We start from the raw sequence: 57,671 nt of genomic DNA, 5'->3' as shown, positions 1-57,671 counted from the left end.
AGCGGAAAAGAAGTAAGCTCGGGTTAATGGAGATGCAAACAAACGTTATTCGTGGGTAGAGAAGACACGCGAAGGACGATTTTTATATCGTAAAGGAGAGGGGAACTATGGTATCCGTCTTGTTTGTATGTTTGGGCAATATCTGCCGCTCGCCTATGGCTGAAGCGGTGCTGCGTCATAAGATTGTGCAGCGGGGGCTGCAGGATCAGGTAAGCGTGGATTCAGCAGGAACAGGTGACTGGCATATCGGCAGCGTTCCTCACGAAGGAACCAGAAAGCTGCTGGACAGCTGGCGTATCAGCTATGAAGGAATGGTTGCGCGTAAAGTGGTCAGCCAGGATCTCGCGAACTTCGATTATGTAATCGGCATGGATGATTCCAACGTGTCGAATATGCGCAAACTATCCGGGGGCAACGACGCTGCGATTCTGAAGTTTATGGATTTGCTTCCGAATGAAAAGCTGCGCGAGGTGCCTGATCCGTATTTCACCGGAAATTTTGAGGAAGTGTATCGGCTCATTGATGCCGGGTGTGACATCTTACTGGACAAAATCATTGAAGAAAAGCTATAATCTTATTCGAACAAGCGGTGAGTCAGCCGCTTTTTTGACGAAAGCAATTGAAAGCGATACCAAGAGAACGGACTGCTGAAAATAAAAGATGAACAATGCACATTCCATAAAAAATGCGCGATTGTTCATCTTTTTTTGCCAGTCGTGCTCGACTCGAATTAACCCAGGAAGTACATAAGCGCAGCAGGAAGCTCTTTTTGCCAGAAGCCCCAAAGGTGACGCCCGTCTTTCTCGAGATAAGATATCCGGGCACCCCGTTCCTCCAGCAGAGCCTTGGTTGAACGGTTCAATTCAACAAAATTATAGACACCTGTATCGGTTGTATAGTTGTCCTCTTGCAAGCCTACAATCATATAGATGTCGAGCCAGGACAAATCCGCTTCCTCCCGAATCATATCCTGGGACTTCTCATAGAAGGCACCGGACAAGCTGATGATTCTTGTAAAAAGCTGAGGGTAACGCAGGGCCAGATGCACGGAGACACTTCCGCCCAGGGAATCACCAGCGAGCACACGCTCGGAAGGCTCTCTGCGAACAGGATAATTTTGTTCAATGAAGGGAATAATCTCTTCGGCGAAGCAGGAAAGGTAAGCGTCGAATCGATTTCCGAACGGTGCATACTCTTCTGTGCGAACTTTCGTGTTCACTTCCACGCCTACAATGATGAACGGCTCGACGCCCTCTTCGAGAATGAGCTGGTTCGCCCATGTCGCGATGCGGCCGAAATTGAAAAATTCCTCTCCATCCTGACAATAAACAACGGGATAGCTGAGAATTTCATTGTAACCGGGAGGAAGATAGATGCGCAGTGTCCGATTTTCCTGCAGAAACTTGCTTTGTATTACTTCTTTAACGATGGTTCGCTTCAATAAACGTTCATTCGTCATCATTCGTCACCTTTTTCGGGTTAGTTTTTGAAATGCAGTAAACAATAAGTTAAAATTACCCTGACATGTCTATGTTGTCTGCTGTTCTATGATGTTTGTCATACTGTTATAGTATTATCAATTAACTGTTATACATACAAAAGTCAAGAAATCTGAAATTTTATCCCGCATTTCTTTGACGAATGGAGTAAAACAGGTGTATAATAATTCTATAACAGCGGAACTTGATATTCAAATATTTATTGAGGTGAAAAAAATGACCAAGGTTCCTTATGAAGTATATACCGAGGAAGTAGATACTCTATCTGTACTTTCCCCGGATGGCAAAATCGTAAACAAAGATCTTCTGCCTGAATTGTCAGACGATCAGCTGAAAGAAATTATGTACCGTATGGTATTTACCCGTACTTGGGACGACCGCGCCGTGAATCTCGGCCGTCAAGGACGTCTCGGTTTCTATGCACCTGTATCCGGTCAAGAAGCAACAATGGTTGGCAGTGAGTTCGCGCTTGAGAAAGACGACTTCGTATGCCCAGGCTACCGCGATATGCCGCAAATCGTATGGCATGGACTTCCGCTTTATCAAGCTTTCTTGTATTCCCGTGGACATCAGCATGGCGGACAAATTCCAGAGGGCGTTAACGTATTAATGCCTCAGATTATCATTGGTGCTCAAATTCTGCACGCAATGGGTATTGCTATGGGTTATAAATTGAAAAAGCAGAAGCAAGTCGTTATCACGTACACCGGTGACGGCGGTTCTTCGGAAGGCGACTTCTACGAAGGATTGAACTATGCGGGCGTGTATAAATTGCCTGTTATCTTCTTTGTGCAAAACAACGGCTACGCGATTACAACTCCGTTCTCCAAGCAGACGGCAGCATTGTCTATCGCTCATAAAGCAGTTGCAGCTGGTATCAAGGGCGTGAAGGTCGACGGTATGGACGTTCTGGCAGTCATCAAGGCGGTTCGCGATGCTGCAGAGCGTGGTCGCAACGGCGAAGGTGCAACTCTGATCGAAGCGGTAACTTACCGTTTCCGTCCGCATTCCCTGTCTGATGATGCTTCCAAATATCGTACGAAGGAAGAGGAAGGCGAGTGGAACGAGAAGGATCCAATCGCACGCCTTGCGAAATACCTTGAGCAAAAAGGTCTGTGGACTGAAGAAGATACAGCTCGCGTAAAAGACGAAGCGAAAGCGAAAGTCAACGAGCAAATCAAAAAAGCAGAACAAACGGAAAAAATGACAGTACCTGGTTTGATCGACAGCATGTTCGAACAAACACCTAAGCATCTTGAAGAGCAAAAAGCTGATTTTCAATAAAAATGACGGGCCGATGATTGTCATAGGTTGATCCTGGGATAATCATCCGGTTTTGTCATGGGTGCAGCAGGTCTTTATATAACGTTTCGATATATATTTAGCCGCTTTAAGGCTTAACAATGGAAGTTTAGTCAACTGTATTTCTTAAGGAGGAAATGAAGCAATGGCACAAATGAACATGAAAGAAGCGATTCGCGACGCCATGCGCGTTGAATTGAGCCGTGACCCTAACGTTGTCATCTTCGGTGAAGACGTGGGTAATGTCGGCGGTGTTTTCCGTGTAACGGAAGGCCTTCAAAAAGAATTCGGGGAAGAGCGCGTATTCGATACGCCGCTGGCCGAGTCCGCTATCGGTGGTTTGGCAGTAGGTCTCGGTATCCAGGGCTTCCGCCCGATCGCTGAAATCCAATTCGTTGGATTTATCTTTGAAGCTCTTGACCAAATCGTGGTTCAAGCAGCGCGCATGCGTTACCGTTCCGGCGGACGTTACCATTCTCCGATCGTATTCCGTACGCCGTTTGGCGGCGGGGTTAAAGCGGCAGAACTGCATACCGATGCACTGGAAGGTTTCATCACGCAAACCCCGGGTATTAAAGTTGTAGTGCCTTCCAATCCTTATGATGCAAAAGGACTCATGATCGCGGCAATCCGCGACAATGACCCTGTATTCTTCATGGAGCACTTGAACCTGTATCATGCGTTCCGCGCTGAAGTTCCTGAAGGTGAATACACCGTAGAACTTGGAAAAGCTAATGTGGTTCGTGAAGGAACCGACGTGACGATTATCGCTTACGGTCTGATGGTTCACACAGCAACAAAAGCTGCTGATGAGCTTGAGAAGAACGGAATCAAGGCCGAAATCATCGATTTGCGAACCATCGCTCCAATCGATATCGATACCGTGCTTGCTTCGGTGAAGAAAACCAACCGTGCCATCGTGGTTCAAGAAGCGCAAAAATCCGCCGGCGTTGCCGCGGAAGTTATCGCTCAAATCAACGAGAGAGCGATCCTGCATCTGGAAGCTCCAGTACTGCGCGTAGCACCGCCAGACACCGTGTATCCTTTTGCACAAATCGAGGACACTTGGCTGCCTACTCCAGCGCGTATCGTTGAAACCGTAAATAAAGTATTGAATTTCTAATAGCAGCAATTTCTAGGGAGGTTTTTCAGTTGGCAAAATTTGAATATCGTTTTCCAGAGCTGGGTGAAGGTTTGCATGAAGGTGAAATCATCAAAATGCATATCAAGCCAGGCGACAAAGTAACAGACGACGACATCATCATGGAAGTACAGAACGACAAAGCGGTCGTGGAAGTTCCTTGTCCCGTGAACGGTACGGTTCAAGAAGTTTTTGCCAAGGACGGTCAAGTATGCCGTGTCGGTGAAGTGGTTGCTATCATCGATGCTGAAGGCGACATTCCTGAGCAAGAAGCTCCAGCTGAAGAGCAAGCCGCTCAAGAAGCCGACGCAGCTAAGGGCAGCGCGGATACAACTTCTTCCCCGGCTCAAGATGCTCCGGCTGACGCTAAGCAAGGCGGAAACGGTGAAGCGGCAGCGCCAGCAGTACCTAACCGTGAAGTTTTGGCTACACCTAGCGTGCGTAAATTCGCTCGTGAGCAAGGCGTAGACATCACACAAGTACAAGGCTCCGGCAATAACGGCAAAGTAACACGCGAAGACGTTGAAGGTTTCAAGAACGGCGGCGGCCAGGCAGCAGCGGCTCCTGCACAAGAAGCGTCTTCCGAAGCTAAAGCAGCTCCTGCAGCATCCGCAGCGGTGGATACTCGTGCAGAAGAAGAACGCGTACCATTCAAAGGAATCCGCAAAGCGATCTCGAATGCGATGGTTAAATCGGCATACACAGCTCCGCACGTTACGATCATGGACGAAGTTGACGTAACCGAGCTGGTAGCTTTCCGTACCCGCATGAAGCCAATCGCAGAGAAAAAAGGCACAAAAGTTACGTATCTGCCATTCATCGTAAAAGCACTCGTTGCGGCTAGCCGTCAATTCCCTGCTTTGAACGCAATGATCGATGAAGAAGCGAACGAAATCGTGTACAAGAAGTACTACAACATCGGGATCGCTACAGATACAGACAACGGTCTGATTGTACCGGTTATCAAAGATGCAGATCGTAAGAGCATCTGGATGATCGCTGACAGCATCCGTGATCTGGCTGCTCGCGGCCGTGAAGGCAAACTGTCTCCTAACGAAATGAAGGGCAGCACAATTTCCATCACGAACATCGGATCTGCAGGCGGTATGTTCTTTACGCCGATCATCAACTTCCCAGAGGTTGCTATTCTTGGTACCGGCCGCATCAGCGAAAAAGCGGTTGTGAAGAACGGTGAAATTGTTGCGGCACCTGTAATGGCATTGTCCCTGAGCTTTGACCACCGTATCATCGATGGTGCTACAGCTCAACACTTTATGAACTATATTAAACAACTGCTCGCTAACCCTGAGCTGCTTGTTATGGAGGTGTAACTAATGGTAGTTGGAGATGCTTCTTTGGATATTGATACCCTAGTCATTGGTGCTGGTCCTGGTGGTTATGTGGCGGCGATTCGTGCCGCCCAACTGGGTCAAAAAGTTCTGATCGTTGATAAATCGGAGCTCGGCGGTGTTTGTTTGAACCGTGGTTGTATTCCTTCAAAAGCGCTGATCGCTGCTGCTCATCAGTTTGAATCAGCTAAGCATGCGGATGCATTCGGTATTTCTGTAGAGAATGTAAAAGTTGATTTTGCAAAAACACAGGAATTCAAAAACGGCGTTGTTAAGAAAATGACCAGCGGCGTATCCGGCTTGCTGAAAGGCAACAAAGTTGAAGTTTTCAACGGTGAGTGCATGTTCATCAACGAAAACGAAGCGCGTGTATTCAACGATCATGAATCTCCGCGTTACCGTTTCAAGAACTGCATCATTGCTACAGGTTCCCGTCCAATCGAACTGAAGCCTTTCCCATTCGGCGGACGCATCCTGTCTTCGACCGAAGCGCTGAACCTGCCAGAAGTACCGAAGAGTTTGATCGTTATCGGTGGTGGATACATCGGTGCCGAGCTTGGTCAAATGTACTCGAAATTTGGTTCGAAGGTTACCATCATCGAAGGTCTGGACAGCGTACTGGCTGGCTTCGACAAAGACATGACCAGCCTTGTTACGAAAAACATGAAGAAAACCGGTATCGAGATTATCACAGGTGCAAAAGCTGAAAGTGCTGAGCAGAATGATAAAGAAGTTACCGTGAAATACTCCGTGAACGGTGAAACGAAGGAAGTAACGGCAGACTACCTGTTGGTTACTGTCGGCCGTCGTCCGAATACGGATGGTGAGCTTGGTCTGGATCTGATCGGTATGGATCTTGACGAGCGCGGCTTTGTAAAAGTCGACCATCAAGGTCGCACCAGCATTCCTCATATCTTTGCTATCGGTGATATCGTATCCGGTCTGGCACTTGCTCATAAAGCATCTTACGAAGGTAAGGTTGCTGCTGAGGTGATCTCCGGAATGCCATCTGTTGTTGACTACAAATGTATTCCAGCTGTGGTGTTCACAGATCCGGAATGTTCCAGCGTAGGTTACACCGAAGCTCAAGCGAAGGAAAAAGGCCACAAAGTAAAAGCAGGCAAATTCCCTTACGCAGGCAACGGACGTTCTGTATCCCTGAACCATCCTGAGGGCTTTGTGAAGATCGTAGCCGAAGAAGGAACAGGACTTATCCTCGGTGCACAAATCGTAGGTTTGGAAGCTTCAAACCTGATCGCTGAGCTTGGTCTTGCCATTGAGATGGGTGCTACACTTGAAGATGTAGCTTTGACTATCCATGCGCATCCGACTTTGGGCGAAATCGTAATGGAAGCTGCGGAACTGGTTATGGGTCATCCGATCCACATCATTTCCCGTTAATTCTAGGACACTACCTTAGTCATTATATATTTGGCCAGGAGGCAGAGAACGCGCAGGCGGTTTCTGCCTCCTGTTTTTGTTTTTTTGCGGATGATCGAATGTATGGATTATCGTAAAATGCAGAGTTATTTTCTGCGTGTCATACATTCCACGATCATGGTAGACTGTTGATATGAGATTCTAGTGAGGTGACTATAGATGAAACAATACTTGGAGCTGCTGCAGGACATACTGGATCATGGTGTAGAGAAGGGAGACCGCACGGGGACCGGGACGCTATCCGTATTTGGAAGACAGCTGCGTTTTGATCTTTCACAAGGGTTCCCGCTAATGACAACGAAGCGGATTCACCTTAAATCGGTTGTACACGAGCTTTTATGGTTCCTGAGCGGGGAAACGAACATTCGATATCTCAAAGAGAACGGCGTGCGGATATGGGACGAATGGGCGGATGAGAATGGCGATCTGGGTCCGGTCTACGGTTCGCAATGGCGGGCTTGGGAAACGCCGGATGGACAACATATCGACCAGATTGCAAACGTGATCGAGTCAATTAAGAATAACCCCGACTCCAGGCGGCATATCGTCAGCGCCTGGAATGTGGCGGAGATTGAGAACATGAAGCTGCCTCCATGCCATTTTGTGTTCCAATTCTACGTTGCGGGCGGGAAACTCTCCTGTATGCTGACCATGCGGTCTGTGGACAGTTTCCTGGGCCTCCCGTTCAACATTGCCAGTTACGCGCTGCTGACCCATATGGTTGCACAGCAATGCGGGTTAGAGCCTGGTGAATTCATTTGGTCCGGAGGGGACGTGCATATCTACTCCAACCATATGGAACAGGTGAAAACCCAACTTGAGCGTGAACCGTACGAGCTGCCGAAGCTGATTATTAAGCGCAAACCGGAGAGTATTTTTGACTATACATTTGACGATTTTGAATTTGAGGGCTATCAATATCATCCGACCATCAAGGCAACTGTAGCCGTGTAATTCCTTTGAATCTGTTGCATGACAATCTATCAGAGCAAGGAAGGAGATGATCTATCATGATATCCATGATATGGGCAATGGGCAAGGATCAGGTGATTGGCTTAAACGGAACAATGCCGTGGCGTTTGCCGCGGGACATGGCTTTTTTCAGGGAGAAAACCTTGAACAAAACGATTCTGATGGGGCGTAAAACCTGGGAATCTTTTGGCAGTAAACCGCTGCCGCACAGAACGAACATTGTGCTTACCAGGGACGAGAATTTTACGCTGTCGGAGGATCAAGGGATCGTTCTTCACGATATCGAGGATGCTACGGCTTATTCGAACAACGGAGAATTAATGGTAATTGGTGGAGCACAAATCTACGAGAAGATGCTGCCCAAGGCAGATCGTCTGTATTGCACGTTCATTGACGAGTCTTTTGAAGGGGATACTTACTTCCCGGAGGTGGACTGGGATCAATGGCAGATTATTGAAGAAATCCCGGGTATTACAGATGAGAAAAATCCATACACTTACCGGTTTGTTATTTATGAGCGAAAACACAAGTAGTAATGAGCACCAATTGAAGGGATAGACTGCAGCTATCTAATCTATGTTGTGAACCCTGGGATAGTAGGATAATACAAATGATCATGCATATAGTCCATTTAACAGGCGAAAAGCGAAATGCTACTATATTTCTAATGTTTATACACATTGCTGCTTAAATAGCCGCAAATAGTAGGGTTTTGGTACTGATAAAAATTTTTTTAGTTTAAATAAGAAAAAATAAATCAGGCTGAATGCTGTTTCTGTGGTTATCTGACGATAGATGTCGGATGATTTATGATATGATAAATTGTACATGGTAATCAGCATGGATAGAACGGATGGGGGTAAAGCAGTATGTCTACACCAACAGGATTTATGGAGTTTCAGCGCCAGCTACCGGTAGACCGGAGCCCGGCAGAACGAGTAAAAGACTGGGAAGAGTTTCATAAACATTTAGAAGAAGAAGAGCTCCAGACCCAGGGAGCACGCTGCATGGACTGCGGTACACCATACTGTCATACAGGGATCGATATGATCGGCGGCACATCCGGCTGCCCGATCCACAATCTGATTCCGGAATGGAACAATCTTGTTTATCGAGGCTTGTGGAGAGAGGCTCTCGAGCGTCTTCACAAAACAAATAACTTTCCTGAATTTACAGGACGCGTATGTCCTGCACCTTGCGAAGGTTCGTGTACAGTAGGCTTGATCGGGGAGCCGGTAACGATTAAATCCATTGAGCAAGAGATTATCGACAAGGGCTTTGAAGAAGGCTGGGTTGTCCCTGAGCCGCCTGAGAAGCGCACGGGACGCCGCGTTGCCGTTGTTGGTTCTGGTCCAGCGGGGCTGGCAGCAGCTGCCCAACTGAACAAAGCGGGCCACTCAGTGACTGTGTATGAGCGTGCAGACCGCATCGGCGGTTTGTTAACTTACGGAATTCCATCCATGAAGCTGGATAAGGGCGTTGTTCAGCGCCGCGTGGATCTGCTTGCGGCTGAAGGTGTGGAGTTCGTGGTCAATACCGAGATTGGCAAGGACATTGCGGCCAAGCAGCTTATGGAGGATTATGATGCTGTCGTACTGTGTGGCGGTGCAACAAAGCCGCGTGAATTCAACATTGAGGGCAGCGACCTTAAGGGCATCCATTACGCGATGGATTATCTGAATGGGACCATCAAGAGCCTGCTCGATTCAGGCCTTGAAGACGGTAACTACTTGTCGGCCAAAGACAAGGATGTCATCGTGATTGGCGGCGGTGACACTGGTTCTGACTGCGTCGCAACTGCTTTGCGTCATGGCTGCAGCAGTGTAACCCAGTTCGGTACGCATAAAAAAGCTCCGCTTCAGCGCGATCCGATTGCGAACCCGTGGCCGCAATTTCCGAATGTGTATACACTCGATTATGCTCATGAGGAAGCCAAAGCGTTGTTTGGCAGCGATCCACGCGAATTTTCCATTATGACCACGAAATTTGTTGGTGATGAAGAAGGCAATCTGAAAGAACTTCACACTGTGCAGATCGAGCGTATCGTGGATGAAACCGGACGAAAAGTATATCAACCGATTCCGGGCACGGAAAAGGCTTTCCCGGCACAAATGGCGTTCATTGCTATCGGGTTCGACGGACCGGAGCAGACGCTTGTAGAACAGCTGGGACTTGAAACGGATCGCCGTTCCAACGTGAAAGCCCCTTATGGCAAATATACAACCAATGTGGACAAAGTATTTGCTGCCGGCGATATGCGCCGCGGACAAAGCCTGGTCGTATGGGCGATCAATGAAGGCCGTGAAGTCGCACGCGAGGTAGACAAATATTTGATGGGTGCTACGGTTCTGGTTTAAACCCTCTCCTAAATATGCTATCATAAATAGTAGTTAAAGGGACTTCGCGAGAGCGAAGTCCTTTTTGGAGTTAGCCACTGCGCACGGGGCAACTCGGTCGGGGAGGAGAATGTCATTTGAAAACGTTGGTCATTGCCGAAAAGCCGGATATGGGACGGAACATTGCTGCGGTAATCGAGCCGCGAGCGAAGAATAACCGTACATATCTTGAAGGAGAGCAGTATATCATAACTTGGGCTATCGGACATCTGGTAGGGCTTGCTGAGCCGGATGCATATGATCCGAAGTATAAACGCTGGAATTTACGGGATCTGCCGATCATTCCGGAGCAGTTCAAAATCATCCCGAATCCGAAAACCAAGGACCAATTGAAGGTCATTGGCGAGGTAGCCAAGCGCTGCAGCCATATCGTAAATGCTTGTGATGCGGGACGGGAAGGACAGTATATTTTCGCCTTGATCCAGCAGCAATTAAAGCTCAGACAACCCGTAAAAAGATTATGGATATCGGATTTAACAGCGGAGAGCATTGCCAAAGGTTTTGCGGAGCTGAAGGACGGGGTGGAATTCGAGTATTTGACCCAAGCCGCACGCGCACGCAGTGAAGCGGATTGGCTGATCGGCATGAATGCGTCACGCGCCTTTACAACGCGTCATCAGACATTACTGTCCGTAGGGCGGGTGCAGACGCCGGTTCTTGCTCTTATCTATGATCGGCAGAAGGAGATTGAAGCCTTCGAATCGCAAACCTTTTACGATGTGTTGGCGGTGTTTAAGCAAGAGAAGCTGGAGTATACCGGGACATGGCAGGGAGAACGGTTGACCTCCCAGGAGAAAGCGGACACGATCGCTGCCAAGGTGAACGGTAAGAACGGTGTCATTGCGAAATATGAAGTGAAGGAAACCAAGGAATATCCATTCAAATTGTATGATTTGACACTTCTCCAGCGCGATGCCAATGCCAAGTACGGATACTCTGCCAAAAAAACGCTGGATCTTGCACAAGCGCTATATGAACGCCATAAGGTGATCTCGTACCCGCGTACCAACTCCAACTATGTCAATGAACAGAACATTGAAGGGATGCACAAGGCGCTTCATATGTTAAAATCGACCCCCTATGCCTCCATGGCGGAAGGGGCCGAGCCGAGCCGTGTTAATATCAACAACAAAGCCGTATGCAATCCGCAGCGGGTAGAGGATCACCATGCCATCCTCCCGACATTGAAGCGTCCGGGCACGCTGAGCAAGGAGGAGCAGCATATTTATGATCTGGTCATCATCCGTTTTCTGTCGCATTTTTACCCACCGGCGAAGTACAAGCAGCATACGGTGCTTACCGAGGTTGAGGGAGAGACGTTTAAGACCGGAATTAAGGAGCTGCTGTCCCTCGGCTGGAAGGTGCTGATAACCCGGGATAAAGAGCAGAAGAAGGCCAAGCCTTCCTCTAAGAAGGGAAAAGAGGACGAGGAAGAGGAGACCCAGGAGTGGAACGATCGCTCATTCGACCTGGTTCCCGATCATCCCGTTCACTGTAAAAAGTCCGAAGTGAAAGAAAAGGCGACCCAGCCGCCGAAGAGTTACACGGAAGGGACTTTGCTGAAGGCGATGGAAAGCGCCGGAAAGTCCATTGAGGATGAAGCACTTCGGGATGCCATGAAGGACAGCGGGCTTGGAACGCCGGCAACCCGGGCAGCAACGATCGAGCGTTTGAAAAAGGTTGGATATATTACGATGCAGGGCAAGAAAATCACCGTAACCCAAAAAGGAAGAACGGCGGTTGAGCTGATCCGGCATGCAGGTGTAGAATTGCTGGCTTCACCCGAGATGACAGGCCAATGGGAGCGGCGTCTAAACCAAATATCCAAGGGTGAGGCTTCGGCAGACGTGTTCATGCAAAATGTGCAGAAGTTTACCATTTCCATCATAAACAAGGTATCCTCGCAGCGTCCTGCACCTTCGTCCTTATTCGGTGGAGATGAGGACAAGGCGAAGGGCAGAGGGAAGCGGAGCACGGGGAAAGCGGATGCCGCGGCTCGCGCCCGCGAAGAGCGTCCCGCGAAGAGTGCTCCCAAATCTAAGACAGCAACCGATGCGTCGTCCGTGCGATCACCGTTAGGGCGCTGTCCTAGACCCGGGTGTGACGGGCAGATTATTGAAGGACGCAAGGGTTATGGCTGCGCGAACTTCAAGACCGGCTGCAGTTATGTGATCTGGAAGGAATTTGCGGGCAAGAATGTTACGCATGCGATGCTGAAATCCTTGCTGCTTCAAGGCAAAACCCAGGTATTATCTTTTAAAAATGATGATGGCAGCACGTATAAGGGCAGGATTGTGCTGGCTGCCGACGGTAATGGAAAGCTATCCGTACAGGCAGAGGATACAAGCGCGTCCGTGAAGTAAGGGTTGTCATGTAGAGTAAAGCAAAAAACCGGGCCAATTCAGGATGCTGTCCTGAGCGGCTCGGTTTTATTTGGTTTAATTTAAATGCTCCTGAATGACTTCAGGCACCTCGGTTAAGGCGGAAACGGTGTACAGCACATTATGGGGTTCTTGTTTCAGCTCCACCAGATTATACTGCCACTCTCGCTGCTGCTTGATATAAATGCTATTAATACCAGCCGTTAGAGCCGGCACCACATCCGTGCGAAGCGAGTTGCCGATCATCCACGTGTCGGAGCGGTCGAATGTTCCCAGGCTCAGGATTTCTTCCAGGGCCGTAATATTTTTATGCTGACGGATATAGATACGATCATTAAAATACTCCGCTAGTTTCATTTGTTCGATTTTACGTGTCTGAATTTTGGATTCTCCACCGGTGTACAGGTACAATTGATGTCCTTCATCCCGAAGCTCCTCCAATGTCTCAATCATGCCGGGATAAGCCTCAATTTCCTGATCATACACACTTAGACCTAATTTGAAGAGCAGCTCCTCTTCTTTTGGAGATCTTCCTCTTCCGTGAACCTTGCTAAAATAATGATACGTAGCGATCAGGGATTTGGGGAAGTTAACGCTTGCGAATCCCATCTTATCCACGCCGGCTACGTCGATTTCCATCTGTTTGGTACGGATATCCTGAGTAGTTACACCATACTGCTGGAACCATTCGGTCATCCACTCGAAATAATCACCCAGGATCAGATCGAAATATTTGTTGCAGTGAATCAAGGTGTCATCCATGTCGAAAATAATATGCTGTGATGTTTGGCTCATGGTACGCTCCTTCTTGCTATGAAAGTCGAATGTAGGTCTCCAGGAACATCTGCAGTTCGGATGCTCCATCCGGTCGCAGGCTGAATCTTTCGTTATTTTCGGATTTCAGATGGGAGCGCAGCAAACCTGCCGCCCTCAATATCATTAAATGATGCATCAGATCTTCATAAGGCTGCCCCAGTTCAGTTGCCATTTCGGATACGGCCTTCGGCTCGTCCGCAATATATCGCAGGAGACGGAGACGTTCCGGATCCGCAAGCGCCTCTGTCATGCGCAGGAGCACAACGGGGGGTTCATCTTCCTCTTCCTCCGGGATATCGATCGGATATTGGAGCAGGAGTACATTTTCATAGAAGCAATAGGTATTGATCGGGCGAAAATGAGTTCCGGGGAACAAGACCACATGTTCCTGCCGCACATCGTCCAGGATAACGCCGCTTGAGGCGTATTCGATCAGGTTCTCGTCGTCCATTTTGGGAAGAAGCATCCGTTTTTCCTCGGCATCTTCCTCCAGCAAATGATACAAATCCCGTTCCACATTGGAAAAATAATGCTCATACCAGAGTTTCATGAGTGGTGTGTAGTCTGCTCGGATTCTAGAGATTTCATCCAGTGACAGGGACGGCAAATGCGGCTGCAGCAGACCATGGAGTTCTTCCACAGGGGATGATTCAATCCATTCAAGAAAATCCGGAATCTCCTCATGTTCTCCCCTAAGCATGATCAGGGCATATAATACGTCATAATCGGCCAGCGGCCATAAACGGGCTCCACTGAACTGGACGCGCACCTGCTGAGGCAAACGTTCGTCCATCTCGGTAATAAGCTGCTTTCCGATATCCAGGTTATCGGTCCATTTTCTTGTTGCATATATCATGAAGCTGCCCAGCAGCTCGTACACCATGGATACATCAATACTAACTTTGTACTTCATTACACAGATACCCTCCCAATTGATGGCATTGTTCTTATTATGGCTTGTATCGATTGGGCTTGTCCACTATAATGTTCATCTGACTGTTTAAATTCATCGTTTTTTCACATTAGAGGAGGACTATATTGCAGTGGCAGAAGTTGTAAACCCCCGTCAAGGGAGAACTCATTATTTTATATTAATTGCCGTCGTGGTTGCGGCGGGCTTAAGCCAAGGACTGTTACTGCCGGTACTGGCTATATTTTTGGAACGGATGGGCATCTCCTCATCCATGAACGGATTGAATGCAGCCGCACTATACGTTGGATCCTTTGCGATGACGCTGGTGGCCGAGAGGGTTCTCGGGTGGGTCGGCTTCAAAAAGTTGATTGTGTCCGGGCTCGTTCTGGTCATGCTGTCGCTTGTCGCATTTCCATTAATACCGAGTGTGGCCGTCTGGTTTGTGCTCCGGGTGCTTGTCGGCATTGGCGACAGTGCCCTTCATTATGCCGCACAGCTCTGGGTGCTCATGATGTCAACGCCTAAAAACCGGGGGCGGAGCATATCCTTCTACGGCATGTCGTACGGACTGGGATTTAGTATTGGGCCGCTGGGCATTCCTCTATTAAAATATGGCGAAGCGGTACCGTTTCTGATCCTGGCGGTACTGTTCTTGTTCATTCTGTTGGTTGTGCTCTTTAAGCTCCCGAATCTGAAGCCGGAAAAAAGCGAAAACGGGGAACAGCAGCCTGGAGGCCGGTATCTCAAAAGCTACCGCTTGGCCTGGTTTGCATTAATCCCTGCTTTTTTGTACGGGTACATGAAAGCGGGGATTAACAGCAACTTCCCTGTATATGGATTAAGAAGCGGATTCACTTTAGGCGAGATCTCGGCCCTGCTGCCTTTTGTCGGGATCGGCGGACTCCTGCTGCAGCTTCCACTCGGAATATGGAGCGACAAATTCGGACGGAAACGGGTGCTGACCATCGCCGGGATCGTGGGCGGGTGCTGTTTCTTGCTCATACCGGTGGCAGGAACGAATTTCTGGGCAATATTAGTATTGTTAACTCTGGCGGGAGGATTGGTCGGATCGTTCTTCTCGCTTGGGCTGGCTTATGCTGCCGATATACTTCCTCGAGTGCTGCTGCCGGCAGCAAACGTGGTGGCTTCCTTTCACTTTAATGCGGGCAGCATAGCAGGTCCTAATGCCGGCGGGGCGATTATGGAAACCGGATGGAACGGAGGCATATTTGTTCTGCTCGGAGGCTTGTATATTTTGTTTGCGTGTACGGGTTTATGGTTTAAAGTCAAATCTGTATCTCCACAGAAATAGAAACATGTGTTCTCATGGCAATTGCTTTCGCTTTCTTCTAAACTAGAGAGTAGGAATATGCACTTGACGGGAGAGACGATAACATGATTAAAGTGGATCGCCTGAAGAAAACGATGGGCCCTGACCGCACACCGGTGTTAAAGGATATTACTTTTCAGATGGAACACGGGGAAATGATCGGTCTGATCGGTGCAAGCGGAAGCGGAAAAAGTCTGATGATGAGCTGCCTCTCCATGCAGCAAAAATGGGATGGCGGCAAGTTAACCATCGATGGCGAAGATATGATGAATCCTGCTGGAAAACGGAGGATTCGCCGGGAATGGGCTTATCTTGAGCAGAACCCGGCCTTAAATGTAAATCGTACCGCACTTAAGAACGTATTGATCGGGCAATCCAGCCAAACGCCGATGTGGCGAATGGTTACGGGGATGGTTCGATCTGATGATTATATGGGGGCCATGGATACAATCGAGCATCTTGGTTTATTGGACAAGGCTAAGCGCAAGGCAGGCGAGCTCAGCGGCGGCGAGAAGCAGCGAATTGCCATTGCACGGGCACTGGTCCACGGGGCCAAGGTTATATTGGCCGACGAACCGGTGACGGGGCTCGATCCGGCCTCGGCCGAACACGTGTTGAAGACCCTTAAAACATTGTGTGAAGAAGAACGTTTAACGGTATTTACCGTTATCCCCCTGGAGCTTGCCGAGAAATATTGCACCCGCATCATGGGTCTTGCGGGCGGGCAGCTTGCAGTGGATGTAACCGGGAGACGTTTAACGCATGGTGAGAAGTCAAGACTGTAATTATCGTTTGCCCTTATATCTGGGTGAATGTATAGAAATGAGTTGATACTTATTGAAATACAGAGTGATGCAAGCCCTCTTATCGGGCTTGTTACTATTGATCATAAGCGGCTGCACGTTCATTCAGGACCCAGTCTCCTTAATGAAGAAACCGGATTTGCCGACGGATAAAGCGACACTGAATGGTGCCATCCAGTCTGCACTTCAGAAGCTTAAGCTGGACAACGGAGCCATTATCCGGCCGCGAAGTGACGTGGACAGCAGTTCGATCCGAATCCATGACCTGGACAATGATGGCATTCTGGAAGCGGTTGTCTTCTATCAGACGCCGGATGAAGAAGTTAAGATCCATGGCATGATCATGCAGCAGCAGGGTGATACATGGGTGAAGAAGCTGGATTTTGACGGGGAAGGGACGGTTCTGGAATCGTTTGATTTCGTTGATTTCACGAATGACGGCAAGGTTGATATCGTAGCTGGTTTCTCCCGCGGCGAAGAGAATCTCCAAAACTTGCTGACCGTGTATTCATTCTCCGGGGATTCGCTGGAAAAAGTGCCTGCCTTGCCGTACACGCACTTTAATATTGGTGATATGAATGGTGACAAGGTCAAGGATATCACGGTTGTCTATCTCCAGCAGAAGGAGTTATCGTATATCAGCACCTATCAGTATGATAAGTTTGAAGATGCCTTTGTAGAGCTTAACAAGCTGGATCTTGGGCCAAATATTGAAAGTTATTACAATGTTGTCGCAGGTAAAGTGGCCAAAAACAAAGAAGGTATCATCCTGGACGCTTCCGTTGTATCCAACTCCTCGTATTCCAAAATCATCATTATGGAAGATAGCAAGTTTATTGACGTGCTTCAGGACGAACTGCTTACCTACAAGGAACTGCCTGTAGAGAGCGAAGACGTGAATGATGACGGGATTTTGGAGTTTGGTGTTCTTACGAGACCAAGCGGCTGGGAGGATCGGCTTATCGTGGATGAGATCCCGTTCTTTACCACCTACTTCCAGTGGGACGGGGAAATTCGCGAGAGCGGCGAACGGGAAGGCCTGCAATTTGTACTTCAAAGATACTATGACATGGATAATCGCTTTTATCTGGACTTTCCGCCGGACATGTATCAGAAGATCACCATCACACCGGAATCCAACAAAAATGCTTATTTGAATTTTGTCTTGACGGACACGGGCGAATCGGTCGCTGAGATTAAATTCTTCACGATGGCCCAGTGGGGCAAAGCAGAATCTGATTGGGAGATTTTGGTGAAAGAGAAGAACCGCGTGATCGCTTACCGGAGTCACGGAGATTTGAAGCTGAGTAAAAAAGATAAAAAGCCAAGCAGCAATAATGTGGCTCCTATCGAAAGAAAGGGGAACTAGACCTTGAGTAAAGTGCTTATATTAGAAGATGAAGAATCAATCCGCAGTTTTATTGTAATCAATCTCAAACGAAACGGCTTTGACGTTCTGGAGACAGGAGACGGCAATGAAGCCCTTCGTATGCTGCAAACGACGCCAGATATCGATATCGCCTTGCTCGATGTGATGGTTCCGGGAATTGACGGTTTTGAAGTGTGCCGCAGGATTCGGGAAACGAACGAGCGAATCGGCATTATTTTCCTGACAGCGAAAGTCCAGGAGCAGGATAAGGTATATGCTCTTTCAGTCGGAGCCGATGATCATGTCAGCAAACCGTTTAGTCCGACAGAGTTAATTGCGCGGCTGCAATCTCTCCTCCGACGGGTGAATGTTCAGCGAGCGGGAACCGCTAAGGTATCCTTTCAATCAGGTCCATTCACGCTGGATCTGATCTCCAAGCAGTTTAAGAAGAACGGGCAGCCAGTGGAGCTGACGCCGACCGAATTCTCGCTGGTGCAGTTCTTCCTGGAGAAAGAAAACACGCCGCTTAGCCGTGATGTACTGCTGGATCATGTATGGGGCAAAGAATATATGGGTGATCCCAAAATCGTGGACGTGAACATTCGGAGACTGCGCCAAAAAATCGAAGGCAATCCTTCCGAGCCGGAATACCTCCAGACGGTATGGGGTCATGGCTATAAATGGAAGGGTCAGGGACAATGATCATCAAAAAAGGCATTCGGCGGCAAATCGTGCTTCACTACTTTCTCGTAGTGTTCATTGCGTTGCTGCTGATTGAGGTTATTTTTCTTATCGCAGTACGAACGTATTATTACGATACGGTATACAACCATATGACAAACCATATTCACACCGCCAACGAATTTTATCAGCCCTTTCGATTGACCTCGGCGGATAATGTTAATCAGTTGAGCGAGATGCTCCGTCATTTTGAATTGTATAATACGGAGCTTCAAATATTGAATCCTGCGGGGCAAGTCCTCACCACCTCGACCGGTTTCGATTTGGAGCAGACGATCAAAACCAGTGATGTCACTCAAGCGCTTGCCGGCAATACGAGCCGCTGGATCGGCAAGCAGCAGGGTACCGGTCAGATCGTCATGGCCGTATCCCAAACGGTTTCGAACGGTTTTGAGAACACCTATGTGCTTCGTTACGTGACATCGCTTGAGTACATTAACGATAAACTGATGAAAATGACGCTGTTTGCGATCAGCATCGGAGCGGCCGTGCTTGCCATTGTCCTGGCATTCAGCATTGGGCTGGCTAACTCCATTGTGAAGCCGCTCAACAATATCACAACGGTATCCGCCCAGATGGCCAAGGGCAAGTTTAACGTGCGGATCAAGGGCGATTATAAATATGAGCTTGGCGAGTTATCCTCCACCTTGAACTATATGGCTCAGGAGATTGTGCGAAGCAATCAGGTAAAGGATGATTTTATCTCATCGATATCGCATGAGCTGCGCACACCGCTCACCAGCATCAAGGGCTGGAGCGAAACGCTTGACTCCGGCGGTTACGATCCTGAAGAAACAAAAATCGGAATGCAGATTATCACCAAGGAAACCGATCGGTTGATTGGCCTCGTAGAGGAGTTGCTCGACTTCTCGAAGCTGCAGCAAAATGAAATGAAACTTGTGAAGGGGATCGTGAACTTACGCGAGCTTCTGCAGGAGATCATGCTCAATCTGTGGACCAAAGCCGAGAAGAAGGGCATCCAGATCAAATTGGTGTCCGACGAAAAACCGATCATCTACGGGGATGCCAACCGCTTAAAACAGGTGTTTCTCAATATCGTGGACAATGCGGTCAAGTTCTCGCATGAGAACGGTGCGATCAATTTATCCTTCACCATAGAGGAAAAATTCGTAATTGTCACCGTCAAGGATCATGGTATTGGCATATCGGATGAGCATCTTAGACGGGTCAAAGACCGATTCTTCCAGGTAAACCCATTGAATGGCGGAACAGGACTTGGACTCGCCATAACCCAGCAGCTCATAGAGCTTCATGGGGGAGCGATGGAGATGGAGAGTGAGCTTGGACAAGGAACCTCCGTGATCGTCAAACTTCCGCTGCCGGAAGGGAAAATTCCCATGGCTGGTGGTTTGGAGAACGGCGAGGACGATCTGGCCGGACCGAGCGCTTAAGCTTTGCCGGGTGACCGGCAAAGCTTTTTTTAGAAGGGAGCGTGCAGGAGAGTGGGATATAAGGCGTTAGCAACGTTTTCAACCGGGAGGGGTCGCTTTGAGCTGGGACTCGCAGAGGAAGAGAATGCAGGGGAGATGCTGCTTCTGCTCAAGGAGGCAGCCGAAGTGATGGAGCAGGAAGGACGGAGGCAGTGGAGCCCATCGCTCTTTTCCCTGGAATTGATGCAGCAGTACTTGGCAGAGCGAGAGGTGTTTATTCTGTGGCATGAAGGGGAAGCTGCTGGCATGTTCACCCTTCAGTACGGAGATGCTGCGTATTGGGGTGATCGGGACGATCCGGGTTTCGGGTATCTGCATCGGCTAACCGTACGCTCCTCCTACCGGGGACTTGAGCTCGGAGCGAAGATGATCTCGTTTGCGGAGGCGTATTTGTTATCAAAGGGCAGACGGGGCTTCCGACTGGATTGCGTTTCGCATCTGCCTACACTGAATCAATTTTATCAGCGTCAGGGATTTCAATTCGTGGCCGAGCAGGATATGGGCGGTCGGTTCGTGAATTTATATGAGAAGACTTTTGGTTAATCTCAACCAGCTAACTATATAAAATCTGTAAGTCGCACGCGCTTAAGAAAAAGTCAGCAGGGCAACATACATGAGAAAAAGCGATCCGTCTTACGGGATCGCTTTTTTTATAAAGGAGGAAGGGGGAGATTATCACTGCTGACCCCATTTCCATGGTATGAGGGAAGGCTAGGATGAAGAAACGTTGGCACGCATACGACCTTTTTCATACACATCCTGAAGCAGACGGGACGGCTGGGTACGTACGGTTGGTTTCGGTAGCACCGTCTCATACGGTCCCACCACAACCACGTTGCCGGGAGCGCCTTTTACAACGGCTCCATCCTTGATGATGGCTCCTTCGCCGATGATGGCATGCTCAACATGGACTCCTTTGCCAATCTTGGCATTGGGCATCACCACGCTGTCCTTCACGATGGAATATTTACCGATCTCTGCACCGCAGAATACAACAGAGCTCTTGGCTTTTCCTTCAAAGGTGCATTGGTCGTGAATGAGGCAATCCGTATGCTCCGCATTACGGGTACGAGCTGCGGTAAGTTTGGTTTTCCAAGCACGGGTGTACATCGGCCAATCGGCTCTCTCAAGCACAAGCTCATTTTGGCTGAGCACATCCATATGTGCCTCCCATAAGCTCTCTACGGTGCCAACGTCACGCCAGTAGCCTTGGAAACGGAACGCCAGCAATGGCTCCTCTCCGGACAGCATTTTAGGGATCACATCCTTCCCGAAGTCATGGCTGGAGTTCGGGTCGGCTGCGTCCTCCATTAGATGCTGCTTCAGGTAGTCCCATCGGAACAAATAAATGCCCATGGATGCAAGATTGCTTTCCGGTTTTGCCGGTTTTTCAGCAAATTCAATGATATTCAGGTTATCGTCAACACTCATAACACCAAAACGGCTGGCGTCTTCCCAAGGAACTTCCATGACAGAAATTGTCGCAGGTGCACCTTGTTTCATATGAGCATCGAGCATTTCCCGATAATCCATCTGATAAATGTGGTCACCAGACAGTATGAGCACATGCTCCGGATTTTGTTCATCGATGTAAGGAATGTTTTTATAAATGGCATCTGCTGTTCCTAAGTAGCCTTCTTGATCTATGTTGTTTGACGGAAGCAGCGCAATACCTTCGTGTTCTGTATGTGTTAGTCCCCAGGGTTCACCTTCGCCGATATGTTCGTGTAATGATTCTGCCTCGTATTGTGTAAGTACTCCAACGGTATCGATTCCAGAGTTCACACAATTGCTGAGAGGAAAATCGATTATACGGTAGTGTCCGCCGAATGGAACAGCGGGTTTTGCCAGCTTGGACGTAAGGGGGGCTAATCTTTTACCCTCTCCTCCGGCCAGAAGCATAGCAATACAGTCTTTTCTCTTCATCACGTTTCCCTCCCAATGTATTTTCACGTTGTACATTACATAAACGACATTCCCGGGGTTTGAAACGATTATATTGAAAAAGTATTTTGAAAATTACAAATTTATTGATGGGTTACATTTTTTATTTTCAACATGGTAAGAATGGGGTAATAACATTAATAATAATGGATTTTTAAGAAAAAGCAGGTGACGACAATTGAATCAAGCAGTTAGGGAAGGAAACATGACTCCGGAACAAGTGTATTTATTTCATGAAGGAACCTGGTTTCACAGTTATCAATGTATGGGCGCACACGTTGCCGTAGAAGATGGGCAAGAGGGCGTGCGTTTTACGGTATGGGCTCCCCACGCAAGGCAGGTTGGTCTTGCGGGAGCGTGGAACGGCTGGGATGGCACCCATGACACGTTATATAGGATACCCGATTCAGGAATTTGGAGTCGGTTTTTCCCCGGTATGCAGACTGGAACTTTTTACAAATACCAGATTACTGGATCATTCGGTGAAACGTTCCTAAAGGCGGATCCCTATGCGTTTCATGCGGAGCTACGGCCTGCTACTGCATCGGTAGTTACGGATCTGTCTGGATATCAGTGGAACGATGCCCTGTGGAAAAAGAAGAATACATCACCTTACAGCAAGCCGATGAACATATATGAAATGCATTTTGGAACCTGGCGGCAAAAGGAGGACGGCTCCTTCTTTACATACCGTGAAATGGCGGATCTGCTTATTCCTTATTTGCTGGATATGCGTTATACCCACGTGGAATTTATGCCGCTGGCCGAACATCCCTACGACCTCTCATGGGGGTATCAGGGAACCGGGTTTTATGCTCTGACTAGCAGATACGGCAGTCCCCATGATTTCATGTACCTGGTAGACCAGCTGCATCAAGCCGGTATCGGCGTGCTGCTGGACTGGGTGCCCGCGCATTTTGCCAAGGATGCCCACGGACTTCGCCAGTTTGACGGGTCACCGCTATATGAATACGGCGATGCGCAAAAAGCGGAGAAACCGGGCTGGGGAACGCTGTCTTTCGATTATGCCAAGCCTGAGGTGATTTCATTCCTCATCTCCAATGCTTTATTTTGGATGGATATGTATCATATTGATGGACTTCGTGTTGATGCGGTTACAAGCATGATCCGCCTTGATTTTGAGAAGTCCGAGGGTCAGTTCAGCCCTAATGAACGGGGGGGCTTGGAAAATCTTGAAGCGATATCCTTTCTGCAGAAATTGAATAAAGCGGTGTTTAGCTATTATCCCCATGCCTTGATGATGGCAGAGGAATCCAGCGCATGGCCAGGGGTAACCGCCCCTGTGCACGAAGGCGGACTGGGGTTCAATTACAAATGGAATATGGGCTGGATGAATGACACACTGTCCTACGTGGAGCAGGAGTATGTGTTGCGGCCTACCCAACATAATTTACTAACATTTCCCATTTGTTATGCCTATTCGGAAAATTTTACATTGCCGCTTTCTCACGACGAGGTTGTCCATGGCAAAAAATCGCTGCTCAATAAAATGCCTGGCAGTTATGAACAGAAGTTTGCCGGATTACGCATTTTACTTGGTTATCAGATGACGCAGCCTGGCAAGAAATTGTTGTTCATGGGCGGGGAATTCGGTCAGTTCATCGAATGGAAGGATGAGGAGCAGCTCGATTGGCTGCTGCTGGATTATGAAAGCCACCGCCAACAGCAGGCTTTTACGGCAGCGCTAAACGCTATGTATGTGGACGAAAGGGCGCTGTGGGAACAGGATCATGTCATGGATGGCTTCCAGTGGCTTTGTGCCAATGATAACAACCAGAGTGTTATAGCGTACATGAGGAAAGGGACCAAGCCCGGAGATACGCTGATCATCGTCATTAACTTTCAGCCCCGAGCATATGACAAATATCGGATCGGTTTGCCAAGAGCCGGGCAATACGTGGAAATACTGAATTCAGATCATACCGATTACGGAGGCGCCGGACTGCTGAACGACGGCGATATGAAAGCGGAGAAGCAAGCCTGGCACGAGCAAAACCATAGCTTGGAGATCAAGCTGCCTCCATTAAGCATGGTCGTTTTAAAGAAAAAACCGCCGCGTTCGAGGAAAACGAAAGATTCGGAGCAAGAACAGCTGAAGGCGGCAGCAGCAAAAGAGAAGACCGTTCGCAAAACCAAACGGAGCCAAAGGGGGAAGCAGGATTGAAATTGTTATTTGCGGCATCAGAATGTGGACCATACATCAAGACAGGCGGATTGGCGGACGTCATCGCTGCATTACCCAAATCACTTCGTGGCATGGGCGAGGATATTCGGGTTGTGCTGCCGAAATATCGCGGCATCCCTGCGGAGTATCGGGAACGCATGCTGTTTGTTGGAGAAACCCGGGTCCGGGTAGGCTGGCGTGAGCAATATTGCGGTATCGAGTCCTTGGTTGAGGACGGTGTAACGATTTATTTTGTTGATAACGAGTATTATTTTGGCCGTGACGGTATTTACGGTTATATGGATGATGGCGAGCGTTTCTCCTTCTTTAACCGTGCGGTGCTCGAGATACTGCCGATCATCGATTTCCAGCCGGACGTGCTTCATTGCCACGATTGGCATACCGCGATGGTTCCACTGCTCCTTGAGGATGTCTATCGTCATAATCCTTTCTACGCAGGGATTCGAACGGTATTCACGATCCATAATCTCCTGTATCAGGGCGTTTACCCGTATGAGGTATTGGTTGATCTGCTGGGAATCCACAGCCGTTATTTTAAGGCGGATGGCGTAGAGTATTACGGCAACGTGAATTTCATGAAAGCTGGCATTGTCTACGCAGATCATGTCACGACGGTGAGTCCGACTTATGCTTCCGAGATTCAAACCGGTTATTATGGATATGGACTCGACGGGCTCTTGTCAGCACAAGGTTCAAGGCTGAGCGGCATTGTAAACGGGATTGATACCAAGAGCTACAATCCGGCTACCGATCCGCATCTGGCCGTGAAGTACCGGAGTGGACTGAACAAGAAAACACAGAACAAAATAGCACTGCAGGAAGAATTGAATCTGCCGGTGGCACCACACATCCCGTTAATGTCGATGGTAACCCGTCTGGTTGATTCCAAGGGACTCGATCTCGTAATCCGCATTCTGGATGAGCTGCTGTATTACGATGAGATTCAATTTGTTGTCCTGGGAACGGGAGATCCTTCCTATGAGCATTGGTTCCGGGAAGCGGCGAATCGGTATTCGAACAAAATGTCAGCCCAAATCAGGTTCAATGAACCATTATCCCGGCGATTTTACGCAGGCAGCGACCTGTTTCTGATGCCATCGAAATTTGAACCATGCGGGATCAGCCAACTGATTGCCATGCGTTACGGCAGCGTGCCGATCGTGCGTGAAACGGGTGGCTTGAATGATACTGTGCATGCCTATAACGAATACACCGGTGAAGGAAACGGGTTCTCTTTCAAGGATTACAATGCGCATGACATGATGAACACGATTCGCAGGGCGACATCGATATACCGCATGCCGGAACACTGGCGCAAAGTGAGCAAGAACGCATTAAGCGGGGATTACAGCTGGAGCGTATCGGCGAAGGAGTATCAAGAGATATACCATCAAATTTCCAGCCGATAGGACAAGGCATTGATAAAGGGGTACCTGGATAGCTTGAGATTTCCGCTATCCAGGTACCCCTTTGTGACAACTGGGTATACGTTTTGTGAGGTGGCACTTTCTACAGCTCAGCGAGGTTGATCGCCATTTACAACAACAGATTATGGTTTGAGGCGACGGCACAGTATACGGTACCCGTAAGGCTCCAAATCAACATGCATGATTCCGTTTACCGGCTTTACGGATTCTTCGGTTTGCGCATCAAACCAATCGGTAGTGACGATGGGGTGGGACAAGGTACGATAGGAGTCACTGTTGTTCATCCAGACGATAAAATGCAATTGATCATCTGCACGTTCGTATACGATGCATGGGTCATGAAGATTGGCTTGGAGGAAGCGAAAACGACCCTGCCTGAGAGCCTTGTGCTTTTTTCGTAGTGCAATCATGCTGCGATAAAATTCATACAGCTCAAGGTTTTGTTTTTCGGGATTCCATTCCATGCATTTGCGGCAATCGGGATCTCCATCTCCGGTTAATCCGACTTCATCGCCATAAAAAATACAGGGAGTTCCCATGAAAGTGAACAGGAATACAACGGTGAGTTTCATGCGCCGGGTGTCTCCTCCCACGCGCGTGAGCAGCCTAGGAGTATCATGGCTGCACAGCAGATTGAAGACCACTTCATTGGTCTGCTGGGGGTAACGCATCAGAATGGATCCGATACGGTTAGCAAAAGTGAGCCCATCCATATTGCCATTGAAGAATTCGAGCACTTTATCAGCAAAAGGATAATTCATCACCGAATCGAACTGGTCACCGGCCAGCCAGATTAAGGAGTCTGACCATACCTCTCCCACGATATAAGCTTCAGGATTGGCCTTCTTGACGACTTGTCTGAAGTCTCTCCAGAAATGATGGTCAATTTCGTTGGCGACATCAAGGCGCCAACCGTCCAGCTTGATCTCCTTGATCCAGTATTCGGCTACGCCCAGCAAGTATTCCTTAACCTCTGGATGGGCGGTATTGAATTTAGGCATATTTCCATAGAAGCCGAAGGTATCATAGGTCGGGATGCCATCTTTTACCTCGCAGGGAAATTGATTGACATGAAACCATTCGGCATATGGAGAGTTTTTGCCATGCTTCAGCACATCCTGAAAAGGCGGGAACTCTTCGCTGCAATGATTGAATACCGCATCAAGAATGACTCGAATTCCTTTGCTGTGACAAGTATCCACAACCTTCTTCAGCAGTTCATTATCGCCGAATTGCGGATCCACCTGTTTATAATCGACCGTGTCGTATTTATGGTTGGAGGGGGAGAGGAAGAGGGGGGTAAAATAAATCGCATTAATGCCCAGCTCAACCAGATCATCCAGATGATCCAGCACACCTTGCAGGTCGCCGCCGAAGAAATTATCCACTTCCGGCTTGCCGCCCCATACTTCTGTTCCGACAGGGTTGATGGCCGGGTTCCCGTTGGCAAAGCGCTCTGTCATAATTTGATAAAACACAGCTTCTTTAGCCCATTCCGGGACTTTGAACACATCAACCTCATGTATGTACGGAAATTCGAAGTAACCCGCAGGCGGGTAAGGGTAATCCCATCCGATCCCGCTATCCACCATATAAACCGTCTCATCTCCGGCATGGATCCGGAATCCGTAAGATAATCTTTTGTATTTTGGCCTGACTCCGCACTCCCAGTAATCAAACATCTCATCAGAGGCAGCCTTTTCCATGGTGATCTCGAAGTACGTACGGTCCCAGTCATATTTGTCGCCGGTCATAGCAACAACGGAATCAATGTCATTCTTCTTGGTTCGAATCCTGAGATGAATAGTATAGGTATCATATGCATAAGCCCATTTATCTCTTGGAACATGATACAGTGCTTCTAACAGCATGGGTACACCTCCTATATGAGTATAGCTATAGCTAATTAATAACCAGCCGCAAGCTTGCATGAATCATGGAAGCAGAGACAGACAGAGAGTTGACGGCAGGAGATGATAATCGGGCATAGGATCTATACGTATTTATAAGATGGGATGTGAACGGTTGGATTATGCAATATTCATTTGAGTGCCAGTTGCATAAGGAGTGAATCCGAAGACCTATTTCTATATATAGGTGCAGCGAGATAAAATATGGATCAGAGGGTATGCACATGGATGTTCTCTGGGTAGTTATGGAAGTTCATCACATTTCATGAGTGGACCTTTCATATAATTAAAGTTATTCACACATACAACGAATCCGAGGATACATAAGCGGCTCTTGTGAATGATTAATTAACCGTTGTATTAAAATAGGACAAGCATGCAATGAAGAAAAATAGGGTCAGCGTAAGCTTGTATGAAAATCCATGAATTTTCATTGCATATTCATGCACCATGTTTTATAATGACTCAGTTGCATTTATTTATTTGATGTATTTATCCGTAACAGTTAGGGGAGAAACGAAACATATGAAACGTAAATTTACAGCGTGGATGACTCTGTTCATGGTGGTCGTGCTGTCTTTTGGCAGTATCGTCCATGCAGAGGGTGAGAAGAAAACGGTGATTCTCGGTACGAGTGCCGATTATGCACCTTATGAGTTCCATAAAACGATAGACGGTGTGGATACCATCGTCGGATTTGATATCGACATTGCGAAGGAAATCGCCAAGGATCTGGGCGCTGAGTTAATCATCAAGGATACTTCCTTTGATGCACTCCTGCCTGAACTGACAAGCGGTCGTGTGGATTTTGTTATTTCGGGCATGAATCCGACGGAAGAACGCAGAAAAAGCATCGATTTCTCGGAGCCTTATTATGCCGCGGAGCAGTCCGTGGTGGTGCGCAAGGAAGATGCGCTGAAGTTTAACACACTTGAAAGCCTCGAGGGAGCCCGGATCGGGGTTCAGAAGAGCTCCATTCAGGAATCCATCGCCAAAACCATTCCTAAAGCGAATGTGGTCTCACTGGATAAAATACCGGATTTGCTGCTTCAATTGGAATCTGAACGGGTGGATGTTGTCCTAGCTGAATATCCGATTGCCAAGACGAATATGGATGAAGCGACTATGGCCATCACGGATGCCAAGCCAACGGCTGAGAACGATTCTTATGCCATCGGGGTCCGCAAAGGGAATGAAGAGCTGCTCAGCAGCATCAACGCTACACTGGAGCGTTTGAAGGAGAACAACCAGATTCAGAAGTTTGTCGACGAGGCCAGTGATTTGGCGGCAGGACGTACGACCGAGAATCTGAATACATTCGAATTTTTCTGGAAATATCGCGATTATTATGCGAAGGGTATTCAGTTTACATTACTGATTTCTGCCTTAGGGGTATTTTTCGGATTCATTCTCGGTTTGATTATTGCCCTCATGCGTATGTCGGGCGTGAAAATCCTGAAGTTCCTGGCGACCGCTTATATTGAGATAATCCGCGGTACGCCGATGCTGGTTCAATTGTTTATCATACATTACAGCTTGGCTGCATTCGATATTAAGTTCTCTCCGATTCAGTCCGGTATTCTCACGCTGTCTATCAATAGCGCCGCGTATTTGGCTGAAATATTTCGTGCCGGCATTCAAGGCGTGGACCGCGGTCAATTGGAGGCTGCACGCTCGCTCGGGATGACGAGGGGCAAAGCGATGCGTCACATTATTTTGCCTCAGGCACTGAAGGGTGTCCTGCCTGCGATCGGTAATGAATTTGTTGTTATTATTAAGGAATCTTCCATCGTATCGTTCATCGGGGTATACGATATTATGTACCAAGCTCAGATTTTGCGCGGTTCAACCTTTGCCCCGCTGAATCCGCTGCTTGTGGCCGCCATGATCTACTTTATATTGACATTCGTTCTTTCGAAGCTTCTGGGTGTCTGGGAAAGGAAGTTGAGTGCAAGTGATAACCGTTAAGGAACTTCATAAATCGTTTGGCAAGCTGGAGATATTGAAGGGCATCGACATCGAAATTGCAAAGGGAGAAGTCGTGGTTGTCATCGGACCCAGCGGCTCCGGCAAAAGTACGTTCTTGCGCTGTCTTAATCTGCTTGAGGTGCCGACTAGCGGAGAAATTTCGTTCGAGGGCGAACTCATCACTGCCAAGAATCACAATATTAACGCTACCCGTGAGAAAATGGGGATGGTATTCCAGCAGTTTAATCTGTTTCCCCACAAAAAAGTGATCGATAACATCACATTGGCTCCTGTTCAAGTAAGAGGAGTCTCTGCCAAGGAGGCGGAAGCTACTGCAGACGAGCTGCTAAAGTCTGTTGGTCTGCAGGATAAGAAAGACGCTTATCCTTCACAGCTGTCCGGCGGACAGAAGCAGAGAATCGCGATTGCGCGAGCGCTTGCGATGCAGCCGCATGTGATGCTGTTTGACGAGCCTACCTCGGCTCTCGATCCCGAGATGGTCGGTGAGGTGCTGGAGGTCATGAAGAAACTCGCACTGGGTGGCATGACAATGATCATCGTTACGCATGAGATGGGCTTTGCACGCGAAGTGGGGGACCGAATCCTGTTCATGGATGGCGGAAAAATTGTTGAGGAAGGCACGCCGGACCAGCTGTTCGGCAGCCCGACACATCCGCGTACAAAAGAGTTTTTAAGCAAGGTTTTGTAACTTTTATATCTGAATCGTAACAGACGAAAACAGCGTCAAACCTGATTTTTTCAGGCGTTGACGCTGTTTTTGTTTGTTTATTGGTAACAATTTCTTGCAGTATAGGTTACAAATTTGTGATATATTCATGTTCGTTGACATACTTCATCCGAATGAACAAGCTACATAAAGGGAGGCATCTTAGATGTTACAACAAATGAAATCATGGAAAATCAATCGAGGACTCAACAATAACAAGATCGCTGGAAAAACAGCAAAATGGTTCACTATTACAGCCGTTGCACTTGGCCTGACTTTTGCCGGAGGCGGAATGCAGGCACATGCCAGCTCCGTGCACGTTGCGAAGAGCGGTGATACCTTCTACTTCTTGTCCAAACAGTACGGCGTGAATATGGACAAGCTGATGAATGCCAATCCAAAAATTGAAGCGAAGAATATATATCCGGGTCTCAAAATCACCATCCCCGGTTCGGTATCGATGAACTCGACGGCTTCTGCTGCTCCCATCGCTCCCGGAACAACCGGTTTTACGCCCAGCTTGAACGTTTCGCCTGAGAGCAAAGTAGTTGAAGCATGGGGTAAAACGTTTAATTACAGCAAGACGTTGTCCGTGAAAGCTACAGCGTATTCTGCTGCTGCAAGCGAGAATGGCAAATGGGGTGCGGTCGATTATTTCGGGAATTCCCTCGAGCTGGGAACCATCGCGGTTGACCCTAAGGTCATCCCGCTGGGAACCAAAGTACTTGTAACAGGACACGAACATCCCGGCCTTCCGAAGAAAGCATTTGTAGCAGAAGCCCGTGATATCGGCGGTGCCATTAAAGGAAACAAAATCGACATTTTCATCCCTGGCTCACAATCCTCCGTTAAGCAATTCGGAATTCAAGACATCAAATTGTTCATCATCGAATAATGGTATTTGACTTTATAGCATATTCAAGACGGCTTTCCTGGAATTATCCCGGGCAGCCGTCTTTTTGCTTCTACGTAATCTTTATTTGGACTCAGATACACTCAACATCTCGGGTAAGGTGACGAAGCTGTATCCTCGATTTCGCAGCTCTGTAATGATATCCGGCAGTGCCTCAACGGTACCGTTCAGATCTGACCCCACGCCTCCGCCGGCATGCTGAAGCACAATGGCACCGGGCCCGACTGCTGACAGAACGTTTTTCTTGACTTCTTCCTTGTTAAGCCCCTTCCAGTCGAGGGAATCGACATTCCAGTTCACGACTTTATATCCGTTCTTGCGCGCCCATTGAAGCTGTTCCTCATTAATATCACCATAAGGTGGACGGATGAGCCGGGGATTTACTCCGGTCAACGATTTCAAAATGGTATTGGTTCGTTCAATTTGGCTCTTGAATTTATCCAGGCTCAGTTTGTTCAACTGGGCATGATTGTAGGAGTGATTACCAATGGAATGGCCTTCATCATGGATTCGTTTTACAAGGTCGGGGTGCTTCTTGGCTCGATCCCCCACGGCAAAGAAGGTGGCTTTCACATCATATTCCTTCAGCACATCGAGTACCTTCCCGGTAAATCGCGGATCCGGCACATCATCGAAGGTCAGAGCGATCTGTTTGATCCGGGGGCCGCTGGAGCGAAAGGTATCCGGGTACTTTCTGAGCAATTGACTCAGCGTCAGGGGTTCTCCGGCATTCTTGTTCTTCGTTCGCTTGGAGTGATCCACAGCTTGACCCGACTCCGACATGACGGAAGTCTCTTGGTGGTGAAGCGAAGGATTATGTAAATCGGACCCATTTGCCGGGTTTATCGGCAGGATTAAAAAGATTAACATCATCCACAGCAGGAAGCTTCCTGCTCGGTTTCGTTTGAACATCACGATCGGCCCCTTTAGCTTTTTTGTATGGTATACCCATCTGAACAGACAATTATCCTCAATATGGGAAACCGCTGTTTTTTAGTTTTCCCTGCGAAAAGGTGTATAATAACCCGTAACGGATTTAATTACATCATGATCATTTGGATATGGAAGGAGATAATCGCTTGGCAGACTTGTTTACACCCTACAATTTTAAGAACCTGACTCTCAAGAACCGAATCGTTATGCCACCGATGTGTCAATATTCCGTGAAAGCAGAGGACGGGATTCCGAATGATTGGCATTTTGTCCATTATGTCAGCCGTGCTGTAGGCGGTACCGGTTTAATTATCGTGGAAATGACAGGGGTTCATCCTGACGGCCGCATTACCAATCAGGATACGGGGATATGGAGTGATGATCAGATTCCAGCATATCGCAAGATTGTGGAGACGGTGCACTCCTATGGAACCAAGATCGGAATTCAACTGGGCCATGCCGGAAGAAAAGCACAGGATGCTGAGCCATCCGTGGCACCATCCGCCATTCCGTTCAGTTCTCATTATAAAATGCCGAGGGCATTGTCCGGCGCCGAGGTGGAGGAGCTCATTCGAGCCTTTAGAGAAGGGGCTCGGCGAGCTGTCGAGGCAGGTTTCGATACCGTTGAAATCCATGGCGCCCACGGGTACTTGATTCATCAGTTCCATTCGCCGCTCACCAATCAGCGCAGTGATGAGTATGGCCAGGATCTTCCTCTGTTTGGGGAGCGGGTTGTCGAAGCCGTCAAGGAGGTTCTTCCTGAAGGCATGCCCATTATCATGCGGGTGTCAGCCAAAGAGTATGTGGACGGCGGTTACGACGTTCAGCACTGTGCCGAAATCTGCAAGCGTTATCGGGATGCCGGTGTCGACATCTTCCATATCTCTTCGGGGGGCGAAGGGCCTGTCGGCTCGAATGGCGGTCCGGAAGCGAAGCCTGGATATCAAGTGGATTTGGCTGCTGAATTTAAGCAGCTGCTGAAAGTGCCTGTAATTGCCGTAGGATTGCTTGACGATTACAATGCTGCGCAGGAAGTGATTTTGTCGGGCAAGGCGGATCTGGTGGCGATCGGCAGAGGCATGCTTCGGGATCCATATTGGGCTGTTCATGCAGCCAAGGCGCTTGATGGGGGACAGAAGGTGCCAAAACCATATGAACGCGGATACTAAAAAATATTTTGAAACGTTTTGGATCATGCAACGTAAGTATTAATCATATACCAGTCATTTTAAAGTGAAAGCGAGAGGAAGAGAACGATGTCCATATTTAAGAGATTACGCGATTTGACCATGTCCAATATTAACGCCATTATCGACAAGGCGGAAGATCCGATTAAGATGACCGATCAGTACATTCGGGATATGACGGAAGATCTTGAGGATGCCGAGAAAGCGGTAGCTTCGCAAATTGCCATCGAGAAACGCTTTAAAGCACTTTATGAAGAACAGGCTGCACTCGTGGAAAAACGCACGCAGCAGGCTCATACGGCAGCACAAGCTCAAAACGTTGAGCTTGCCCGTCGTGCGCTGGAAGAGAAGAAGGCTGCTGAAGCCAAACGTGACGAGTACAAAGCAAGTTATGATCAGAACAAATTGGCGGCAGACAATCTGCGTGCCAAGCTGGAAGAGATGCGTAAGCAGCTTACCGCGATGAAGAACAAACGTGAGACGCTGGTAGCCCGTTATAACGCTGCCAAAGCTCAAACCGAGATTAACAAAGCGATGAACGGATTTGGCTCGGACACAGCTTCCGCCGGATTGAAACGGATGGAAGAGAAGATGCTGGCCATGGAAGCCCGTGCGGAAGCAAGCAATGAAATGTCGACCCGTGAGAAATCTCTGGACGAAGAGTTTGAGAACCTCGGCAAAGACAAAGTCGTTGAGGATGAGCTTGCAGCTTTGATGAAACAATACGAGAACAAGTAATGGGATCCTGTAAGACATGTAAATAGTGTAGGGGGCGAGGGAGAAACAGCAGGGCTGAATACAGCCGTGCTTCTCCTTCGCTTTTGTTTGACAGGATATATAAGGAAACAACCTCTAAAGACGGCTTGACTCACTGAAGGGTCGATTAGAGTTTTTGTATGTTGAATGTGGAGGATTAGAGATGGATTTCGATATGATCTTGCGTGTTTTACTCTGGACAGCTGTCGGCGGGCTGCTGCTGTTCGTTTTGATGTTTGTGGATTCTCTGTTCACCAAGTATAACGATCTTGAAGAAGTGAAAGCGGGCAATATGGCAGTAACCACAAGACTGATTCTGAAACTGATTGCACAAGGGTATATTTTATCCGTGTCGATCGGAACGTCATATCATCTGTTGGAAGCCGTTGTGGTATCCATCATTTCGTTTATCATTCTGTTTGTACTCGAAGCATTGACAGAGCTTATGCTGCGGAATTTCGGCAAGCTGAACCTGGACAAAGGCACACGCGAGGGCAAGACAGGTTACGGACTGTTTGCAGGCTCGCTGCATGTGGTCGGTGCGTTAATTATTACCGCTTGCTTGTAGAACGCATAAAGAAGATAGGGGACAGGAAAGATGAGTATGTGGAAAAGAATCGGCAATTTATTTGCGAAGCCAGAACCACCCAAAGCAGAGAAAAACATGCTGCAGTTGGCGCCGGGCGATATATGCGAAGTGTCCTTGGTTACCTATGAGGTTACGGGGCGCGTTCATAATCGGGGCCGCAATGCGGTAGTCTTGACACTTCAGGATGGCAGCACCATAGCTTATCTTCATATTGAAGAACGTGAGACGGTTCAGTATGCGTTATATTCGCCTATCGATGGACGATTGGACTCGCCGGACGAGGTGCCATCAATCCTCGATCTGGACGATCATGTGTTTCATCTGGAGGAAGAATATGGCGGACATGTTTCGATAACTGGCCGTACCGCATTTACGCAGAGCGGTGAGCAGCATGTGTGGCAATATCAATCGGATGATTACAAGCTGCTGCGAATCGAATGGCAGAATGGGCGGTTTATGTTGTATGAAGGCGAGAAAGTGATACCGGGGGACGTTCGAGTTATCCGGGCGACTTAGGAGTGGTGGCATGAAGGAACGCTCTTTTTTATCCATAAAAATGATATTGGTGCTGAGTCTGTTTGTATCCTTATTAGCCGGATGCGGAGCACCGAATATTAAAGATACCTATCCGCTGGAATCCGTCAACCGGGACGGGAACGCAACGTCTTACGTATACCGGGCAGCCGATAAAAGCGTACCCGAGGTAGCCGGTGAGCTGATGGCCGCCAATACGCCGGACCAATCGTCTCCGGAGGATACCGAGCGGATGTTTCTGGTATACGGTGATGAGTATTACCATTTGCAGCAGGATCCACAGAAGCCAACCGATACGTTGATTGAGATTGATTCCAAGGAATATGTTCAGCGCAATTATGACTCAAGTTTCCTGCAGGGGTATTTAACCGCTGTGCTGATCGGAAATTTATTCGATTCGATGGGTGGAGGCGGCGGTTACCGCGGGTATACAAGCAAAGATGTGTATAAACCGAAGCAGGGCAACTATAAGAAGCCGACAAGTCAGGATAAGAAAATAGCTCCTCCCCTGACGGTTGACCGAAGCGGAAAGATTACACGCCGGGGTCAGGATGCCGTTGGTACGGGAGGAAGCCTCTTTAAACGGAACCCGACTTCAAGCGGAGACCGCGGATCGATCAAGCGCGGCGAAAGCGGCGGGGGATTATTCGATTCGCCGAAGAAATCCTACACCAAACCGAAGACTCGAATAGGCTCAGGAGGAATATCCCGAAGAGGGCGAAGGTAATCCGCAAGTGATAAGCGTATGGTCTAAGAACCATGCGCTTTTTTTTGTTGCATCAGACAGCATACACTGCATGCTCTCCTTCATATATTGGAATATAAGCCTATACACAAGAAAGCTGTGTCTTCGCATACGCATAGCCAAACAATGGATTGGCTTTCCACTGAAGGAGGAATACAACGTGCCGTTTGTTCTCCGCTACAGTAACAACGATACTGGAGCGATTACGTTTACCGGAAATACACTCGGGTTAAGCCGCTCCAATCAAACAGGAGTGCCGGGCACCCGGGATTTTATTGGCGCATTTGTAACGGTGGACACTTCCATGCAGTTCGGAAGCTACCCGCCCGGGACCACATCGGATTTTAATCTGGATAGCGCGAGTGCTATTCTGAGGCTCCCGCCCGATAGTAACGTGTTATATGCCGAACTGGTCTGGGCTGGGACTTACCGGGTTTCGGGAGGGACTAATAATTATATAGCATTCATAGATAAGACCGTTTCTTTAATGACGCCGGAAGGTACGACATCCAGCATTTCGCCTGACCCTGTGACAGCACAGACCTCATACCGCAATGCAACTTACAATTACTTTCGTTCCGCCAATGTGACCTCATTGGTGCAAGCCGGGGGTGCTGGTACTTACACTGTCGGCGGTGTGGTGGGTAATATTGATCTGGGCAACAGCACAGCGAACAGCTGCGGGTGGACGCTTTGTGTTGTGTATGAGGATCCCTCGATGCCGTTTCGCAATCTGAGTCTAAACGTCGGCATTGTCGAGATTGCAGCCGGCATACCTGAACTGACAACGGTTTTATCCGGTTTTGCGACACCGACCTCTGGACCGATATCGGGTAGAATGGCTCTATGCGCCCAGGATGGAGATGCCAATAAAACAGGGGACCAGGTGTTGTTCGGACCTGCCGAAGACAGTTTGACCGTACTGGAAGGCCCTAACAATTATCCGAATAACTTCTTTGCGTCCCAAATTAACGATGATAGCGGCAATCTGGATACCACGGGGACGTTTGGGGATCGAAACCAAATAAACGGGCAGCCTGGCAGTCAAATCGTGGGCGGCAGACAATCTTGGGATATCACTAATGTAGATATTTCCGAGACGCTCACAAATAACCAGACCACGGCGGTCTTTCAGCTGCGCACGGGCGGCGATGGATACAGCGTCATTGCTGTCGGAATTTACATTGATATTAACTCACCGCGGATAACGGTGCAGAAGAGTGTTAACGCTACCTCCGCAACGGTCGGTCAATTATTGACTTATACCGTAGTGATTGAAAACACGGGTACCGTTCCGGCGGATGCTTCCCTGCTGTTTGATGGTTTGCCTAATAATACGGAGTTTGTGCCGGGGAGTGTCACGATTAATTCAGTGAGCGATGTGAATGCCAACCCGACAACAGGGATCTCGCTGGGTACAGTCCCTCCCGGAGGCTTGGTCAACGTAACCTATCAGGTCAGGGTAGTGTCTGTTCCACCGGATGGGTTTATCGTGAATGAAGCCGTTGTGAATTTTGACTATCAGAGCGTTACCGGGGGGCCTATATTTACAGGAGATATCCCTTCCAATGAAGTGGTGACACCTGTTCTAAACCCTGGACTCGTTTTGCAAAAAAGCGTATCGCCAATGGAAGCAATTCCCGGACAGCTTGTGGAATATCGGCTGGAATTAACAAACACAGGGGAAGTTGAACTAACCAACATTCACATTACCGATGCGCTTCTCGGATTGGATGAGGTCCTATCCAGTTTGCCGGTTGGAGGGAGCACGGTCATTATCAGAGACTTCACAATTCCAGCCGGTAGTGCAGCGGGTACCGTGTTGGTCAATTCAGCGACAGCCGTTTCTGACCAAACCGATCCAATTCATGATGAAACATCGGTGGCCGTACTTCCGTCACCTGTGGAGCCACCTCCACCTGTGGAGCCGCCTCCGCTTGTGGTGCCACCTCCACCTGTGATAACGCCGGTATTCAACCTTGCGATTACCAAAATCGCAGATCGCGCGGAGACTCGAGCCGGTGATACCATCCATTACCGAATCACGGTAACGAATACCGGGGAGGCAGCCCTAACGTCGGTACGCATCACGGATGTTTTGCTGGGAATTGATCGTACCCTCGATCGGCTCAATCCGAACGAATCGGTTACCATTCAAGCTCGATATGGCGTGATGGCGGATACCGGCATTGGTACTGTCATTATCAACACGGCCCAGGCAGTATCTGCACAGACAGGACCTGTAAGTGCACAGGCTTCGGTCATCGTGACGAGTCAACCGCTGTTGAATGTAGAGAAGACGGTATTCCCGCTTGTTACGGAAACCGGCAATACCCTTACCTTTTCATTCATGATAACGAATATGACCGGAACTGTGCTTATAACCAACGTAGGTCCCACGATGTTGAATAACGTGACTCTGTTTGATGATCTGCCCGCAGGCTCGAGGTTTGAAGGAAATAGTGTGATCATTAACAACCAACTGGCAGCTGATGTCAATCCAGCTCAGGGAATTCGGATCGGATCATTGACACCGGGTGAAACGGTCAGAGTTTCATTTCAAGTCTTGCAGTACGCGGTCCCCGCTAATGAAAGGGCCGAGAATCAGGGACGTGTCACTTACGAGCCCGAAGGCTCAAATGTAACGGTTGAAGTAGATTCAAACATCGTATTTTACGAGGTCACGGAAGAAGAGGAGTAGCAGGAATTGAGGATGGCTTACGGAATCGCAGGACTGCGGTTCCTTTTTTGTTTTTGTAGACGGGAGGGAGCATGTGTCTCTGGTTATTGTCAACTCAGACATTGCTATTAGAGCTGGTTTGAAGTTGGAACAGAATGTAGTACAGTTAGAATAAGGGTTAGCATTTAGTCAGAAAGAGAGGACATCATTTTGGATCATACCTATGCTGATTTAACTAAGAAACACGATAAATTCGATCGACGCGCCATGCAGGTGCCAGAAGCGCAAGCGCTTGCCACGTCTTATGTCCATGTTGGCGGGGAGGAACAAATTCGGCTGCAGGACAGCGATGGGCGCGTGCTTGCTTCTGACATGGTTGCGCCGCACCCTTTTCCGGCATTTGCACGCTCGGGTATGGACGGCTACGCTGTTCGTTCAAGCGATTTAGCGGCATGTGATCAAGGGGAAATGGTCTGGCTGAAGGTTGTTGATCAGATCCCATGCGGATATGTCTCTTCTATTTCGATCGAACAGGGACTGGCTTCCCGTATCATGACAGGCGCACAGGTGCCCGAAGGCGCTGATGCTGTTGTTATGCTTGAAGCGACAGAGCTTCGAGTGAAGGAAGGTGTAACCTATGTAGGGTTAAAACGTTCGATTGATACCGGGAAAAATATTACTCCGCGGGGATTCGAATTGAAAGAAGGGGATTTGCTCCTGCGTAAAGGAACCTGCATTGGGCCGGGCGAGATTTCGGTTCTGGCTACGTTCGGTATTCATCAGGTCAAGGTGTACCGGCAGCCGGTGGTAGGAATTTTCTCGACGGGAACCGAGTTGCTAGACATCACCGAGCCGCTTGAGCCAGGCAAGATACGCAACAGCAACACCTACATGCTCGCTTCGCAAATTCGGGAAGCCGGAGGCGTGCCGGTCATTATGGAGGCGATTCCGGATGATATCGAGCTTGCCCGGCAGAAGGTAGAAGAGGCACTTGGCGAGTACGATATCGTGGTCACAACGGGCGGTGTCTCTGTGGGCGATTACGATATCATGGGGGAGCTTGTGACCTCCGGTGGCCTGGACATGCTGTTTAATAAAGTCACGATGCGCCCGGGAAGCGTAACAACGGCTGCGGTTAAGGACGGGAAGCTGTTATTTGCGCTATCTGGCAATCCTGGTGCCTGTTATGTAGGATTTCTGTTGTTTGTCAGGCCTTCGATTCGCAAAATGCTCGGTATGGAGCAGTTATATCTGACCGAATGGACGGCCGAACTGGGGGCCGACTATTCCAAAGTGAACAACTTCACCCGTTTTGTCAGGGGAAGACTGGCCGTGATAAACGGCAGGCTTGTGGCGACACCTGCAGCGCTCGATGAATCGAGTGTCATGATTACAATCAAAGACAGCGACTGTTTGATCGTGGTACCACCGGAGCTTAGAGGAGCGGTCAAAGGGCAGTCAGTACAGGTTCTTGTCCTTCCAGGAGCCTTCGGATGAAGATTGTTCAGCTGTGCGGATATAAAAATAGCGGCAAAACAACGTTGATCACGGCTTTGATACCTCAGCTGAAGCAGCATGGCATTCGGACTGCCGTGATCAAGCACGACGCTCACGGGTTTGATATGGATCATGAAGGGACGGATACGTACAAATTCCGTGAAGCGGGAGCAGAAGGAATTGCCATTGCTTCTCCTGGACGAACGGCTGTCATGAGGGAAACGGAGCTGGGTCTGGAATCGTTGATACCCTTGTATATGGATTTTGATATGGTGCTTGTAGAAGGCTATAAAAAGATGGCTTATCCCAAGCTGGTGCTGCTGCGGGAGCCGGAAGACATGATGCTGCTGGATCAGGTTGAGGAGATTAGAGGGATCGTGGTACGTCCTGAAATGTTAAAGGAACCGTCAGCGTTGCATGAGATTCAGCAGCGGCTAGCGGTTCCCTTGGTTACATGGAATGATATTGAGGAGATCACATCGATGCTTTTGTCAATTTAGATGCTGCTATTCATCGGCACGGCGCTCAATCGCTTGAGACATCGTTTTATCCGTTAAATGTGCGTATACTTCTGTAGTTTCTGTGGAAGCGTGGCCAAGCTGTTCCTTTGTTTTATATATATCGTTCTGAAGGTAGTAGTCGGTTGCAAACGAGTGCCGCAGCTTATGAACGGTCAGGGATGGCTTGCCAAAGCGCTTGGCATATTTGATGATCATCGCTTGAATCGCTCGTTTGGTCATGCGCTGTCCTTCATGTTGCCCGTTGCGCAGTGCGACAAACAGTGCCTTTTCCTTCTTGGGCACTTTATAGCGTGTCTGTCTAAGCTGGAGATAAAATTCCAGATCATCCTTGGCTTGCGCGCGGAAGTAGACCGGTGTCTTGAAGGTCTCGTCGTTATTACCCTTACGGAATACATGCAGCATTTTATTGTTCAGGTCGATATCGGCGAGATTCAAATTTACCACCTCGGATACGCGCAGGCCGGAGTTTAAGATAAGGCTGGCTATGCACGCGTCCCTTACCTTGTTCAACTCGTGCGCGTAGAGCGCCTGTTTGTTGTTCTCGACATCCTGTCCGTATCCTTCATGAATGTAAGTGATGAAATCCTGAAGTTCTTCTTCTTCCAGTATTTTTCCTTTTAGCTTGGCCGCTGTATCCTTTGGTTTATGAATTCGCTTAATTTCTACTTTGGCCATGATATTGCGTTTGAGCAGCGGGTAAAATTCCTCGTCCTCGGCAATCTGGCTCAGGTAATGGAACAGGGAGCGCAGAGATGACAGCTTGCGGGAAACCGTAATTCTCGAGTTGGTCCCGTCCCTGCGGGTTGTCAGATATAAGCGGTAGCTGGTGATGCTCTCCATGCGGAGCTTCTCAAGCTCCATCAAGGTAATCTCTTGATTGGAGGATGCTTGTGACAGCCCTTCTGATCGGAGCCAGTTGAAAAACGTTTGATAGTCCCTCACATATTCGAGCAGGGTCGAGGGGGAGAGGTCTGGAAGTTTGTAGTCGATAAATTGCTGTACAAACCAAGGCATGGCCGGTGTTTTCTCATCAAGCTTTGCACGGTCGATATCTTTTTGTATATTCATGTTCCACCTCAATGTTTATCTATGTTTATCTATATGGAGAAGACACGGTATTGCTAGCTATTAGTGTAACATATGGAAACCGAATAATCCTGCGATCAGGGGCGGTTGTCCGGTAAGGCCGTTGCCTGCACATAGGATCTGTACTTGTGTTTCGTTTAGCTGAAATTATATGATGAATGTATGTTACATAGTAAAGATTTATATGAGATACCCGGGGAGGCAGCACCATGAGGTCAGATCTAACGGAGCGTATGGGAATTGAGCTGGTTCCGAAGAGAAAACAAGCCGTAATCGTAAACTTGATGCAGTTGTATCTATATGATTTTACGAAGTATCTGGATATCTCGGTCAATGATCAAGGATTGTTTTTACCTTATCCCGATTTGGATGAATTCTGGAAAAAGCGCGATCGGAAGTATCCGTTCCTCATTACGTTTGACCAGCGGCCCGCCGGATTTGCGCTAATTGAACGAATGGATGATGCCACGGAGGCCGACTACTATATGACAGAATTTTTCGTGATGCAAAAATATCGCCGTCACGGTTTGGGAACGTGGGCAGCGACATGGCTGTTTGATGAATTCCCCGGGCGGTGGAAGGTAACACAGGTAAGCAGCAATCTGCCCGCACAAGCCTTTTGGCGGAGGGTGATTGAGTCGTATACCGGCGGCAGATACGAGGAATTTATAGATCCACTGCGCGACAATCCGTCACAATATTTTAATTCTTAGGATCATGCGAATGGTTTTAGAATGATGGCAGAATGCGCTTTCGGCTCGGATGGAAAGAGGTTGCGGGCGCCGATTGGGTAGGCAAGGTGTAGCATCCGGGGATTGTTTGAAACCTGTCGCAATAGCAGTTACGAGCTAAAATTAGAAGAGATAAGCTTATCTCAAAGAATCTGTTGATGAATTTCAGCAGGTTCTTTTTTTGGCGTGAAATTCAAATGAAAGAAGATAGCATAAGCAGATGAAGACATCATTATACAATATCATCATATGAAAATTTCATAATAGAAAAACACATTCGGATCTCCTGAATCTAGCAGCAATAACAAGGAGCGCTATCTTTTCCCTGTATCTATAAGATTTACGGTCATATAAAGGTCCAACAAAACACGCTCATAGAGCTTCTATATATATGACATGGAAAAATTTCCCCCTATAGAAGATGAATATCCCCCTTTGAAACGTTCGGGGCTTGGAATAAAATTCTGGTAGACAGCAAGTATTTACATAAGGTTTTGAAAAAAAATACTTAGGGGGATTACAAATGAAAAGGACTTCCATGTTACTCATGAGTGTTATGTTGTTGCTCTCCATGTTCCTTGCGGCATGTGGTAACAGCGGCAGCACGAACACTCCTGCAGCAGAAGGGGAGACTCCGAAAACGGAAACTCCACCAGCAGAAGAGAACGCTCCGGTTTCACTCCGCGTGTTCTCGACTTTCGGCGGAACTGATGCTGCTCGCGAAGCTTTCCAAGCAGCACTGGATGAATTTACTGCAGCTCATCCGAACGTGAAGATTGAGAATGACACGATGTCTGCAAACGACGATGGCTTCAGAACCAAAGTCAACACGGACATGAACAGCGGCAACGAGCCTGACCTGTTGTTCTACTTCATTGGTGCTGATGCAGAAGGATTTGTAAATGCGGGCAAAGTTGTACCGCTGAACGAAATTCTTGATGCTAACGCTGACTGGAAGAACGGATTTATTCCGGATGCGCTTGAGCTTGCCAAGCAAAAAGACGGAAACATTTATGCTGCACCATTGACTGGTTTCTATGAAGGTTTGTTCGTAAACAAGAAAATCTTCGAAGAAAATGGCCTTGAGCTTCCAACAGACTGGGCGAAGCTGACCACAGCTGTGAAAACGCTGTCTGCCAAAGGTATCATTCCTTTGTCCGTACCATTTGACCAATCCCACTATTTGATCGAGCATACCATTCTGTCTGCTGCGGGTCCTGAAAGCCAAAGCAAAGGCCTGATCGACGGCATCGATCCAAACTGGGAAAAAGCTTATGTTGCAATGAAAGAGCTCTATGATCTTGGCGCGTTCCCTAAAGATGCTGCAACCATTGATCTGAGCATGTCCGGCAACTATTACAGCGAAGGCTTGGCTGCTATGACAATCGAAGGATCTTGGGCAGTAGGTGGCTGGAGCGATGATACCCGTGACAATTCCACGGTTCTTCCATTCCCGACGGTTCCTGACGGTGCTGGCAGCGGTAACGATATCGTTGGCGGATTCGGTTCCGGTTTCTACCTGTCCAAATCCACTTATGACGATGCAGCCAAAAAAGATACTGCCGTTGAATTGCTGAAACACCTGACTTCCCCGGCAACCATCCAAAAAATCGCTTCAGCTAATGGTGGTACGCCAGCTGCTGATGTAGAAGTAACCGGTTTGGCACAGGTGGCTCTTGATGGTTTTGCAATGGCAGCTAAAGCTGATTCCATTAGTGCACCTGTTGACAGTAAGGTTTCACAAGAAACATTCGGCAACCTTCGTGCAAGCGTTCAGCCTGTAGTTGAAGGCAAGAAAACGCCAACTCAAGCCATCGAGGAAGCCAAGAAAACCGAGGATGCTAACAAAAAATAGTTTTCATCAGAAACGGTAGAAATAAAAGTGATGCACGCCGCCCTCTGTTTTCATTAGGGCGGCGTAGTCATTTAGACATGGATGAAGAAAAATAAACATCAAGGGTGATGAATATGAAGGGTGATCGCAAGTATATTGTGCTGTTTTTATTTCCTGCAGCTGCCATCATGACAATCTTTCTATATTATCCGTTCTTCAAGAGTTTGTATCTCAGTTTTTATCGCACAAGCGGTTTTTTTGACAAAAAGTTTGTGGGATGGGCTAACTATGAGAGACTCGTTACGGATAAGCTGCTGGGCGCTGCGACCCTGCACACACTAGAGATTATGCTGTATGTTATCGTATTTCAGGTTGGGATAGCCCTTGTGCTTGCCGTTCTGGTCGATAACATTGCCAAGTTCAAAGGTTTCTATCGTACCGTCTTTTTCTTTCCGGTTGTCATCTCCGGTACGGCGATTTCCTTGTTGTTTGTGCTGTTCTACAACTATAACTTTGGACTATTGAACAATTTGCTGGCTAATTTCAATATCGAGAAGATTCTGTGGCTGGATGCGAAGAACGCCCTCAAGGCAGTTTCGATTCCAACGGTATGGCATTATGTGGGCTTTTATTTCATTCTGTTCCTGACTGCAATGGCCAAAATACCTGCCGATTATTACGAAGCAGCAAAGCTGGAAGGGATAACCGGCATTAAGAAAACAACGATGCTAACCATCCCGCTTATCATGAGTGATATCAAGGTTGTAATCACCCTTGCTATTACGGGTACGTTGAAGATATTTGAGTTCATCTGGGTCATTACAAGCGGCCAGAATGGAACGGAAGTACTGGGGACGTATATGTACAAAAAAGCCATGGTGGATCAGAACTTTGGCTACGGATCAGCCGTTGCCATTTACATGGTGGTCTTTGGCGTAGTGCTTGCGTTAATTGCTAACCGTTTGTTGAAAAGAGACGAGATTACATACTAAGCATTATAGGGGTGTACTGTTATGGAGCCAACCATCGTCGTTGAACACAAAACTCAGCGAGTTAGGAAGAGTCGGTTTAGCTTAGGCACCACGTTGATGTACGTGATTTTAACAGCGTGGTCCTTAACAACAATCTATCCGTTATTCTGGATTGTGAACAACTCGTTCAAAGTATCTCGCGATGTTATGAACAATTCATTCGGTATCGCATGGGATCCGGTGTTGATTAACTATCAGAATGCATTTGACCGCATCAATATTGGAAGAAGTTATATTAATAGCTTAGTGATGTCCTTCAGTACCGTTTTTTTGGTGCTATTGCTTGGAGGATTAGCAGCCTACGTGTTATCCAGATTTAACTTCAGAGGCAAAAAAGCGATTTTCTCCATTCTGTATGCAACACTGCTGATACCAGCATTTGCTACTGTAGTTCCGGTCTATGAGCTTCTGATTAAAACGAGCCTGGTAAACACATACTGGGGGTTGATTTTTCCTCAGACGGCAGGCAATCTGACGTTTGCGACATTGGTCATTGCCGGTTATATGGCAACCATTCCGAAAGAGCTGGAAGAAGCTGCGTTTATGGACGGATGCAACCGATGGCAAATGTTTGTGAAAATCTTTGTGCCGATCTCGCAGCCTGTCTTTGCATCGGCAAGTATATTTGTATTTATGTGGGCGTACAATGATTTGTTCTCTGCGCTAATCTTTGTTAACAAAGAGAATGTTCGTCCGATCGTGGCATTGTTGAATGAAATCAGTTCACAATATGGTACCGACTTTGGACTTATGGCTACAGCCGTATCACTGACAGTTATTCCGGTATTGATTGTGTACCTGTTCATCTCTAAATATATTCAAAAAGGTTTGACAGAAGGAGCCGTCAAAGGGTAAGCAGGCAGCGAATTCAACGAATAGGCAAGTCAAGAGGGGACCCTTTCGTCACCTGTTTGACTTGCCTATTCGTTGTTAGTCTGCGTATCGTTCTTTAAGAAGAGGGTTTATTGAAACTCGATCAGGCGTGAGAAACCGTCATTGCCATGCCCGGCGTTAACTGCTTTTTGAATAATAAACATTTGCTTCATGAAGAATGCTGCTGTCAAGTCCGTGAAATTCGGCTGCATGGATAATATGGTCCATACTCGCGGAGTCAGAACGAAGACTGGAACTGTTGCCAGGATAGATCCCGCGATCCACGTCGCTCGCGTTATAGGTCATTATATCAGGCATGATGCGAATGAAATTGTGAGCGTAACGTGCAAGGTCCGATGCGGCAATATTCTCGGCACGCGCTATAGCAAGAGCGTGTATGTAACCACTTCTTTTGAAATCGATAGATCAGGTGATTGTTTCAACATATGAAAAATTCATAAAAGAAGAGTGAAATAGTATATATTTCATGCATGTACATACTTTATTCAATTTGCATCTCAGTTGGTGTAGGAGGTAAACATGAACCAATAAACTTACTAAAATAAAGATGTTGACATAAAGATAGCAATGTGATAATTTGTATATACAAATGAAAGGTGATGATGATGAACATAGATGATTCCATTTTGACCTCATGCTTGTTTTTTACATCGAATCGGTTTGCGCGTTCTATGACAAAGATGGCGGAGGATGCTTTTGCAAAAGCCGACTTATCGCCAACGTACTCCTATGTGTTGGTGGTGGTACACCAGTACCCAGGAATCACGCAGAAAGAGTTATGTGATAAGTTATCGATTGCTCCATCCACAAGCACCCGATTCATTGACAAGCTGGAAGAGAAGAATTTAGTTGAACGCAAGTCCGAATGGAAGGAAACGCATATTTTCTTAACAGAGGAAGGTAAAGCTCTATATAAGGAGCTGAACCAATATTTTGAACAGCTGTACGGACAATATGTTTCCATTTTGGGGAAGGAACATAGCGAACAACTAACTAAACTTCTCCATGAGTCCAGTGAAATGTTGAAAAAGGGAAAACTGTAGCTCTTTTTCACCTTCTCATTTGTATATACAATTGATAAAGGAGCGATTCATCATGCAGATTGGTATTATCGGTGCAACAGGTAAAGCAGGAAATTTGATTCTCAAGGAAGCGCAAGCACGCGGACATGAAGTAACGGCAATTGTTCGTGATGGTTCCAGGATTACCGATTCCAGTGTTAACATCGTGGAGAAGAACGTGCTGGATTTAACCGATGCCGATCTTCAAGGCTTCGACGTGGTAGTGAATACATTTGGCGCAGCGCCTGGGCAGGAAACTCAATATATTGAAGTTGGACGCGTGCTGATAAATGCTCTGAAAGGAGCCGATACCCGACTGATCGTGGTGGGAGGAGCCGGAAGTCTGTTTGTTGATGAGGCCAAAACCACCCGACTGATGGAAACACCTGATTTTCCTAAGGAATACTATCCGACAGCATTCCATGCAGGAGAGAACCTGAAAGACCTGGAGAATTCTTCAGATGTGAAATGGACATATCTCAGTCCGGCAGCGTTCTTTAATCCGAATGGTCAGCGGACAGGAAGCTATCAAGAAGGTAAGGATCATGTCATTGTCAATTCCAGCGGTCAAAGTTATGTCAGCTATGAGGACTACGCGATTGCGGTATTGGATGAAATTGAGTTGCCTAAGCATCTCAATGAACGCTATACGGTCATATCCGAGGTTTAATCAGCCCGGGATATCTTAATATATAAATCCTCGAGCAAGCTGATTTCGATACGAAATCAGCTTGCTTTTTTATGTGTGAAAATAAGGAATGAAAACAACAACAGCAATCAACAATATTATTTCATTTCATCATATGAAAAATTCACAATAGAAGATCCACATTCTATCCTGCATCTAGACACCTCTAAGGTCATTCTTCATAACTACCTATCTTCTAATATCTCTTCCGGTTAAAAAGGAAGGTATCTCTAGAAAGCTCGAGTCGTTTCACATGGTGGTCAGGCGAATACAGAACAAATCGGACGATTCTGGTTCATAAACCTGATGATTATCAAGAACCCTCGAAATGGGCGAGCATTATATTTGTAAATTAAAACTCCCTTAACGTATGAATCACGTTAGGGTTTTTTTGATGTCTATCTATGGATTAACCTACCCGAATATGAGAGTGAATCTATTAAAAAGCTACAGTATTGTAAATTTTGCAAGTCAGTTCTTTACTTATCAGCTGGATGGAATATGTTATAATGTCGAAAAAGCGGATTTGCAACATGCACATCGAAATATGAGGAGGAAGAATTCTTGAGATCAAGTCGTTTTATATTCTGGCTCAGTATGCTGGCAATGATGGCAGTTATGTTAGCAGCCTGTACCTCAGAACCGATAAAACAACAGCAGCAACAGCAACCTTCTACACCGGAAGGTCCTCCTGAATCGGTTGAAGATGAAGAAGAAGGTCAGACCATCACATTAGTAACGCCGGATACGGCCATGAAGGCCCCTGAGGAAAAAAGTAAATATCAGATACATACACGGTTGACAGACTTCCATCTCCTAAGTGAGTCAACGGGAATTGCATGGGGAATAACGAACACCGAGCTTCGTCTTTACCAAACTAAAGATTATGGTGAAACGTGGGTGGATATTTCACCCTCCTCCAATGTTCAATTCATTGACAAGCTGGAGTATGGCAAAGACATCGTGTTTGCGGATAAGGATCATGGCTGGATTATACGAAATAAGCAGGGATCAGCGGAAACCATTCTGCTGAATACAACCAATGGCGGTGACAGCTGGAAGCTCTCGTCGCTGCCCTAGACAGGCGTTGTCACTGCACTGTCCTTCGTTTCATCACAGCAGGGATGGATCATGGCAAAAGGCGACATATCCCGGGGCTCTGAGGAGAAATCCCTGTTCCACACTAGCAACAATGGCGGTTTATGGGATGAGGTCATGCAGAATACGGAGTATTCTACTTCGCGTGTCCCAGGCAGCGTCATTCCGCGAACAGGATCAGTCATCGGCTTAACGTTCACGGATTCGCTGGTCGGATTTGCTACCATTCGGGAGATGCAGTCCTCGAAGCTGTATATTACTCGTGACGGTGGTCAGAAGTGGAAATCTTCGGGTCAAGTGTTCAAGAGCAAGCTTCTTGACCCGTGCGGTTCGGTTTACGCCGGGGCGCCTAAATTACTGGGAAGAGGCGGCAGCGGTAGCGAAGTATATATTCCGGTTACCTGCGTAAAGGATAATCAGGCGAGCTACATGGGATACTTCACGGGAGATACCGGGAAATCGTGGAATCTGGTGTCATTCCCGATGACGGGAGATGCCGGTAAGGGAACTATCCAGCCTGTCTTCCGTCGGCTTCATGACGGCTGGCGTATGGTTAACGGCATTGTGTATCATTCGAATGATTTAGGAAAAACCTGGAAGCCATTCCCGAGAAGCAAGTTACTAGCAGATAATCTAGCCAAGTATCCTAACGTGGTGAAATTGCAGTTTACCTCCTCTGATGTAGGCTGGATGCTGATTGAAACCACCGACAAGAAGCGCTCCCGACTCATGAAAAGCAGTGACGGTGGTGAAACCTGGCAGGGTTTATAGTCTGAATTTGCTATTATAAGTTACTGAATAAAGGCTGTACCTTGTTGAGAGAGTCAGATCCGGTACAGCCTTTTTTTATTGACATTATATTGTGAAATTAATCACAATAATAAGTGAATATCTATGCTACTATAAAGATGTAATTAGATACTCCATTATGTTAGAGAAGGGAACGATTCATATGCATACCGATCAAGTGACGATAAATTTCCTCCGCTTGTGTTACCATTGTGATGATGCATGTTTATGCGATACGGAGGAACAATGCCTGGCATGCTGGAATGAACAGGAACTGACACCTGAGGATCAAGAAATGACAGGACAAGAAGAGACAACAAAATGGCTGAGATTGGCTTACGATTGAATGTGAATGGCGATGAGAAGGAAAATGAATAGATCAGGGTGTTTGAGTCCCACGAAGAAGCTGAAAGCTGACCAAGAGCAGAGACCAGCTTCTTTTTGGCGTTTTCAGAAAGGGACAAGTTCTTTAAAATTTCAATCAAACTTTCCACGACATATGAGTTAAATTGTCCAAGAAGAAGCATATACATATTTCAAGACAAGGTGGAGGGGGGAGCCGTATGGGATCGGGATCAGATTGGATGTTCGATTTTTTCGGCAGCGTAATGCCCGTGTTTTTCATCGTCGTCATCGGGATCATTTTGCTGTCGGCCGGTAAGGGAATCTTGCAGTGGAGTCAGAATAACCGACAGCCTTTGCTATCGGTTGATTCCAAAATTGTGAGCAAGCGAACGGAAGTGAAACACACGCAGCAGACAGATGATACGATGTCGAGCCGTACTCGTACCACCTATTATCTTACTTTTGAAGTTGAGAGCGGAGATCGGATGGAGTTTATTGTAAACGGTGAAGAATTCGGCATGTGTGCGGAAGGTGACGAGGGGCTACTGCGTTTCCAAGGTACCCGTTATTACGGATTTGCACGGCACCCGAAGGCACATCTCGGCGTGGTGAGGGGTTATGAGCATCCTAAATAAATGTCGGACTTGATTTTAGTCAGCTTCCTCCTGTGGTATATAATGTAGGAGAAAAAGGAGGAGCTGCGAATGAATTTTGAGAATAAAACAGTCGTGATTACGGGCTCTGCCAATGGGATAGGCCGCGGATTGGCGGAAGCCTATGCTGCAAGCGGAGCGCGAGTCATATTAAGCGACTTTAACGAGGAGCAGGGAAGCCTGGCGGCACACTCCTTGACGGAACAAGGACTGAAGGCGGCCTTCATCCCTTGTGACGTACGAAAGGAAGAAGATATTAAACGCCTCATGGCAGAAGCCGTTCAACATGGCGGTTCGATCGACATCCTGATCAACAATGCAGGAGTATCCCGCTGGAAATCTCCCTATGAGCTGTCTGTTGAGGATTGGGACGATGTCATGAATACCAATGCCAGAAGCTGTTTTCTTGCGACGCGTGAAGCCGCATTATATATGAAAAAGTCGGGTGCAGGCGGAGCTGTTGTCAATATATCCTCCACACGCTCCATCATGTCCGAGCCGAATTCAGAAGCCTACGCGGCTTCCAAAGGAGCCATTGTTGCATTGAGTCATGCGATGGCAATTAGTCTTGGACCTGATCGGATTCGGGTGAATTGCATTAGTCCGGGATGGATTGAGACCGGCAGCTATGACAATCTTCGCTCGGAGGACCACAAGCAGCATCCAGCGGGGCGGGTGGGAGTTCCTGCTGATATTGCCAAAGCCTGTTTCTATTTCACCGATCCGGATAATGACTTTGTGACAGGTGCGCATCTTGTCGTTGACGGGGGCATGACCCGCAAAATGATCTATGAGCCTTAAGCTGAATCGGATTGAACCCCAAAAAGGAGCGTCTCTATGGAGGCGTTCCTTTTTTTTGCGTTGTTCTTGCGGCCGCTGAGAATGTTGAACCACTGAGCAATTAGAGGACACACCACACTTCGATGAAGCTAATTCATCTCATGGATTGGCGTTATCGCTTCTGATGAGCACAGCATGGTGGAGGAATTTCGTTGTGGCCTTAGTGGAGGCTGAAGCCTTCGAGCATGATACAAATTCGTGATCGATTAACATTTTTGAAGATGGCCTGTTCATGTTAAATAAAAACAGTATGATGTAATTAATGTAAGTACGGAAGATATATAACCATTGAAACCGGAAGGAATGAGGGTATGGGGAAGTTGACGACAACCAGTGCAAGAATGGAGCGTTCCAATCGCGTGTCCGTGTTCGTTACATTGCTCATGTCCTATCTTGTCGTGCTGTTGATCCCGGTCATTGTATTCGGCGGATTGTATGCTCGTATTGAGAAGATTATGATCGAGAACGCGAATAACAGCAACATGGCGCTGATTGAGCAAGCCAAGCAGGTAGTGGACGGCCGATTGGATGAGATGCATTTGATTTCCCGGAATATCACGTCGAATCCAAGGCTGGACGCGCTGCTCAAGGCAGGCTCGCCTCAGAATGGCATCGAGCATTACAATTACTTCAGCTTTATGCAGGAAATGCAGCGTTACCGCAACAGCAGCAGCTTTATTACTGATTTTTATGTCTATTTAAGGGAGAGCAACACGGTTCTGAGTCCAACCTTAAAGACAACCTCAAGCGTTTTGTTCTCCGATATTTATGGATATGAAAATCTAACCTATGAACAGTATCGGTCGGATATCCTGCACGGCGTTCACTTTAACCGTTACTTGCCCGTGACGGAGGTCGGGAAAGGTTTGAATCAGAAACGGATGCTGACATATATGCAAACGCTTCCATTTGGAGAGAAGAACCATCCGAAAGGTGCGCTAATCATGCTGATTGACGAACGACAGATTACAGGGCTCCTGGAAGAGATCGTGAAGACAAATCATGGGACGATATATATCAAGGATGCCAGCGGACAAGTTATTTTAAGTGCCGGAGCAGCCTCGGTCAGCCGAGTCGGGAAGACACCGGAGGATCATCCGATGATGACTGTGTCGGCAATCTCGAAGAGAAGCGGGTGGGAATACGTATCCATCGTGCCCGAGAAAGTGTTCATGGAGAAGGTCAATATGGTCAAAAGAATGGCCGCCGGCGTTCTTGTGATCTGTCTGGCCGCCGGGGTAGCCGCTTGCGCGTTCATGACTTATCGGGCGTATTATCCGCTGCGTGACATTATCCGTTTTATTCGGCAGGCGCACCCGGCACGGGAGGGGGCCGTTCGCAATGAATATGATTTCATCAAATCGACGATGGCCGATTCCTTTGGCAGGCAGACGGAGATGAGGGAGCAGCTGTCCAGGCAAACGCCGGTCATCCGCTCCAACTTTTTGCAGCGTTTATTGAAGGGTAATGTGGACGCAAGTGATATGTCCGATCATGCCATGGCGTTCATGGGCATCTCGTTTCCGGAGCGGGGGTTTGCTGTTGCCTTGATCGAGCTCAGGGATGCCAGTGGATTTATTCATAACGAGCGCGAAAGCGAGTGGGCACTGATCCGGTTCGTTACCGGCAAGGTAGCGGAGGAAATCCATCCTTTTGCCGCTTACTCGGTGGAACTGGAGAAAAATCTGGTTGCTATCATATTAAACGTGCCCGACTCTCAGCAGTGCGGGCTAGAGGAATTGGTTGAATGGGCGGAGCAGGTGAAACAGGTCATCGAACTACGCTTCAAAACCGTGACAACGATCGGAATCAGCGGGATTCATACAGGCCCCGGATGTTTGTCCAGCGGTTATACCGAGAGCCTGAAAGCACTCGAATATTCCATATTTACAGCCTATAAACCGATCCTGTTCTATGATGAAATGAAACAAAAGACGGAGGTGTATTATGATTTTCCCATCGAGACGGAGGTCAAGCTCATTAACGCGATGAAGAGCGGGGATGTCGATAAAGCTCAAGACATTATTCAGTGCCTGTACAGCAACAATTTTATGGGCAAGTCCATCTCACCGGATCTGGGGAGACTCCTCTTCGCGAACCTGCTCAGCACAATGTTCAAACTGCTCAATGCTTTAAATTTGAAGTATGAGGACATCTTCGGAACAGCTGGCAAAACAATCGAGGATATCACCGAAGGCAGCACAGTGGAAGAGTTATATCAGGAGGTGAAGTGGATGTTCGGCAAGGTCTGCTTGTACGTGGGAGAGCAGAGAGGAGATTCCTCTTCACTGCTGCTGGAAAAAATCAAAATCTACATCGAAGATCATCACAACGATACCATGATCAGTCTGGCTTCCATCGCCGAGCAGTTCAACATTACGCCCCCGTACCTGTCGGCTTTCTTCAAGAAGAACAGCGGCACCAACCTGACGGATTATCTGGCCAAGATTCGGATCGAGCATGCCAAGGAAATGATGAAGGATGCCAAAAACACGATTTCACATATTGCCCGTTCCGTCGGTTATACCAGCGATGTGGGTTTTATCCGGGTATTCAAAAAATATGAAGGAATAACCCCGGGAAAATACAAGGAAACTCTGCATTCTCTACCATCCACCTTAAGAAATGATCATCTCAATTCTTAATCTCTGTTAACAGATCATGAATGTGTACGGTATACGATGAAGGCGCTTTGACCCTAGAATTTAAACAGGGCTGATTCACTTCGGTCCTTGGTTAAATCGGATGATCATTCAAACAGGAAAAAGGGAGGCGTCGTGATTTGAAAACAAACCAAAAACGAGCGACAAGGCTGGCAATTTTCATATTAATCGTAGCCATGCTGGCTGGATGCAGCGGGAAAAGCTCGGGAGCTCAGAATCCTGCGGGCGAAAAAGGGCAGGAAGGAGCCGGTGTTTCTTCAAAGGGTGAGCCGGGTTATCCGGGACAGCTGACGTACTGGGTATCTCTTAACGCCAACGCATCGGCAACGATGCAGGATATGAACGGGATTGCAGCTTATCAGGAAATGGAGAAATTGACGGGGACCCGGCTTAAGTTTCAGCATCCCCCTGCCGGACAGGAGGCAGATGCCTTCAATATTATGGTATCCTCGGGCAATTTGCCAGATGTCATCGAGTACGGCTGGGCTAATGTATCCGGCGGACCGGACAAAGCCATTTCGGATGGAACGATCATTCGACTGAATGAGCTGATTGAAGAGCATGCACCGAATATATCAAAGCTGTTAAACGAGCATCCGGAATACAAAAAACTCATAACGACAGACGACGGCAACATTTACGTATTTCCTTTTATCCGCGGGGATGAGTATTTGCTGACCTATAACGGCATCATTCTCCGCGAGGATTGGCTTGAGAAATTAAAGCTGTCCGTACCGGAAACGATGGATGAGTGGCATGAAGTGTTAACCGCATTCAAAACCAAGGATCCAAACGGGAACGGGCAGGCCGATGAAATTCCGCTCCTGCTTGACTTGGATATGACGGCATTGAATCATGCGTTTATCGGAGCCTGGGGAATTACGACAGGGTTTTACCAGGTGGATGGCAAGGTAAGCTACGGCCCTATTCAACCGGAGTTTAAATCGTATTTGGAGACGATGAGCAAATGGTATGCCGAAGGGCTGATCGATCAGGATTACGCCGCAACAGATGCCACACTGAAGGATGCCAAGGTGACTAACAATCAATTGGGCGCATTCTCCGGATACATGGGAAGCAGCTTGGGCCGATATTCGGAGCTTATGCTGAAATCCAATCCGGATGTGAAACTGTTGGGTGCTCCTAACGTTGTGCTGAAGAAGGGCGACACTCCGATCCTGGGGCAGAAGGATTCGCCATTTAATGGATTCGGGGCGGCGATTACGAAAGCGAACAAATTCCCGGTGGAGACCGTAAAGTGGCTTGATTATAAGTACGGCGAAGAAGGACATATGCTGTTTAATTTTGGCGTAGAAGGCGTCAGCTACAGCATGAAGGACGGGTACCCGGCCTATACGGACGAAGTGATGAAGAACCCGGATGGTTTATCCATCACCCAAGCGCTGTCCAAATATAACCTCGCCAGCTACTCGGGACCTTTTGTCCAGGATCGCCGGTATATTGAACAGTATTCCGCTCTTCCTCAGCAGAAAGCAGCCATCGAGACATGGATGAAGGCGGATAATAAGCGCTTGATGCCGATTATTTCGCCAACGGCTGAAGAGAGCACTCGTTATGCCTCCATCATGAATGATATTAATACCTATTACGAAGAGATGGTCAATAAATTCATTATGGGCGTGGAGCCAATCAGCGGGTTTGATCAATTCGTCCAGACGCTTCAGGGAATGGGCATTGAAGAAGCGCTTCAGATTCAGCAAGCTGCGCTCGACCGATTCAACAGCCGTTAAGTTGACGAAGCATGCCAAGGGAGAAGTCAGATTTCTCCCTTCCGGCGTGTTCGATCTTGTATCAGAGGAGGGCATTCGGTGCAGCTCAAGGAAGAGACCAACCGCGTTGTCATACGGAATAAACCAGATAGCTTCAAAATAAGAGTTGCAAAGGATTTTCGCCGGAATTCCATGATCTACCTGATGCTGCTTCCGGTTGTGGCATTTTATGCCGTGTTTCATTACGGTCCGCTGTACGGGCTGCAGATTGCGTTCAAAAACTTCTCGGCAGGACTTGGAATATGGCACAGCCCTTGGGTCGGCTTTCAGCATTTCAGCGACTTCTTTAACGGTTTTTTCTTTGAACGGGTCGTATCCAATACGATTATCCTGGGCGCGTACGACCTGATATTTGTGTTTCCCGCCTCGATTGTGCTGGCGTTGCTGCTGAACGAGGTGCGGCATCGGGTATTTAAACGGACCGTGCAGTCCATTACGTATATCCCTCATTTTATTTCTGTGGTAGTTGTTGTCGGCATGCTGGTGGATTTTTTGTCCGTTGACGGATTGATCAATCAATTAGTGACGTATTTCGGTGGAAAACCGATTTCCTTCATGCGTTTGCCTGAATGGTTCCGAACGATATATACCTCGTCTGCCATCTGGCAGGGGATTGGCTGGGGCTCCATAATTTATCTTGCAGCCATCTCGAACATCGATCCATCCTTGTATGAAGCAGCGAAGGTAGACGGTGCCGGACGGTGGAAGCAGATGCTGCAGATTACACTGCCAGGCATCCTGCCAACGGTTATCATTTTGCTGATCCTGCGGATTGGTTCATTTATGGCGCTTCAGGACGAGAAGATATTGATTATGTATAATCCGGTTATTTATGAGACTGCGGACGTTATCGGCACTTACGTCTACCGCAAGGGGATTCTGGAGGCGAGTTACAGCTTCAGTGCGGCCGTCGGCATGTTTAATTCCCTCATTAACTTTATTCTGCTCATTGGAGCCAATTATCTCAGCAAACGCTTTACCGATACGAAGCTGTGGTAGGAAAGGGGGCCATCTATGCGAACTTCAAAATCAATCAGTGAGGTCATATTTGATGCGGCGAATGTGATTCTTCTATGTTTGCTGTCAATCGTAACGCTGTACCCGTTTCTATATGTATTGTTTGCTTCGATCAGTACGCCTGCCGAGTTCGTTCAGCATCGGGGAATCCTGCTGTGGCCCAAGGGGTTCTCGCTGGATTCCTACCGGATGGTATTTGAGAATCCGAACATCATTCGCAGTTATCTGAACACAATCTTTTATGTAGCGGTCGGAACGACGCTGAACATTCTGATGACGGCTCTTGGAGCCTATGGTCTATCCAGAAAAAACGTCATGTGGAAAAGCACCATTATGATGCTGATTGTCATGACGATGTTTTTCGACGGAGGGCTTATTCCGAAATACCTGTTAATGAAAAACATCGGCCTGCTGGATACGTACTGGGCACTGATTATTCCAAGCGCCATGATAACATGGAACTTGATTATTATGCGAACCGCTTTTCAAGGGGTCCCCGATGCGTTGGAGGAATCCGCGCGGATTGACGGCGCCAACGACTGGACGATTCTGTTCCGGATCATCATTCCGCTGTCGCTGCCGGTCATTGCGGTTATGGTACTCTTTTACGGAGTGTGGCACTGGAATAAATGGTTTGATGCACTCATCTATTTAAGGGACCGGAACTTGTTCCCGCTGCAGCTGATTCTGCGCGAGATTCTGATTCAGAAC

General features: G+C 47.8%; 51 protein-coding genes (2 of these 51 cut by a window edge). 43 read left to right on the top strand and 8 right to left on the bottom strand.

Annotated features, from left to right (window positions below):
- Both M2277_RS14905 and M2277_RS14900 read left to right on the top strand, forming a co-directional pair.
- A protein-coding gene (locus M2277_RS14905; RefSeq protein WP_036638209.1) for a trimeric intracellular cation channel family protein crosses the window boundary here: on the top strand, positions 1 to 27 show its 3' end. Its footprint begins 621 nt before the window's first position; 27 of the gene's 648 nt are visible here — the last part of the coding sequence; the start codon falls outside the window, past its left edge; its stop codon occupies positions 25 to 27.
- Positions 28 to 107: 80 nt separating this feature from the next.
- Positions 108 to 572, top strand: a complete 465-nt coding sequence (locus M2277_RS14900; RefSeq protein WP_036638049.1) for a low molecular weight protein-tyrosine-phosphatase — start codon at positions 108 to 110, stop codon at positions 570 to 572.
- A gap of 158 nt (positions 573 to 730) precedes the next feature.
- Here M2277_RS14900 and M2277_RS14895 read toward each other — a convergent pair whose 3' ends face one another.
- Positions 731 to 1,459 (bottom strand): alpha/beta hydrolase, encoded by a 729-nt coding sequence (locus M2277_RS14895; RefSeq protein ID WP_006209700.1) that lies wholly within the window; start codon positions 1,457 to 1,459, stop codon positions 731 to 733.
- Positions 1,460 to 1,715: 256 nt separating this feature from the next.
- On the opposite strand from M2277_RS14895, the gene pdhA reads away from it, so the two are divergent.
- The 8 genes from pdhA (at position 1,716) to M2277_RS14855 (ending at position 12,462) form a co-directional block, all read left to right on the top strand.
- On the top strand, positions 1,716 to 2,783 hold the full coding sequence (gene pdhA, locus M2277_RS14890; RefSeq protein WP_036638211.1) for a pyruvate dehydrogenase (acetyl-transferring) E1 component subunit alpha: 1,068 nt from the start codon (positions 1,716 to 1,718) through the stop codon (positions 2,781 to 2,783).
- Between the two features lie 163 nt (positions 2,784 to 2,946).
- Complete coding sequence (locus M2277_RS14885) at positions 2,947 to 3,924, top strand: alpha-ketoacid dehydrogenase subunit beta (RefSeq protein WP_006209702.1); 978 nt, start codon at positions 2,947 to 2,949, stop codon at positions 3,922 to 3,924.
- 29 nt (positions 3,925 to 3,953) lie between these two features.
- Positions 3,954 to 5,273: a dihydrolipoamide acetyltransferase family protein gene (locus tag M2277_RS14880; RefSeq protein WP_006209703.1), complete on the top strand. Its 1,320-nt coding sequence runs from the start codon at positions 3,954 to 3,956 to the stop codon at positions 5,271 to 5,273.
- Between the two features lie 3 nt (positions 5,274 to 5,276).
- On the top strand, positions 5,277 to 6,692 hold the full coding sequence (gene lpdA / locus M2277_RS14875; RefSeq protein WP_006209704.1) for a dihydrolipoyl dehydrogenase: 1,416 nt from the start codon (positions 5,277 to 5,279) through the stop codon (positions 6,690 to 6,692).
- A gap of 198 nt (positions 6,693 to 6,890) precedes the next feature.
- Positions 6,891 to 7,685 carry a thymidylate synthase gene (thyA, locus tag M2277_RS14870; RefSeq protein ID WP_006209705.1) on the top strand — a complete coding sequence of 265 codons (795 nt, stop codon included), beginning with the start codon at positions 6,891 to 6,893 and terminating at the stop codon, positions 7,683 to 7,685.
- 56 nt (positions 7,686 to 7,741) lie between these two features.
- On the top strand, positions 7,742 to 8,236 hold the full coding sequence (locus M2277_RS14865) for a dihydrofolate reductase (protein WP_006209706.1): 495 nt from the start codon (positions 7,742 to 7,744) through the stop codon (positions 8,234 to 8,236).
- Positions 8,237 to 8,572: 336 nt separating this feature from the next.
- The gene (locus M2277_RS14860) at positions 8,573 to 10,060 is read left to right on the top strand and encodes a glutamate synthase subunit beta (protein WP_006209707.1); all 1,488 of its coding nucleotides are present in this window, start codon (positions 8,573 to 8,575) and stop codon (positions 10,058 to 10,060) included.
- Between the two features lie 116 nt (positions 10,061 to 10,176).
- Positions 10,177 to 12,462, top strand: coding sequence for a type IA DNA topoisomerase (locus M2277_RS14855; RefSeq protein ID WP_063455999.1), 2,286 nt, complete (start codon positions 10,177 to 10,179; stop codon positions 12,460 to 12,462).
- A gap of 75 nt (positions 12,463 to 12,537) precedes the next feature.
- On the opposite strand, the gene M2277_RS14850 is transcribed toward M2277_RS14855, so the two are convergent.
- Positions 12,538 to 13,275, bottom strand: coding sequence for an HAD family hydrolase (locus M2277_RS14850; RefSeq protein WP_006209709.1), 738 nt, complete (start codon positions 13,273 to 13,275; stop codon positions 12,538 to 12,540).
- Positions 13,276 to 13,291: 16 nt separating this feature from the next.
- Entirely contained in the window at positions 13,292 to 14,209 is a 918-nt protein-coding gene (locus M2277_RS14845; RefSeq protein WP_006209712.1) for an ArsR/SmtB family transcription factor, read from the bottom strand.
- Between the two features lie 130 nt (positions 14,210 to 14,339).
- Between M2277_RS14845 and M2277_RS14840 the strand changes: the two genes are divergently transcribed.
- The 6 genes from M2277_RS14840 to M2277_RS14815 all read left to right on the top strand — a co-directional run bounded on the left by M2277_RS14840 (position 14,340) and on the right by M2277_RS14815 (position 20,446).
- Positions 14,340 to 15,521, top strand: a complete 1,182-nt coding sequence (locus tag M2277_RS14840) for an MFS transporter (protein WP_280755053.1) — start codon at positions 14,340 to 14,342, stop codon at positions 15,519 to 15,521.
- An 83-nt stretch (positions 15,522 to 15,604) separates the two neighbouring features.
- Positions 15,605 to 16,324 (top strand): phosphonate ABC transporter ATP-binding protein, encoded by a 720-nt coding sequence (locus M2277_RS14835; RefSeq protein ID WP_280755052.1) that lies wholly within the window; start codon positions 15,605 to 15,607, stop codon positions 16,322 to 16,324.
- Positions 16,325 to 16,466: 142 nt separating this feature from the next.
- Positions 16,467 to 17,711 carry a VCBS repeat-containing protein gene (locus M2277_RS14830; protein ID WP_006209716.1) on the top strand — a complete coding sequence of 415 codons (1,245 nt, stop codon included), beginning with the start codon at positions 16,467 to 16,469 and terminating at the stop codon, positions 17,709 to 17,711.
- Positions 17,712 to 17,714: 3 nt separating this feature from the next.
- On the top strand, positions 17,715 to 18,413 hold the full coding sequence (locus M2277_RS14825) for a response regulator transcription factor (protein WP_036638069.1): 699 nt from the start codon (positions 17,715 to 17,717) through the stop codon (positions 18,411 to 18,413).
- The gene (locus M2277_RS14820) at positions 18,410 to 19,864 is read left to right on the top strand and encodes a sensor histidine kinase (RefSeq protein WP_006209718.1); all 1,455 of its coding nucleotides are present in this window, start codon (positions 18,410 to 18,412) and stop codon (positions 19,862 to 19,864) included. The genes M2277_RS14825 and M2277_RS14820 overlap by 4 nt, the downstream gene beginning before the upstream one ends.
- 51 nt (positions 19,865 to 19,915) lie before the next feature.
- Positions 19,916 to 20,446 carry a GNAT family N-acetyltransferase gene (locus tag M2277_RS14815; RefSeq protein WP_006209719.1) on the top strand — a complete coding sequence of 177 codons (531 nt, stop codon included), beginning with the start codon at positions 19,916 to 19,918 and terminating at the stop codon, positions 20,444 to 20,446.
- Between the two features lie 168 nt (positions 20,447 to 20,614).
- Here the strand turns inward: M2277_RS14815 and M2277_RS14810 are convergent, their stop codons facing one another.
- Positions 20,615 to 21,829: a glucose-1-phosphate adenylyltransferase gene (locus M2277_RS14810; protein WP_148247562.1), complete on the bottom strand. Its 1,215-nt coding sequence runs from the start codon at positions 21,827 to 21,829 to the stop codon at positions 20,615 to 20,617.
- 223 nt (positions 21,830 to 22,052) lie between these two features.
- On the opposite strand from M2277_RS14810, the gene glgB reads away from it, so the two are divergent.
- Both glgB and glgA read left to right on the top strand, forming a co-directional pair.
- Positions 22,053 to 24,032 (top strand): 1,4-alpha-glucan branching protein GlgB, encoded by a 1,980-nt coding sequence (gene glgB / locus M2277_RS14805; RefSeq protein WP_148248811.1) that lies wholly within the window; start codon positions 22,053 to 22,055, stop codon positions 24,030 to 24,032.
- Positions 24,029 to 25,462: a glycogen synthase GlgA gene (gene glgA / locus M2277_RS14800; RefSeq protein ID WP_063479271.1), complete on the top strand. Its 1,434-nt coding sequence runs from the start codon at positions 24,029 to 24,031 to the stop codon at positions 25,460 to 25,462. Before glgB ends, glgA begins: the two co-directional genes overlap by 4 nt.
- Before the next feature lie 140 nt (positions 25,463 to 25,602).
- On the opposite strand, the gene M2277_RS14795 is transcribed toward glgA, so the two are convergent.
- Positions 25,603 to 27,351, bottom strand: a complete 1,749-nt coding sequence (locus M2277_RS14795; RefSeq protein WP_280755051.1) for an alpha-glycosidase — start codon at positions 27,349 to 27,351, stop codon at positions 25,603 to 25,605.
- A 564-nt stretch (positions 27,352 to 27,915) separates the two neighbouring features.
- Between M2277_RS14795 and M2277_RS14790 the strand changes: the two genes are divergently transcribed.
- The 3 genes from M2277_RS14790 to M2277_RS14780 all read left to right on the top strand — a co-directional run bounded on the left by M2277_RS14790 (position 27,916) and on the right by M2277_RS14780 (position 30,980).
- Complete coding sequence (locus tag M2277_RS14790) at positions 27,916 to 29,358, top strand: ABC transporter substrate-binding protein/permease (RefSeq protein ID WP_006209724.1); 1,443 nt, start codon at positions 27,916 to 27,918, stop codon at positions 29,356 to 29,358.
- On the top strand, positions 29,345 to 30,067 hold the full coding sequence (locus tag M2277_RS14785) for an amino acid ABC transporter ATP-binding protein (protein WP_063479272.1): 723 nt from the start codon (positions 29,345 to 29,347) through the stop codon (positions 30,065 to 30,067). The genes M2277_RS14790 and M2277_RS14785 overlap by 14 nt, the downstream gene beginning before the upstream one ends.
- A gap of 184 nt (positions 30,068 to 30,251) precedes the next feature.
- Positions 30,252 to 30,980: a 3D domain-containing protein gene (locus tag M2277_RS14780; RefSeq protein ID WP_006209728.1), complete on the top strand. Its 729-nt coding sequence runs from the start codon at positions 30,252 to 30,254 to the stop codon at positions 30,978 to 30,980.
- An 81-nt stretch (positions 30,981 to 31,061) separates the two neighbouring features.
- Here the strand turns inward: M2277_RS14780 and M2277_RS14775 are convergent, their stop codons facing one another.
- A complete protein-coding gene (locus M2277_RS14775) occupies positions 31,062 to 31,910 on the bottom strand; it encodes a polysaccharide deacetylase family protein (protein ID WP_006209729.1) in 849 nt (282 codons plus the stop codon).
- A gap of 167 nt (positions 31,911 to 32,077) precedes the next feature.
- On the opposite strand from M2277_RS14775, the gene M2277_RS14770 reads away from it, so the two are divergent.
- The 8 genes from M2277_RS14770 (at position 32,078) to mobB (ending at position 40,419) form a co-directional block, all read left to right on the top strand.
- Positions 32,078 to 33,100, top strand: a complete 1,023-nt coding sequence (locus M2277_RS14770) for an NADH:flavin oxidoreductase/NADH oxidase (RefSeq protein WP_006209730.1) — start codon at positions 32,078 to 32,080, stop codon at positions 33,098 to 33,100.
- An 87-nt stretch (positions 33,101 to 33,187) separates the two neighbouring features.
- Positions 33,188 to 33,856: a PspA/IM30 family protein gene (locus M2277_RS14765; protein ID WP_006209731.1), complete on the top strand. Its 669-nt coding sequence runs from the start codon at positions 33,188 to 33,190 to the stop codon at positions 33,854 to 33,856.
- 181 nt (positions 33,857 to 34,037) lie between these two features.
- The gene (locus tag M2277_RS14760; protein WP_006209733.1) at positions 34,038 to 34,442 is read left to right on the top strand and encodes a DUF350 domain-containing protein; all 405 of its coding nucleotides are present in this window, start codon (positions 34,038 to 34,040) and stop codon (positions 34,440 to 34,442) included.
- A gap of 30 nt (positions 34,443 to 34,472) precedes the next feature.
- Positions 34,473 to 34,979: a DUF4178 domain-containing protein gene (locus tag M2277_RS14755; RefSeq protein WP_280755050.1), complete on the top strand. Its 507-nt coding sequence runs from the start codon at positions 34,473 to 34,475 to the stop codon at positions 34,977 to 34,979.
- 10 nt (positions 34,980 to 34,989) lie between these two features.
- The gene (locus M2277_RS14750) at positions 34,990 to 35,724 is read left to right on the top strand and encodes a DUF4247 domain-containing protein (protein ID WP_036638088.1); all 735 of its coding nucleotides are present in this window, start codon (positions 34,990 to 34,992) and stop codon (positions 35,722 to 35,724) included.
- A gap of 178 nt (positions 35,725 to 35,902) precedes the next feature.
- Entirely contained in the window at positions 35,903 to 38,443 is a 2,541-nt protein-coding gene (locus tag M2277_RS14745) for a DUF7507 domain-containing protein (protein ID WP_280755049.1), read from the top strand.
- Between the two features lie 246 nt (positions 38,444 to 38,689).
- Positions 38,690 to 39,919 (top strand): molybdopterin molybdotransferase MoeA, encoded by a 1,230-nt coding sequence (locus M2277_RS14740; RefSeq protein WP_280755063.1) that lies wholly within the window; start codon positions 38,690 to 38,692, stop codon positions 39,917 to 39,919.
- The gene (mobB, locus tag M2277_RS14735; RefSeq protein WP_148247555.1) at positions 39,916 to 40,419 is read left to right on the top strand and encodes a molybdopterin-guanine dinucleotide biosynthesis protein B; all 504 of its coding nucleotides are present in this window, start codon (positions 39,916 to 39,918) and stop codon (positions 40,417 to 40,419) included. The genes M2277_RS14740 and mobB overlap by 4 nt, the downstream gene beginning before the upstream one ends.
- Before the next feature lie 6 nt (positions 40,420 to 40,425).
- Here mobB and xerS read toward each other — a convergent pair whose 3' ends face one another.
- The gene (xerS, locus tag M2277_RS14730) at positions 40,426 to 41,508 is read right to left on the bottom strand and encodes a tyrosine recombinase XerS (RefSeq protein ID WP_006209739.1); all 1,083 of its coding nucleotides are present in this window, start codon (positions 41,506 to 41,508) and stop codon (positions 40,426 to 40,428) included.
- A gap of 227 nt (positions 41,509 to 41,735) precedes the next feature.
- On the opposite strand from xerS, the gene M2277_RS14725 reads away from it, so the two are divergent.
- The 4 genes from M2277_RS14725 (at position 41,736) to M2277_RS14710 (ending at position 45,977) form a co-directional block, all read left to right on the top strand.
- Positions 41,736 to 42,239: a GNAT family N-acetyltransferase gene (locus M2277_RS14725; RefSeq protein WP_006209740.1), complete on the top strand. Its 504-nt coding sequence runs from the start codon at positions 41,736 to 41,738 to the stop codon at positions 42,237 to 42,239.
- 541 nt (positions 42,240 to 42,780) lie between these two features.
- Positions 42,781 to 44,112 carry an ABC transporter substrate-binding protein gene (locus M2277_RS14720; protein ID WP_006209741.1) on the top strand — a complete coding sequence of 444 codons (1,332 nt, stop codon included), beginning with the start codon at positions 42,781 to 42,783 and terminating at the stop codon, positions 44,110 to 44,112.
- Positions 44,113 to 44,225: 113 nt separating this feature from the next.
- A complete protein-coding gene (locus M2277_RS14715) occupies positions 44,226 to 45,083 on the top strand; it encodes a carbohydrate ABC transporter permease (protein WP_006209742.1) in 858 nt (285 codons plus the stop codon).
- A 21-nt stretch (positions 45,084 to 45,104) separates the two neighbouring features.
- Complete coding sequence (locus M2277_RS14710) at positions 45,105 to 45,977, top strand: carbohydrate ABC transporter permease (protein ID WP_280755048.1); 873 nt, start codon at positions 45,105 to 45,107, stop codon at positions 45,975 to 45,977.
- A gap of 156 nt (positions 45,978 to 46,133) precedes the next feature.
- Here M2277_RS14710 and M2277_RS31645 read toward each other — a convergent pair whose 3' ends face one another.
- Positions 46,134 to 46,361: an imine reductase family protein gene (locus M2277_RS31645; RefSeq protein ID WP_348537778.1), complete on the bottom strand. Its 228-nt coding sequence runs from the start codon at positions 46,359 to 46,361 to the stop codon at positions 46,134 to 46,136.
- 260 nt (positions 46,362 to 46,621) lie between these two features.
- Here M2277_RS31645 and M2277_RS14705 point away from each other — a divergent pair, with 260 nt between their 5' ends.
- From M2277_RS14705 to M2277_RS14655, 10 genes are all read left to right on the top strand, one after another.
- Positions 46,622 to 47,059, top strand: a complete 438-nt coding sequence (locus tag M2277_RS14705) for a MarR family winged helix-turn-helix transcriptional regulator (protein WP_006209747.1) — start codon at positions 46,622 to 46,624, stop codon at positions 47,057 to 47,059.
- Between the two features lie 52 nt (positions 47,060 to 47,111).
- Complete coding sequence (locus M2277_RS14700) at positions 47,112 to 47,747, top strand: NAD(P)-dependent oxidoreductase (protein WP_006209748.1); 636 nt, start codon at positions 47,112 to 47,114, stop codon at positions 47,745 to 47,747.
- A 582-nt stretch (positions 47,748 to 48,329) separates the two neighbouring features.
- On the top strand, positions 48,330 to 48,845 hold the full coding sequence (locus M2277_RS14695) for a beta propeller repeat protein (RefSeq protein WP_280755047.1): 516 nt from the start codon (positions 48,330 to 48,332) through the stop codon (positions 48,843 to 48,845).
- Positions 48,846 to 48,896: 51 nt separating this feature from the next.
- Positions 48,897 to 49,634 carry a WD40/YVTN/BNR-like repeat-containing protein gene (locus M2277_RS14690; protein ID WP_280755046.1) on the top strand — a complete coding sequence of 246 codons (738 nt, stop codon included), beginning with the start codon at positions 48,897 to 48,899 and terminating at the stop codon, positions 49,632 to 49,634.
- 581 nt (positions 49,635 to 50,215) lie between these two features.
- On the top strand, positions 50,216 to 50,632 hold the full coding sequence (locus M2277_RS14680; protein WP_006209756.1) for a DUF2500 domain-containing protein: 417 nt from the start codon (positions 50,216 to 50,218) through the stop codon (positions 50,630 to 50,632).
- Positions 50,633 to 50,701: 69 nt separating this feature from the next.
- Positions 50,702 to 51,451, top strand: a complete 750-nt coding sequence (locus tag M2277_RS14675; RefSeq protein ID WP_006209757.1) for an SDR family NAD(P)-dependent oxidoreductase — start codon at positions 50,702 to 50,704, stop codon at positions 51,449 to 51,451.
- Between the two features lie 350 nt (positions 51,452 to 51,801).
- Positions 51,802 to 54,135: an AraC family transcriptional regulator gene (locus M2277_RS14670; RefSeq protein ID WP_063479280.1), complete on the top strand. Its 2,334-nt coding sequence runs from the start codon at positions 51,802 to 51,804 to the stop codon at positions 54,133 to 54,135.
- A gap of 137 nt (positions 54,136 to 54,272) precedes the next feature.
- Positions 54,273 to 55,904, top strand: a complete 1,632-nt coding sequence (locus tag M2277_RS14665) for a type 2 periplasmic-binding domain-containing protein (RefSeq protein WP_148247549.1) — start codon at positions 54,273 to 54,275, stop codon at positions 55,902 to 55,904.
- A gap of 78 nt (positions 55,905 to 55,982) precedes the next feature.
- Positions 55,983 to 56,942 (top strand): ABC transporter permease, encoded by a 960-nt coding sequence (locus M2277_RS14660; protein WP_036638118.1) that lies wholly within the window; start codon positions 55,983 to 55,985, stop codon positions 56,940 to 56,942.
- Between the two features lie 15 nt (positions 56,943 to 56,957).
- Positions 56,958 to 57,671: the 5' portion of a carbohydrate ABC transporter permease gene (locus M2277_RS14655; protein WP_280755045.1), read on the top strand. The gene runs 168 nt beyond the window's last position; the window shows 714 of its 882 coding nt (coding positions 1-714); its start codon is at positions 56,958 to 56,960; its stop codon lies beyond the right edge, outside the window.

The organism is Paenibacillus sp. LBL (genome assembly GCF_029893715.1).
Lineage (GTDB): Bacteria > Bacillota > Bacilli > Paenibacillales > Paenibacillaceae > Paenibacillus_AQ > Paenibacillus_AQ glucanolyticus.
Note: the sequence above shows the minus strand (reverse complement) of the source record. Positions and strands in the feature narration are given on the sequence as shown.

Excerpts from the sequence above, each read along its gene's own strand:
- M2277_RS14900 (WP_036638049.1), top strand. The coding sequence starts at position 108 with ATGGTATCCGTCTTGTTTGTATGTTTGGGCAATATCTGCCGCTCGCCT.
- M2277_RS14895 (WP_006209700.1), bottom strand. The coding sequence starts at position 1,459 with ATGACGAATGAACGTTTATTGAAGCGAACCATCGTTAAAGAAGTAATA.
- pdhA (WP_036638211.1), top strand. The coding sequence starts at position 1,716 with ATGACCAAGGTTCCTTATGAAGTATATACCGAGGAAGTAGATACTCTA.
- M2277_RS14885 (WP_006209702.1), top strand. The coding sequence starts at position 2,947 with ATGGCACAAATGAACATGAAAGAAGCGATTCGCGACGCCATGCGCGTT.
- lpdA (WP_006209704.1), top strand. The coding sequence starts at position 5,277 with ATGGTAGTTGGAGATGCTTCTTTGGATATTGATACCCTAGTCATTGGT.
- thyA (WP_006209705.1), top strand. The coding sequence starts at position 6,891 with ATGAAACAATACTTGGAGCTGCTGCAGGACATACTGGATCATGGTGTA.
- M2277_RS14865 (WP_006209706.1), top strand. The coding sequence starts at position 7,742 with ATGATATCCATGATATGGGCAATGGGCAAGGATCAGGTGATTGGCTTA.
- M2277_RS14860 (WP_006209707.1), top strand. The coding sequence starts at position 8,573 with ATGTCTACACCAACAGGATTTATGGAGTTTCAGCGCCAGCTACCGGTA.
- M2277_RS14850 (WP_006209709.1), bottom strand. The coding sequence starts at position 13,275 with ATGAGCCAAACATCACAGCATATTATTTTCGACATGGATGACACCTTG.
- M2277_RS14845 (WP_006209712.1), bottom strand. The coding sequence starts at position 14,209 with ATGAAGTACAAAGTTAGTATTGATGTATCCATGGTGTACGAGCTGCTG.
- M2277_RS14835 (WP_280755052.1), top strand. The coding sequence starts at position 15,605 with ATGATTAAAGTGGATCGCCTGAAGAAAACGATGGGCCCTGACCGCACA.
- M2277_RS14830 (WP_006209716.1), top strand. The coding sequence starts at position 16,467 with ATGAAGAAACCGGATTTGCCGACGGATAAAGCGACACTGAATGGTGCC.
- M2277_RS14820 (WP_006209718.1), top strand. The coding sequence starts at position 18,410 with ATGATCATCAAAAAAGGCATTCGGCGGCAAATCGTGCTTCACTACTTT.
- M2277_RS14810 (WP_148247562.1), bottom strand. The coding sequence starts at position 21,829 with ATGAAGAGAAAAGACTGTATTGCTATGCTTCTGGCCGGAGGAGAGGGT.
- glgB (WP_148248811.1), top strand. The coding sequence starts at position 22,053 with ATGACTCCGGAACAAGTGTATTTATTTCATGAAGGAACCTGGTTTCAC.
- M2277_RS14795 (WP_280755051.1), bottom strand. The coding sequence starts at position 27,351 with ATGCTGTTAGAAGCACTGTATCATGTTCCAAGAGATAAATGGGCTTAT.
- M2277_RS14790 (WP_006209724.1), top strand. The coding sequence starts at position 27,916 with ATGAAACGTAAATTTACAGCGTGGATGACTCTGTTCATGGTGGTCGTG.
- M2277_RS14780 (WP_006209728.1), top strand. The coding sequence starts at position 30,252 with ATGTTACAACAAATGAAATCATGGAAAATCAATCGAGGACTCAACAAT.
- M2277_RS14775 (WP_006209729.1), bottom strand. The coding sequence starts at position 31,910 with ATGTTCAAACGAAACCGAGCAGGAAGCTTCCTGCTGTGGATGATGTTA.
- M2277_RS14765 (WP_006209731.1), top strand. The coding sequence starts at position 33,188 with ATGTCCATATTTAAGAGATTACGCGATTTGACCATGTCCAATATTAAC.
- M2277_RS14760 (WP_006209733.1), top strand. The coding sequence starts at position 34,038 with ATGGATTTCGATATGATCTTGCGTGTTTTACTCTGGACAGCTGTCGGC.
- M2277_RS14755 (WP_280755050.1), top strand. The coding sequence starts at position 34,473 with ATGAGTATGTGGAAAAGAATCGGCAATTTATTTGCGAAGCCAGAACCA.
- M2277_RS14750 (WP_036638088.1), top strand. The coding sequence starts at position 34,990 with ATGAAGGAACGCTCTTTTTTATCCATAAAAATGATATTGGTGCTGAGT.
- M2277_RS14740 (WP_280755063.1), top strand. The coding sequence starts at position 38,690 with ATGCAGGTGCCAGAAGCGCAAGCGCTTGCCACGTCTTATGTCCATGTT.
- mobB (WP_148247555.1), top strand. The coding sequence starts at position 39,916 with ATGAAGATTGTTCAGCTGTGCGGATATAAAAATAGCGGCAAAACAACG.
- xerS (WP_006209739.1), bottom strand. The coding sequence starts at position 41,508 with ATGAATATACAAAAAGATATCGACCGTGCAAAGCTTGATGAGAAAACA.
- M2277_RS14725 (WP_006209740.1), top strand. The coding sequence starts at position 41,736 with ATGAGGTCAGATCTAACGGAGCGTATGGGAATTGAGCTGGTTCCGAAG.
- M2277_RS14720 (WP_006209741.1), top strand. The coding sequence starts at position 42,781 with ATGAAAAGGACTTCCATGTTACTCATGAGTGTTATGTTGTTGCTCTCC.
- M2277_RS14715 (WP_006209742.1), top strand. The coding sequence starts at position 44,226 with ATGAAGGGTGATCGCAAGTATATTGTGCTGTTTTTATTTCCTGCAGCT.
- M2277_RS14710 (WP_280755048.1), top strand. The coding sequence starts at position 45,105 with ATGGAGCCAACCATCGTCGTTGAACACAAAACTCAGCGAGTTAGGAAG.
- M2277_RS14705 (WP_006209747.1), top strand. The coding sequence starts at position 46,622 with ATGAACATAGATGATTCCATTTTGACCTCATGCTTGTTTTTTACATCG.
- M2277_RS14700 (WP_006209748.1), top strand. The coding sequence starts at position 47,112 with ATGCAGATTGGTATTATCGGTGCAACAGGTAAAGCAGGAAATTTGATT.
- M2277_RS14690 (WP_280755046.1), top strand. The coding sequence starts at position 48,897 with ATGGCAAAAGGCGACATATCCCGGGGCTCTGAGGAGAAATCCCTGTTC.
- M2277_RS14680 (WP_006209756.1), top strand. The coding sequence starts at position 50,216 with ATGGGATCGGGATCAGATTGGATGTTCGATTTTTTCGGCAGCGTAATG.
- M2277_RS14675 (WP_006209757.1), top strand. The coding sequence starts at position 50,702 with ATGAATTTTGAGAATAAAACAGTCGTGATTACGGGCTCTGCCAATGGG.
- M2277_RS14670 (WP_063479280.1), top strand. The coding sequence starts at position 51,802 with ATGGGGAAGTTGACGACAACCAGTGCAAGAATGGAGCGTTCCAATCGC.